The organism is Gilliamella sp. Nev5-1, assembly GCF_001690895.1.
Lineage (GTDB): Bacteria > Pseudomonadota > Gammaproteobacteria > Enterobacterales > Orbaceae > Gilliamella > Gilliamella apicola_C.
Window position 1 is genome coordinate 1 of record NZ_LZHO01000068.1, and the last position, 57,671, is coordinate 57,671.

The 57,671-nt window shown below is 35.1% G+C and carries 47 protein-coding genes and 1 pseudogene (1 of these 48 running past the window's edge); 30 read left to right on the forward strand and 18 right to left on the reverse strand.

Annotated features, from left to right (window positions below; translation table 11 throughout):
* A pseudogene (locus A9G41_RS08595) lies at positions 1 to 640 on the reverse strand (transposase); the annotation flags it as partial.
* A 353-nt stretch (positions 641 to 993) separates the two neighbouring features.
* Between A9G41_RS08595 and A9G41_RS08600 the strand changes: the two are divergent.
* The gene (locus tag A9G41_RS08600; RefSeq protein WP_065582934.1) at positions 994 to 1,554 is read left to right on the forward strand and encodes a cell division protein ZapC; all 561 of its coding nucleotides are present in this window, start codon (positions 994 to 996) and stop codon (positions 1,552 to 1,554) included.
* Positions 1,555 to 2,513: 959 nt separating this feature from the next.
* Here A9G41_RS08600 and A9G41_RS08610 read toward each other — a convergent pair.
* The gene (locus tag A9G41_RS08610; protein WP_065582932.1) at positions 2,514 to 3,605 is read right to left on the reverse strand and encodes a YcbX family protein; all 1,092 of its coding nucleotides are present in this window, start codon (positions 3,603 to 3,605) and stop codon (positions 2,514 to 2,516) included.
* 125 nt (positions 3,606 to 3,730) lie between these two features.
* Positions 3,731 to 4,216 carry a transcription elongation factor GreB gene (gene greB, locus A9G41_RS08615; protein WP_065582931.1) on the reverse strand — a complete coding sequence of 162 codons (486 nt, stop codon included), beginning with the start codon at positions 4,214 to 4,216 and terminating at the stop codon, positions 3,731 to 3,733.
* 538 nt (positions 4,217 to 4,754) lie between these two features.
* Here greB and A9G41_RS08620 point away from each other — a divergent pair.
* The 3 genes from A9G41_RS08620 to A9G41_RS08630 all read left to right on the forward strand — a co-directional run bounded on the left by A9G41_RS08620 (position 4,755) and on the right by A9G41_RS08630 (position 8,388).
* On the forward strand, positions 4,755 to 5,420 hold the full coding sequence (locus tag A9G41_RS08620) for a hypothetical protein (RefSeq protein ID WP_075539558.1): 666 nt from the start codon (positions 4,755 to 4,757) through the stop codon (positions 5,418 to 5,420).
* A complete protein-coding gene (locus A9G41_RS08625; RefSeq protein ID WP_065582929.1) occupies positions 5,402 to 5,761 on the forward strand; it encodes a hypothetical protein in 360 nt (119 codons plus the stop codon). The genes A9G41_RS08620 and A9G41_RS08625 overlap by 19 nt, the downstream gene beginning before the upstream one ends.
* Before the next feature lie 320 nt (positions 5,762 to 6,081).
* Positions 6,082 to 8,388, forward strand: coding sequence for a Tex family protein (locus tag A9G41_RS08630; protein WP_065582928.1), 2,307 nt, complete (start codon positions 6,082 to 6,084; stop codon positions 8,386 to 8,388).
* Between the two features lie 143 nt (positions 8,389 to 8,531).
* Here the strand turns inward: A9G41_RS08630 and A9G41_RS08635 are convergent, their stop codons facing one another.
* The 10 genes from A9G41_RS08635 to A9G41_RS08680 form a co-directional block, all read right to left on the reverse strand.
* A complete protein-coding gene (locus A9G41_RS08635; RefSeq protein ID WP_065582927.1) occupies positions 8,532 to 9,398 on the reverse strand; it encodes a YjjW family glycine radical enzyme activase in 867 nt (288 codons plus the stop codon).
* Positions 9,373 to 10,920, reverse strand: a complete 1,548-nt coding sequence (locus A9G41_RS08640; protein ID WP_442902723.1) for a YjjI family glycine radical enzyme — start codon at positions 10,918 to 10,920, stop codon at positions 9,373 to 9,375. Before A9G41_RS08640 ends, A9G41_RS08635 begins: the two co-directional genes overlap by 26 nt.
* A 14-nt stretch (positions 10,921 to 10,934) precedes the next feature.
* A complete protein-coding gene (gene ushA, locus A9G41_RS08645) occupies positions 10,935 to 12,620 on the reverse strand; it encodes a bifunctional UDP-sugar hydrolase/5'-nucleotidase UshA (protein WP_075539559.1) in 1,686 nt (561 codons plus the stop codon).
* A 28-nt stretch (positions 12,621 to 12,648) separates the two neighbouring features.
* Positions 12,649 to 13,950, reverse strand: a complete 1,302-nt coding sequence (locus A9G41_RS08650; protein ID WP_065582924.1) for a pyrimidine-nucleoside phosphorylase — start codon at positions 13,948 to 13,950, stop codon at positions 12,649 to 12,651.
* A 147-nt stretch (positions 13,951 to 14,097) separates the two neighbouring features.
* The gene (locus tag A9G41_RS08655) at positions 14,098 to 14,502 is read right to left on the reverse strand and encodes a cytidine deaminase (protein ID WP_442902724.1); all 405 of its coding nucleotides are present in this window, start codon (positions 14,500 to 14,502) and stop codon (positions 14,098 to 14,100) included.
* 23 nt (positions 14,503 to 14,525) lie between these two features.
* The gene (locus A9G41_RS08660; protein WP_065582923.1) at positions 14,526 to 16,499 is read right to left on the reverse strand and encodes a bifunctional 2',3'-cyclic-nucleotide 2'-phosphodiesterase/3'-nucleotidase; all 1,974 of its coding nucleotides are present in this window, start codon (positions 16,497 to 16,499) and stop codon (positions 14,526 to 14,528) included.
* 29 nt (positions 16,500 to 16,528) lie between these two features.
* Positions 16,529 to 17,698 (reverse strand): adenosine deaminase, encoded by a 1,170-nt coding sequence (add, locus tag A9G41_RS08665; RefSeq protein ID WP_081295789.1) that lies wholly within the window; start codon positions 17,696 to 17,698, stop codon positions 16,529 to 16,531.
* Positions 17,699 to 17,979: 281 nt separating this feature from the next.
* Complete coding sequence (locus A9G41_RS08670; RefSeq protein ID WP_065582921.1) at positions 17,980 to 19,227, reverse strand: nucleoside permease; 1,248 nt, start codon at positions 19,225 to 19,227, stop codon at positions 17,980 to 17,982.
* 102 nt (positions 19,228 to 19,329) lie between these two features.
* Entirely contained in the window at positions 19,330 to 20,046 is a 717-nt protein-coding gene (gene deoD / locus A9G41_RS08675; RefSeq protein WP_065582920.1) for a purine-nucleoside phosphorylase, read from the reverse strand.
* A 52-nt stretch (positions 20,047 to 20,098) separates the two neighbouring features.
* Positions 20,099 to 21,328, reverse strand: coding sequence for a phosphopentomutase (locus tag A9G41_RS08680; RefSeq protein ID WP_065582919.1), 1,230 nt, complete (start codon positions 21,326 to 21,328; stop codon positions 20,099 to 20,101).
* 457 nt (positions 21,329 to 21,785) lie between these two features.
* On the opposite strand from A9G41_RS08680, the gene murB reads away from it, so the two are divergent.
* The 3 genes from murB to birA are packed head-to-tail and all read left to right on the forward strand — an operon-like array spanning position 21,786 to position 24,926.
* Positions 21,786 to 22,796, forward strand: coding sequence for a UDP-N-acetylmuramate dehydrogenase (gene murB / locus A9G41_RS08685; RefSeq protein WP_065588754.1), 1,011 nt, complete (start codon positions 21,786 to 21,788; stop codon positions 22,794 to 22,796).
* A gap of 59 nt (positions 22,797 to 22,855) precedes the next feature.
* The gene (locus tag A9G41_RS08690) at positions 22,856 to 23,998 is read left to right on the forward strand and encodes an MFS transporter (RefSeq protein ID WP_065582917.1); all 1,143 of its coding nucleotides are present in this window, start codon (positions 22,856 to 22,858) and stop codon (positions 23,996 to 23,998) included.
* Positions 23,973 to 24,926, forward strand: coding sequence for a bifunctional biotin--[acetyl-CoA-carboxylase] ligase/biotin operon repressor BirA (gene birA, locus A9G41_RS08695; RefSeq protein WP_065582916.1), 954 nt, complete (start codon positions 23,973 to 23,975; stop codon positions 24,924 to 24,926). Before A9G41_RS08690 ends, birA begins: the two co-directional genes overlap by 26 nt.
* Positions 24,927 to 25,001: 75 nt before the next feature.
* On the opposite strand, the gene A9G41_RS08700 is transcribed toward birA, so the two are convergent.
* On the reverse strand, positions 25,002 to 27,302 hold the full coding sequence (locus A9G41_RS08700; RefSeq protein ID WP_081295788.1) for a zinc/cadmium/mercury/lead-transporting ATPase: 2,301 nt from the start codon (positions 27,300 to 27,302) through the stop codon (positions 25,002 to 25,004).
* Between the two features lie 332 nt (positions 27,303 to 27,634).
* On the opposite strand from A9G41_RS08700, the gene A9G41_RS08705 reads away from it, so the two are divergent.
* The 9 genes from A9G41_RS08705 to A9G41_RS08745 all read left to right on the forward strand — a co-directional run bounded on the left by A9G41_RS08705 (position 27,635) and on the right by A9G41_RS08745 (position 33,492).
* A complete protein-coding gene (locus tag A9G41_RS08705; RefSeq protein WP_075539560.1) occupies positions 27,635 to 27,985 on the forward strand; it encodes a hypothetical protein in 351 nt (116 codons plus the stop codon).
* A 183-nt stretch (positions 27,986 to 28,168) separates the two neighbouring features.
* Positions 28,169 to 28,666: a CPCC family cysteine-rich protein gene (locus tag A9G41_RS08710; protein ID WP_075539561.1), complete on the forward strand. Its 498-nt coding sequence runs from the start codon at positions 28,169 to 28,171 to the stop codon at positions 28,664 to 28,666.
* 86 nt (positions 28,667 to 28,752) lie between these two features.
* A complete protein-coding gene (locus A9G41_RS08715; RefSeq protein ID WP_065580350.1) occupies positions 28,753 to 29,190 on the forward strand; it encodes a hypothetical protein in 438 nt (145 codons plus the stop codon).
* Positions 29,191 to 29,313: 123 nt separating this feature from the next.
* Positions 29,314 to 29,796, forward strand: coding sequence for a competence protein ComJ (gene comJ / locus A9G41_RS08720; protein ID WP_075539562.1), 483 nt, complete (start codon positions 29,314 to 29,316; stop codon positions 29,794 to 29,796).
* A gap of 196 nt (positions 29,797 to 29,992) precedes the next feature.
* Positions 29,993 to 30,268, forward strand: a complete 276-nt coding sequence (locus A9G41_RS08725) for a hypothetical protein (RefSeq protein ID WP_143425448.1) — start codon at positions 29,993 to 29,995, stop codon at positions 30,266 to 30,268.
* A 273-nt stretch (positions 30,269 to 30,541) separates the two neighbouring features.
* Positions 30,542 to 30,928, forward strand: coding sequence for a hypothetical protein (locus tag A9G41_RS08730; RefSeq protein WP_065580353.1), 387 nt, complete (start codon positions 30,542 to 30,544; stop codon positions 30,926 to 30,928).
* A gap of 35 nt (positions 30,929 to 30,963) precedes the next feature.
* Positions 30,964 to 31,245, forward strand: coding sequence for a hypothetical protein (locus A9G41_RS08735; RefSeq protein ID WP_065582911.1), 282 nt, complete (start codon positions 30,964 to 30,966; stop codon positions 31,243 to 31,245).
* A gap of 352 nt (positions 31,246 to 31,597) precedes the next feature.
* The gene (locus A9G41_RS08740) at positions 31,598 to 31,981 is read left to right on the forward strand and encodes a hypothetical protein (RefSeq protein WP_065582910.1); all 384 of its coding nucleotides are present in this window, start codon (positions 31,598 to 31,600) and stop codon (positions 31,979 to 31,981) included.
* Between the two features lie 299 nt (positions 31,982 to 32,280).
* Positions 32,281 to 33,492 carry an MFS transporter gene (locus A9G41_RS08745; protein WP_065582909.1) on the forward strand — a complete coding sequence of 404 codons (1,212 nt, stop codon included), beginning with the start codon at positions 32,281 to 32,283 and terminating at the stop codon, positions 33,490 to 33,492.
* Positions 33,493 to 33,556: 64 nt separating this feature from the next.
* Here A9G41_RS08745 and ypfJ read toward each other — a convergent pair whose 3' ends face one another.
* On the reverse strand, positions 33,557 to 34,411 hold the full coding sequence (gene ypfJ, locus A9G41_RS08750) for a KPN_02809 family neutral zinc metallopeptidase (protein ID WP_065582908.1): 855 nt from the start codon (positions 34,409 to 34,411) through the stop codon (positions 33,557 to 33,559).
* A 213-nt stretch (positions 34,412 to 34,624) separates the two neighbouring features.
* Between ypfJ and A9G41_RS08755 the strand changes: the two genes are divergently transcribed.
* Positions 34,625 to 35,506 (forward strand): DMT family transporter, encoded by an 882-nt coding sequence (locus tag A9G41_RS08755; protein ID WP_065582907.1) that lies wholly within the window; start codon positions 34,625 to 34,627, stop codon positions 35,504 to 35,506.
* Positions 35,507 to 35,859: 353 nt separating this feature from the next.
* Positions 35,860 to 37,365, forward strand: a complete 1,506-nt coding sequence (gene proP, locus A9G41_RS08760; protein ID WP_065582906.1) for a glycine betaine/L-proline transporter ProP — start codon at positions 35,860 to 35,862, stop codon at positions 37,363 to 37,365.
* Positions 37,366 to 37,751: 386 nt separating this feature from the next.
* On the opposite strand, the gene A9G41_RS08765 is transcribed toward proP, so the two are convergent.
* On the reverse strand, positions 37,752 to 38,618 hold the full coding sequence (locus A9G41_RS08765; RefSeq protein WP_075539570.1) for a helix-turn-helix domain-containing protein: 867 nt from the start codon (positions 38,616 to 38,618) through the stop codon (positions 37,752 to 37,754).
* Between the two features lie 277 nt (positions 38,619 to 38,895).
* Between A9G41_RS08765 and fsa the strand changes: the two genes are divergently transcribed.
* The 3 genes from fsa to A9G41_RS08780 all read left to right on the forward strand — a co-directional run bounded on the left by fsa (position 38,896) and on the right by A9G41_RS08780 (position 41,127).
* Complete coding sequence (gene fsa, locus A9G41_RS08770) at positions 38,896 to 39,558, forward strand: fructose-6-phosphate aldolase (RefSeq protein ID WP_065568097.1); 663 nt, start codon at positions 38,896 to 38,898, stop codon at positions 39,556 to 39,558.
* Positions 39,559 to 39,721: 163 nt separating this feature from the next.
* Positions 39,722 to 40,528, forward strand: coding sequence for a siderophore-interacting protein (locus A9G41_RS08775; protein WP_065582903.1), 807 nt, complete (start codon positions 39,722 to 39,724; stop codon positions 40,526 to 40,528).
* Between the two features lie 17 nt (positions 40,529 to 40,545).
* The gene (locus A9G41_RS08780) at positions 40,546 to 41,127 is read left to right on the forward strand and encodes an acyl carrier protein phosphodiesterase (protein ID WP_065582902.1); all 582 of its coding nucleotides are present in this window, start codon (positions 40,546 to 40,548) and stop codon (positions 41,125 to 41,127) included.
* 71 nt (positions 41,128 to 41,198) lie between these two features.
* Here A9G41_RS08780 and A9G41_RS08785 read toward each other — a convergent pair whose 3' ends face one another.
* Positions 41,199 to 43,433 carry a 3-hydroxybutyrate oligomer hydrolase family protein gene (locus A9G41_RS08785; RefSeq protein WP_065580361.1) on the reverse strand — a complete coding sequence of 745 codons (2,235 nt, stop codon included), beginning with the start codon at positions 43,431 to 43,433 and terminating at the stop codon, positions 41,199 to 41,201.
* Between the two features lie 137 nt (positions 43,434 to 43,570).
* Positions 43,571 to 44,473 carry an HTH-type transcriptional activator IlvY gene (gene ilvY, locus A9G41_RS08795; protein WP_065568092.1) on the reverse strand — a complete coding sequence of 301 codons (903 nt, stop codon included), beginning with the start codon at positions 44,471 to 44,473 and terminating at the stop codon, positions 43,571 to 43,573.
* Between the two features lie 206 nt (positions 44,474 to 44,679).
* On the opposite strand from ilvY, the gene prfC reads away from it, so the two are divergent.
* The 9 genes from prfC to lpxK all read left to right on the forward strand — a co-directional run.
* Positions 44,680 to 46,272, forward strand: coding sequence for a peptide chain release factor 3 (gene prfC / locus A9G41_RS08800; protein ID WP_065582901.1), 1,593 nt, complete (start codon positions 44,680 to 44,682; stop codon positions 46,270 to 46,272).
* A gap of 113 nt (positions 46,273 to 46,385) precedes the next feature.
* Positions 46,386 to 49,283, forward strand: a complete 2,898-nt coding sequence (gene ptrA / locus A9G41_RS08805) for a pitrilysin (protein ID WP_075539566.1) — start codon at positions 46,386 to 46,388, stop codon at positions 49,281 to 49,283.
* 100 nt (positions 49,284 to 49,383) lie between these two features.
* Positions 49,384 to 50,256 (forward strand): helix-turn-helix domain-containing protein, encoded by an 873-nt coding sequence (locus A9G41_RS08810; RefSeq protein ID WP_065582899.1) that lies wholly within the window; start codon positions 49,384 to 49,386, stop codon positions 50,254 to 50,256.
* A gap of 21 nt (positions 50,257 to 50,277) precedes the next feature.
* Positions 50,278 to 51,555, forward strand: coding sequence for a 3-phosphoshikimate 1-carboxyvinyltransferase (aroA, locus tag A9G41_RS08815; RefSeq protein ID WP_176700482.1), 1,278 nt, complete (start codon positions 50,278 to 50,280; stop codon positions 51,553 to 51,555).
* 4 nt (positions 51,556 to 51,559) lie between these two features.
* The gene (cmk, locus tag A9G41_RS08820; protein WP_065568087.1) at positions 51,560 to 52,240 is read left to right on the forward strand and encodes a (d)CMP kinase; all 681 of its coding nucleotides are present in this window, start codon (positions 51,560 to 51,562) and stop codon (positions 52,238 to 52,240) included.
* Between the two features lie 111 nt (positions 52,241 to 52,351).
* Complete coding sequence (gene rpsA, locus A9G41_RS08825) at positions 52,352 to 54,034, forward strand: 30S ribosomal protein S1 (RefSeq protein ID WP_065568086.1); 1,683 nt, start codon at positions 52,352 to 52,354, stop codon at positions 54,032 to 54,034.
* Positions 54,035 to 54,131: 97 nt separating this feature from the next.
* Complete coding sequence (gene ihfB, locus A9G41_RS08830) at positions 54,132 to 54,422, forward strand: integration host factor subunit beta (RefSeq protein ID WP_065568085.1); 291 nt, start codon at positions 54,132 to 54,134, stop codon at positions 54,420 to 54,422.
* A gap of 333 nt (positions 54,423 to 54,755) precedes the next feature.
* The gene (locus tag A9G41_RS08835) at positions 54,756 to 57,062 is read left to right on the forward strand and encodes a DNA internalization-related competence protein ComEC/Rec2 (protein ID WP_065582897.1); all 2,307 of its coding nucleotides are present in this window, start codon (positions 54,756 to 54,758) and stop codon (positions 57,060 to 57,062) included.
* A gap of 101 nt (positions 57,063 to 57,163) precedes the next feature.
* On the forward strand, positions 57,164 to 57,671 hold the 5' portion of the coding sequence (gene lpxK, locus A9G41_RS08840) for a tetraacyldisaccharide 4'-kinase (protein ID WP_065582896.1). Its footprint extends 500 nt past the window's final position; the window shows 508 of its 1,008 coding nt (coding positions 1-508); it begins with the start codon at positions 57,164 to 57,166; the stop codon falls past the right edge of the window.

Here is a 57,671-nt window from a genome sequence, read left to right on the forward strand (position 1 = left end):
AAGCCACTGTCCGGATCTGTTGTACTGACTTTAACCTCCTTGTATTTCTCTACCGTCGATGGCTTTAAGGCTTTTTTCCGTTTAATTCTCTTTCTGCGTTGATGGCTTGATTAAGCGCATCAATATATTGACTGGGCTCAACAATACGCTGCTCATTACGTGCTTTGCCTTTATTGGCATTTGCTTTTAGGTGAGTACTGTCCGTATATAATACCCGACCACTTATCAACCCTTTGGCAATGGCCTGCTCAACAATATTATCAAAAATCTGTTGATAGATTTCACTGTCATTAAACCGACGGCGACGATTTTGACTAAGTGTTGAGGCGTCAATCACTTTTTCGGTTAATCCCATTCCCAGAAACCAGCGGTAAGCTAAATTGACCTGAATTTCCTGAACCAGACGACGTTCACTGGGGATACCGAAAAGATACCCCAATAGCATGATTTTAAACAGTCTGACCGGATCTTCTGCCGGACGACCGTTATTCGGGCAATAAAGTGGTGCTACCGCTTCTCGAATAAATTCAAAATCAATGACTTTAGCTATTTTACGAACAAGATGATTTTGGGGGACAAGCGCATCTAGTGAGATTTGCTCTATTTTTTCTGGTGTCGCTGGAGTTGGTTTTTTTAGCATAGAAGAACTTCTCTTATAGTGGACTCCTCTCTATTAGATCAAAGAACTCGCCAAAAAGCGAGTTCTTTGTCATCAATCTGAAAGGTGCTCAAAAGCACCTTTTTATTTAAAATTTATGCTTTAAAGTTTATTATAAAAAAATATTCAGGAAATAGTGGATCTGAGTAATAGAATAAATAAATTAAAATGCTCAAAATTAGATCATTTTTATTTTGACGATTTAAATAGGTATTTAAAGTTTTTAAAAATTATATAATTAAATAATTTTTCTTTTAGCTTTTTATTTATTTTTTTTTAAAGTTATGTTATCTTTTTGAGTAAATTTAATTCAATTATAAGAGGATAACATATTAATGAAATTGGCTTTTCGACCAACTGATTGTTGGCGATGGTATTTTGATAGTGGATATGATAGTTTGATGCTTGAAGTTTCATCTGAAATGCTATTCCGTTCTTGTTATCCAAGTAAGATATTAATTCCTGATGTTTTTTGTGAGTTTCCATTTTCAGTTAGTGATGCAACATTTTATTATCAATTTCATGATAGGTGTCAGTTGCTTAATTTGACTGATTCGCAAAAAATTGAATTATCAATTAATGCTATTGTGGCGGCTAATTTTTTAAAACCGCAGATGCCCAAAAGTTGGTATTTTTCTCAACAACCTATGTTTTATAAACCGAAAGTTGCTGATATTGTAGAGGTGAACTTACAAGAAACAAGCCAAAAAGTCTATTTATTGGTCGTTGAAGCCAGCGAAAATGCATCTCTTTGCATTATTGCTCAACCAACGTTTTTCGCTATGAACAAAACTTTCTATTTTTCAGAAGCGATTAAAGTGATGAATGATAGATTAAAGCCTATACAACACGATACGGCACAACATCCAGAATATTTGAAATTAGAAGCTATTTAATAAAATTAAAACTGCTTTTTATCATTAAGCCGTAAATCCTCGTCGTTCAAGACGAGGATTTAAATAATCTAGCATGAAAAATAAGGTATTCTAGGGCAATTTTTACTTATGATGTAAAGAATTGCGGCTTCTTCGTGGCCTTGATCTGCATCCAATTTAAGATAATGTAGTCCTATCTTCTCTAATCTCTATAGATCAACAAGTTTCGTTCCGTAAATTTTAATAAGTATTTTTTTAAGTCGTAATTTATATCTAACTTTTTAAATAATGCGGCTATTATTAAGTAATAACTCGGGATCTTTATCGATACAATATGAATAGTAATTGATTGCTTTAAATAGCTTATCTGAATCTTCATACCATTTTGCAATGTCTGTGGTGACCTTTAACATTAGGATTAGTTCTGTCAAATTGATAAAATAATGAATATACATTATTTTTTTGGCTGTTTTAACTGTTGTTGATACAAATTGCATGCACCAGATGATTTTATGGCACAAGCAAGTTCAAAATACTCCATTGCTTTATTGAATCTGTCATCATCAGCATAATAAAAGTTAAGTTGTAATGTAGCTAAAACATCATTAGAAATTAAAGTTTTTCAACCAAATTTGTTATAATTACTCTCTGGATCGGTTTCTTCGCCATAACCTGATTGAGGATCATAATATAAAGTAAAATCTTTTTCTTTCGTTATGGCAAGACCGTAAATTTTTTTAACTTGTTGCAGTTTTTAGATGAAAGTCTATTGGCCAACTTAACATAAGTTGTTCTAATTTTCTAATACTAGTTAAATTATTCTGATCTGAATTTGATTCTATATTATTTTGTTTATTTTTATTTTTATTTTTTTTAAAAAATTCGTCACGATACTAAAATCATTAGTTGAAAATACAGTAGATAAAAATATAAGCACCAAAACAAACACACTTATTTTTTGAATCATTAATACTAACTTTTTACTCGATTACGATATCACCCATTGGCACACAACTACAGGCTAAAATTCGATTATTCCGTTTTATCGCTGACTGAGTCAGTGATTTGACTTTCCCTTTTTTCAAAAACACTAAGCAACGCCCACATATGCCAGTACGGCAAGAATAAGGTAGAGCTATTCCATTTTGTTCTAACTGTTCTAAAATAGTTTGCTTATCATTCGCTTGAATAGTTTTATTTCCCAAAGTGATGGTACAAGGTTGTATTTCACTTTTTATTTCTGATGGAAAGGTTTTAATGTAATTTTTGGCAAGTTGTCGCTCTAATACTTCGACTTTATCGTGAACAGAGATGGTTCCGTGATTACGAGCAATCATATTCATTCCAAAATCGATTTGGCCTTGTTCATCAGATCTAAAATAACGTAATGTTTTAAGTGGTTCACCATTGTTTAATGGGTTTGCACAATTGATATCAATAGTTGTTAACGCACAGCGAGCACAAGGTTTTACAATATCAAAAATCACTTTGCCAATTTTGATTGTTTTCCAACCATCTTCTGCGAAAGGTAGCGCGCCTTGAATGATAATATTACTGCGAAATTGCCTAATATCTAATTTTTCTGGACATTGCTGTTGTAAATAATCAAATGAAGCTTTATTTAATAACAAGTAAGGATATCTATCAGCAAAACTAACAGGTACTTGAGGGTAACGTTTTGTTCGACGTGATAATTGATGCCCAAGCCAACGTAATTGGACGTCTTTTTGAAGAATTTGGCTGAAAAATTGATTCACCCTTATAGGGGCAATGTGCGAAGTGAAATGATTATCCCAAACTTCTGTCTTTTCCTGAGAGTTTGAAAATTCATCTAGGTTAAGTCTGATAGTTGTCATTGATGGATGAGAAATATGTACTTCGTTCCCTATGATAATGGCACTTGTTTTTAGCAGTTGTGGATATTCTCTTGCAGTAATAAAGGTTCCATCAGGTTCGCTAATCATCAAAATACGATCATGCTCAAAGCCACCTTCAGCAGTATTTACTTTAGTAAGTTTTATACCTTGAATTGATTTGATTGGATAGATATATAATTGATTGATGGATATCATAATGCCTTAGATAATATTATAAATATTGTTATGATTATATACTTTATTGCTTATACATTACAGACAATAGACTATCGAGTTATAGATTATAAAAAACGAATTGTTTTTTATTTAAAGCACGCTATTTAAGAGACCAATTCGGTATAACTAATCGTTACAATGTAATAAAATGCTTTGCCATTTGGTGTCATAACAGTGATTTCATCATCAATTTTATGCCCTATTAGCGCTCTTGCTACAGGGCTGTTAATCGATATCCAATTTTTTCTAGGATCAAACTCATCCGCTCCCACAATACGATAAATATGTAGATTTTCTTTTTCATCTTCTAATTTTACCCATGCACCAAAAAATACCCTGCCTTCTTGCCTTGGATTAGGATCGACAATTGTCAGTGATTCTAATCGTTTAGTTAGAAAACGAACCCGCCTATCGATTTCTCTCAACCTTCGTTTGCCATAGATATATTCGGCGTTCTCACTGCGATCGCCAAGGGCGGCTGCCTCAGATACTACTTGGGTAACTTTAGGTCTTTCTTTTTTCCACAAATATTTTAATTCGTGCTCAAGTGCTAAATACCCTTCTCTTGTTATGTAATTTGCTATTCGCATAATTTAACGTCCTTTTCATTTCATTTTATGTGTTTTGGTGTTTGACTGAGTATTTAATATGCGTTACACGTGTTTTTGTTGTTTTTGATTTAAATTGTGTTACAAAGATAAAAACAAGGTTTTGCTATGATTTTTCGTTTTTTTCTTTCTGTTAATGATAAATGATTTACCTAATAATTATATTAAGTTATGTGCACTATATAAATAGGTTTAATTCAACAATCATTGAAATTCAATAACAGATTTTATATAACTTGAAATTATTATTAGGTATTAATATGGCTACACGGTACCAATTAGCTTTTAACTTAGTTTTTTTGTAAGTTTTTTCTCAACAGAATCTTTAGCATTATCGGCTGTTACCACTAATGTTATTGAAGGGCACAGTCCTCGCTTTATTACTTCGATTGAAAATAGCATTGAATCGAATGCTGAATTTGATTATTTTGGTGTTACCTATGATGGAAAAACTTATTTTAATACAAACGATTTAGATTCTGCACTAGGTATTAATATTGCGACTAAAACTCCAGTGAGTTTGAAATTATCCTCTGCAATCAAACAACCTCAAAATACAGATGTAATAGATGTTTATGGTGCTATTTCTTTATCAGAAGATACAGCCCATCCTCTTTCTCTAGCATGGTATTATGAAGATTCAGATGACAATGAGGTTAAATTAACAGCAGCTCAGACAACAACGACATTTAGTACATTATTGAAAAATGGCGTTTACCCATATATTAAAGCAAGTGGCTCTGTTTCTTTGAATACAAAGTATGGTGTACCAAACTCTCAGAATTACCCAGATAATAAGATAGCCATAACTAAGACTCCTTATCGAAGATTTCATGTCAAAATAGGTGGCGAAGCAATTAAATATGCCAGCCCAAATATGTCTTATGCTGGTGGAGGCTATACCTATGGTGATAAAAGCATTTTTGACCCAGCAACTAACAATGGTCATATACCACAATCTGATTATTTAGATAATTTCCCATCTACAGGTGCAAATGGGCTTTATTTTTATTTAGTGATCAATGGAATAGATAATACATTAGATACAACAACATGGATGGTAAAAACATCAAATGTTGATGATAGTTCGCTTAATGCAATTACCGCAAGTATACAAAAAACAGAAGCCCAAGCTCAAAAGGGTTCAAAGTTTATGATAACAAGAATATGGTGCTTGTCACGTTAAAATGCCCTGACTCATCAAGCAAAGTTGAAGATAAAGCTACAGCACCAACAGCCAACTTACCTGTTGATATTGAATTAATTGGCACAACAAAACAGGGTTTGAAGCTCATTGATAAATTTAGAATAACGCAGTGGTTTATTAATCGAGGGGATTTTGTTGCTTGGCCTGCTCAGCAAAAAGAGTGGTGTGAAGGATTAGGCAATTATCGACAAGCAAATGTTAGGGATTTGAGTAATGCTAGGTTAAATAGTTTAAGTGATAATTTTCATCCTCATCATAATTATAAAAGAGCTGTTCACCATGGATTACTTACTGAATGGGGGGCAATGGCGTATTTTTAGGAGCTAATTTTTATAATCAAACCTATGGTTGGATCAGTGGAATTTCACCAAGTAATGGCAATGCTATTTATGTAAATATGAATAGAAGCATTGTATGATAATAATGTAACGACTTGGGGAACTGGTTATGATTATTATGGGATATGTGTTGCTAAATAAAATGGTGAGTTTAATTATGAGTTTTATTTAATATTCATTTACTCAATAAAAATTAATGATAAGTAGAGCTATTTTTAGATAACTGATCAAATCCGTTGAATTGCAACAAAAACGAAGATAGGTATATAATTACCGCATGTTAAAAAATAGATAAAATAACCATGATTAATAAACAAATTAGCCATATTATAGCTGGTGAGCTGACGGTAAAACCAGAGCAAGTTTTAGCTGCAATCCAATTATTGGATGAAGGTAGTACCGTTCCATTTATTGCCCGTTATCGGAAAGAGGTGACAGGAGGTCTTGACGATACTCAATTACGCACTTTAGATAGCCGATTGAGCTATTTACGTGAACTTGAAGATCGCAAACAAACGATTTTAAAGTCAGTTGAAGAACAAGGTAAATTAACACCAGAATTAAGCCAAAGTATCATACAAACGTTAAGTAAAACCGAACTTGAAGATCTTTATTTGCCTTATAAACCTAAGCGTCGTACTCGTGGTCAAATAGCTATTGAAGCGGGTCTTGAACCATTAGCTAATGACTTATGGCAAAACCCAATACTTGATCCGGAAATTGAAGCGGAAAAGTATATCAATTTGGACAATGGTATTGCGGATACTAAATCTGCATTAGATGGTGCACGTTATATCTTAATGGAGCGATTTGCTGAAGATGCAGCATTACTGGCAAAAGTACGGCATTATCTCTGGAATAATGCGCATTTAGTTTCACAAGTGGTGAGTGGCAAAGAAGAAGAGGGCGCAAAATTTCGAGATTATTTTGCACAAAGTGAACTTATTTCAAAAGTGCCTTCTCATCGAGCTTTAGCGATGTTTCGTGGTCGAAATGAAGGATTTTTACAACTCTCGTTAAATGCCGATCCACAATTTGAAGAAACACCAAAAGAAAGTTATTGTGAACAAATCATCACTGAATATTTAGATGTTCATTTTAATGATCAGCCGGCAGATAAATGGCGTAAAGCCGTTATTAATTGGACATGGCGCATCAAAATTCTAATGCACATGGAAACCGAATTAATGACAACATTACGTGAACGCGCCGAAGAAGAGGCGATCAACGTATTTGCTGCCAATTTGCATGATATGTTAATGGCTGCTCCAGCTGGTATGAAAGTGACCATGGGGATGGATCCTGGATTACGTACAGGCGTCAAAATTGCTGTTGTTGATGCAACCGGTAAATTAGTTGCGACCGAAACGATTTATCCGCATACAGGTCAAGCCGATAAAGCAGCCATGATAGTGGCATCGCTTTGTATTAAATACCAAGTCGAATTAGTGGCTATTGGTAATGGTACGGCATCGAGAGAAACAGAGCGTTTTTATCTCGACGTTCAAAAAAAATACCCAGAAGTTAAAGGTCAAAAAGTTATTGTCAGCGAGGCAGGGGCGTCAGTGTATTCAGCTTCTGAACTTGCAGCACAAGAGTTCCCCGATCTTGATGTATCGATCCGTGGTGCGGTATCAATTGCAAGACGATTACAAGATCCCTTGGCAGAGCTTGTTAAAATTGATCCTAAATCAATCGGTGTTGGTCAATATCAGCATGATGTAAGCCAAACTCAGTTAGCTAAAAAACTTGATGCGGTTGTTGAAGATGGTGTAAATGCGGTTGGTGTCAATTTAAATACCGCCTCAATGATGCTACTTGCACGTATTGCCGGACTTAATAAAGTGATTGCCCAAAATATTATTGATTGGCGTAATGAAAATGGGCAATTTACTGATCGTAAGCAGTTATTAAAAGTTTCGCGTTTAGGTCCTAAAGCCTTTGAACAATGTGCTGGCTTTTTAAGAATTATGGATGGTAAAAATCCGCTTGATGCATCAGCAGTTCACCCCGAAGCTTATCCTGTAGTAGAGCGAATTTTAGAAAAAAATCATAAATCATTAAAAGATATTCTAGGTGACACAAATTATTTAAAATCACTTAACGCAGTTGATTATATTGATGACCATTTTGGTGTACCAACAGTCACAGATATTATTAAAGAGCTCGACAAGCCAGGCCGTGATCCAAGACCTGAATTTAAAACTGCTCAATTTGCTGATGATATCGAAACCATGACAGATCTAAAAGTTGGCATGGTTATGGAAGGCGCGGTAACCAATGTAACCAACTTTGGCGCTTTTGTGGATATTGGTGTTCACCAAGATGGTTTAGTGCATATTTCGGCACTGTCAGATAAGTTTGTTGATGATCCAAGAACTGTTGTGAAAGCTGGTGATATTGTTAAAGTGAAAGTGATTGAAGTAGATATTCCTCGCAAACGTATCGCTTTAACCATGCGTCTTGATGATCCTGCTTCATCAACTAAACAGAAAGATAGTCGATCTTCTAAAAGTCGCTCACATACCAACAAACAAAATAATACGCCATTATTAGGCAACAGCGCGATGGGGAACGCATTTGCTGCAGCATTTAAAAAAAGCAAATAGTAAGTTATCACATGCTGGCAAATATTTCTTGTAATATATCACAATAAGTTGAGTCAAACAAAATAATAAAGAGGAGGAAAGCTCCTCCACCTCTGTAACGTATATTTAATTTATCCGTTATTACTCAATTTCAGCAAAATAGATTATAAATATACAGATGGTAAGGTAATTTTATTTAACCCATTTTGTTCTAATTGTTCTGCAAAAAGTTCGACTTGCTGTTTAGTGGCTACAGACCATGTTTTGGCGATACCGTGCACTCCATGATTATGAAATGCATTAATTCTTATTCGAATATTAGGATCCAAATCCATTAAGAATTCTGCAATGTTTTTAGCATTGTCTTGTAGATCGGTTTGTTTTGGAATAATTAAAAACCTTACTTCATATAATTTGTTAACTTCTGAAAGATATTTAATGGTTTCTTTCACTCGTAGGTTGCCTTTACCCGTCAGTTTTTTATGTACATCATCATCCCAAGCTTTAAGGTCGATCATCGCACCATCCATTACGTTTTCTACTTTTTGCCAACCTGTTTTCACTAAGTAACCATTGCTATCAATAAAGCAGGTAAGGTGCTTTAAATCCTCGGCTTGTTTAACAGCATGAAAAAGTCTTTCAATAAAAGGTAACTGTAATGTCGCTTCGCCACCACTAATGGTAATACCATTCAAAAAAGGCAAGTATTTGCGGATCTCAAGTAAAACATCTTCAACACTATATTGATAGGTCATTGGAGTAGAACTATGACGACAAGTATTAATACATGTATCACATTGCTCACATTGTGAAGATTGCCAGATAACTTTATTATTGATAAATGTTAACGCTTGATGCGGGCAAGTTGCCACACAATCACCACAATCCTTACACGGCGAAATAGTATAAGGATTGTGGCAATTTAAACACTTAAAATTACAGCCTTGTAAAAATATGACTAACCGGTTTCCTGGTCCGTCAACACAAGAAAAGGGTAACAGTTTATTAATGATTGCCCATGGCTTGTTCATAGCTGATTACTCGAGGTGTGCGGCATAAGTAACTCTTGTTGTCAGGCGCTTCGGCTGCTTCGCTACCTAAAAATGTCGTATTAATCCGCGATCCTTCTTGTTTATATTTTTTGATATCCGATAGTCTTACCATATAGCCAGTTACTCGCACAAGATCATTACCACTGATATTAGCAGTAAATTCACGGAAACCAAATTTAAATGCGGCTTTACAAATTTGTACTAATGCTAATGGATTATTTTTTATCGTTTCATCAATCGTTAAAATATCACTAATGCCAGAGGTGTAATATTTATGGTGTTTAAATAATGCCATAATGTGTGTAACAGGATCAGGTTCATGTCCATAAGGTATGCGTAAACCAGGTGTGGCATCTCTATCGGAACTGATGCCCGATTGCGAATGTAACATCGCCTTTCCTTTCCAAGCATAGTTAACCTTATGATTATCAACAAATTCAGCAAGTTGTTTAGAAATTGTTGAAGCTAGCTCATTGGCTTCTTCATCTTTACCATAACGTCCTGCTAATCCAGATTTTTCTTGTAAAATATTGACTGCTTCTGCCATCGCATAAATACCAAACATTGGTGCAAATCGAGTTGTGTCAATTAATCCTTCATTAACTAAAAAACTATTGCTAAAAAAGTTAGATTTTTCAAAAAGAAATGCTGATCTTGCTTGAATTAAATTCATCTGTAATTGGCAGTAGTGTGGAAGAACATGTTTTAAAAAATCATCAATATCTTGACTACGTAATGCCACTTCTTTCAAATTAATTCTGGATAATGTGCTTCCACCACCAGCAATAGGCAGTGAGTTATAACAGCTCACTACACCGTAGCCTTTTTCATCAAAATCTTTTTTAATCATCATATTATTAGCAATATGAGGTTTTGCTGTTTCGCAAATATTTTCAATTGCGGTATTGAGTAACGATTCTGGCGTGATATCTTCATCATAAATAAACGTTAGATTCGGAGCAACTTGTTTAAGCTCGCGATCAACACGTAAAATAACGCGGCAGATCACATTATCGGTCGGACCAATATTGGCATGCATAAATGCATCAGGAAGATTGCGATCAAGCATAATCCAAAAACGTTTTAATCGTGGATAAAGATCCTCTTCTGTTAAATCGCCAACATAAGGAAGTAACACTTCATCTAAACACCCCAAATAAACAGGCATACCAGTTACCGAAGGAACGTGATGATAAATGATGGTAAGCATATTTAATGCATCATCAAATGTTTTTGCTGGCTCAAGTTCTAGCCATTTTGAACCTTGCTTTAAAAATTTAGCATAATCAGGTAGCACATAGCGGGGCTTATAGGGCGCATGACCTTCATACATATCGCAAATCACACGTTCATCTAAAGCATGTCGGGTTTCACTATCTAGATTTACATAAGGTAAATTATTTTCTGCTGCAAGTGCAAGTAAATGGGATTTTTGTTTAGGTGATAGATTAGGATCAGTCACTATATTATAACAATTTAGTTGAAATTCTGTCATGTTCATAGCTACCTCAGTACTTATTTTTCAAAAATAAATGGTGTTGGTTCATAATCTGATGCATTAATAGGAGAGTATTTCTCAAAATACTGTTTTACTACATCAGCATCACGATAACCCGTATCAACATAAGTTGGTGAAGTATTGGTTATTGGGTAACCATCACCACCAGCAGCTAAAAAGTCTAGCGTAACTATGCGATATGATTTTTGTAAATCGATAGGTTCATTTTTAATTTTTATATCTTCAATGTTATTGTTTGATCGTGTCAAGGTGATATTTTTCATATGCGCATATCCGCCAGAACCTGGTTTTTTGTTAAGAACTACTTTAAGGTAATCAATTAATTCACTACCCGTCAGATCAAAATAAACAACGTTATTACCAAAAGGCTCAACTTTTAAAATATCGCGATAAGTAATATTACCTTCAATTAATGAATCGCGAATCATACCACCTGACATAATCCCCATATCAGCACTGGTTTTTTCAATAAAAGCGCTAAGCAATAATTGTCCCATATTGCTTTGTTGATATCTTACAATATTACGATCACCTTCAAGTCGGCCGGATAACTCTCCGCTTTTAATTAGTAAGTGTTGCTTTCCTTGTTCTTGATAAGGCTTTAGATTTTCGAGTAATTTTTTATCTTGTAATATCTCTTCACTGTAATATTCAAGGCGTTTTGTACCATCACCATTATCAACTTCTTTTTTTAAATTGATAGGGATTAGTTGATAATTTTGCAAAGTTATTTTGCCGTTTAAAAAGGTAAAATCTGCACGTCCAACATATCTACCCCATTCATGCGCTTGAACAATCCAAGTCCTGTTTTGCTGATCGGGTGCACAAGGGGTTCCTGGGACATATTCGGTAATGCGCTTATTTGGACTTGCCATACAAACGGGATTTTGTGAATGACCACCCACAATCATATCTAATTCACCACTTTTTAACCCGCGGGCTAATTCAACATCTCCAGGCGCCATTGAACCATGTTCGCCATTTTCATAATGTCCCATATGCGTTAAAGCAATAATCATATCAGGATGTTCCATCTTTTTTATCTGAGCTATAATTTTTTGCGCCTCGGGTAAGGTTTTATGAAATTCAATGCCATCAGTATTTTTAGGTGAAGCTAAAAAAGTTGTATCATCTGTGGTTAATCCAAATACTGCCACTTTAATACCATTTAAATCAAATGTTGCGTAGGCATCAAAAACACGATTATCGGTGCCTTTAAAGTAAGTATTTGCAGATAGAAAAGGAAAATTTGCCCATTTTTGTTGTTCACGAATAATCGTTAAAGGGTGATCAAATTCATGATTACCCACAGCCATCGCATTGTAGCCAATTTCATTCATACCTAAAAAATCAGGTTTTGCTTGAAGTACATCGGATTCAGGAACGCCAGTATTAATATCACCGCCAGATAGAAGCAACAATTTTCCGCCTTTAGCAGCTACCTCCTTTCTTATTTTATCAACGACTGTTTTTTGTGCAGCAAGTCCATATTCACCAATATCATTTTGCCAAAAACGACCGTGGTGATCGTTAGTATGTAGAATAGTAAATTGATAAATTGTGTTCTTTTCCCAAGTGGGTATTGTTGGTTTTTTGTTCGAAACAGTCGCTATAACATTAGCTGAAAATAGACTCAAAACAACAAGTAGTGATATTTTTTTATTTAATTTTGGCTGAAACATGGTTCCTCCTAAATCCTTATTATAATGACTACTCCGTAATCACTTTATAAATCAATTGTGGCTCGCTTGCACTATCACTAACAATAATATTGTCATACAATTTTTGTTTGATTGCATCAAGCTTATCAGTATTGGCATGAATCATTAATAAAGCTTCACCCTCATCAACTTTATCACCGACTTTTTTATGTAATACGATTCCAACCGCTGGATCGATGATATCATCTTTGGTTGCTCGCCCCGCGCCTAATTGCATTGCAACAATGCCAATTTGATCCGCAATAATCTTTGTAATGTAGCCTGATTTTTGCGCAGGTAGTGCGATTTGGTATGGCGCGCTTGCTAATTTTTCAGGATGATCAACAACCGAGCTATCACCACCTTGCGCTTCAATTAAGGTCTTAAATTTTTCAATTGCTTTACCATTTTTTATGACCTCTTGGAGTTTAGCTCTGGCTTCTTCTAATGTTTTCGCTTTGTTGGCAAGCACAACCATTTGGCTACCTAATGTTAAAACTAGCTCAGTTAAATCAGCAGGACCTTTACCTTTCAAAGTATCAATCGCTTCTTTTATTTCAAGTGCATTACCAATTGCAAAACCAAGTGGTTGTGACATATCTGAAATAATAGCCATGGTTCTGCGGCCAATTTGGTTACCGATATTGACCATTTCGTGAGCTAATTTTTCTGAATCAACCATATTTTTCATTAGTGCGCCATCACCGGTTTTAACATCAAGCACAATAGCATCAGCACCAGCAGCTAATTTTTTACTCATAATTGAGCTTGCAATAAGTGGGATAGAATTAACGGTGCCAGTTACGTCACGTAGTGAATAGAGCTTTTTATCGGCTGGTGTTAAATTACCTGACTGACCGATTACTGCTAAACCCTTGGTATTCACCTGATTAATAAAATCTTGTTTGCTTAATTCAATTTTGAATCCCGCAATCGACTCAAATTTATCGGTTGTGCCACCAGTATGCCCAAGCCCACGTCCTGACATTTTAGCGACCGGCACATCTAATGCTGCAACTAAAGGAGCAAGTACTAATGTTGTGGTGTCACCCACACCACCAGTTGAATGTTTATCGACTTTAATTCCTTTTATTGATGATAGGTCAACAGTATCACCTGAATACATCATGGCACTGGTTAAATCCGCACATTCTTTTGATGTCATACCTTGATAATAAATTGCCATTAATAAAGCGCTAACTTGGTAATCAGGGATGGTACCATTAGTGTAGTTAGTAATAAAAAATTGAATTTCGTCAGTGGTTAATGCATGTCCATCACGTTTTTTTTCAATAATATCTACAAATCTCATTATTCGTCTCTCTTAATATCAATAAATTAGGATTATATTCTTCTCATCCATAATTTAGCTTGATGAGAAGGCTAATCCTAGCTAACAATAAGTATCAATTTCTTTTTATTTTCAATATAGCTAAAATTACATTGCTCACAAGCAAAACTAATCTAAATCACTTGGCGAAAAAGACCAAGGTAACAATTCACCAACAGTGGTTTCTTGGATTTTACCTTGCATATTCGTTAAAATAACTGGCATATCTTTAGCGCAAAACTCACTGATTACTTGACGGCAAGCTCCACAAGGCGAAATTGGACCGTCAGTATCACCAATTACCACTAATTTTTTAAATTTTCTTTTACCTTCTGAAACTGCTTTAAAAATAGCGGTACGTTCTGCACAATTGGCTAGGCCATAAGAGGCATTTTCAACATTGCAACCTAAAATCGCCTCATCATCTTCAGTGATTAATACTGCACCAACCTGAAATTTGGAGTAAGGAACATAAGCTTTAGAGCGAGCAGTTTTAGCGAGTTCAATGAGTTTTTCAATTTTCATATTGAGAATCCTTTGTTTCGTAATAATATTAATTAAATTTTAGGTTGAGCGTTAGCTGATGACTGTAAATCTAATCGATAAACACCAAAACCTAATTTATCTTTTTCGATAAATTCAGTAGGGTATAGTGAATGTTTTTCAATATAAGTTTTAGCTTCATCAGTAGGGGATGATTCAAAACGAATATCTAATTTGGTTTCACTCGATATTGGCGCAATTTGCCAGTTGTTATCAACAATAACATTGACCGATCCTTCTTGTTTAGTAACCTTAGTGATATAAGCTGACAGGATCACTCTTAAATCATCTGGTGAATTAAATTTAACATTTTTTTCGCCAGTACCTGGGAATATGCCGCTATAAGCTCGATAATTATTTGTAGCAATTAAAAACATTTGATTAGGATCAAGTGGTTTTTGTTTGTATGTCAAATTAGTTATTCTTTCAGATGTTGGATTGATTAACTGGCAATTAGCATCATAACGTGGAGGTTTGGTGATATCGATTTGATAATTTACACCATCAATTGTATCAAAATTATAGGTTCTAAATTTATCCCAATTAATTAGATATTGCGGATTTGCTGTATGAATATCTATTTGGTTATACATACCCGCAGAACATTCAAGCCATTCTTTTATATTTTTGCCTGTAATTTTAATTACAGATAAAATATTAGGATACAGATAGATATCTGCTGCATTTCTAAAGGTAAGATCACCCTTTTTTACGTCAACAAAAGCGCTTGGATCGTTTTTTCTGCCACCAGCTTTAAATGGTGCAATAGCTGATAAAACTGGCAGGCCATCCAGATCTGGATCGCCTTGAATAAATTGCTTAACGTAATCGGTTTGTGCATCATTAATAATTTGTAAGGCTGATGTATCTTCGACTAGCGCTAAATAGCTAGTAATATCGGTTGAAACTTTACCAATAGGTTTACTTACAAATTTACGCGTACCTTGGTGGTCTGTTGTTAGAATATCAACGAGTTTTTGATCAGCTTCAACTAAGGCTTTTTTATTCGTTTGGTCATAAATGGGCCGTGCTTCAGATTTCCCTGAAATAGCTTGCCAATTGGATTTATCTCCCGTTAGAACTAAATCCACTACGCCTAAATGGCTTCCCCATTGTCCTGGCATGACCGCGGGAACATGATTGATATTTCCAGTTTTTATATCAGTATTAGGAAGTGATTCAAATTCTTCACTTGGGAAGACGCCATGTGAGTGACCAAACATAATTGCATTAATTTCCTTTACTTGGCTTAAGTAATAAACTGAATTTTCAGCTAACGCTTTATAAGGTTCAGCCGACACGCCAGAGTGTGGAATTGCAATAATGACATCAGCGCCTTGTTTTTTCATTTCCGGTACTAATAATTTAGCGGTTTCAGTAATATCTTTGACAACAACTTTGCCATTAAGGTTAAGCTTATCCCATTGCATAATTTGTGGTGGGACAAAACCGATATAACCAATTTTGATAGTATGCTTATTATCATCTCTATCAATAACAGGAGTATCTACAATAATATATTGCTTGAAATATGGCTTATTGGTTTTAGCATCATAGACATTGGCATTAATGTAAGGAAATTTAGCTCCAGAAAGGCTTTTTTTCAGAAATTCCAATCCAAAATTAAATTCGTGGTTACCAATATTACCAACAACATAATCAAGGGTATTGAGTGCTTTATATACTGGGTGTATCTTGCCCTCACTAAGGCCTTTATCAACTGCATAATCAGCCATTGGGCTACCTTGAATTAAATCACCATTATCTACAAGAACACTATTTTTTACTTCACCTCTTGCTTGATGAATTAAATTGGCAGTTTTAACTAACCCATATGAATCAATAGTTTGATCTTTAAAATAATCATAATTCATCATATTGCCGTGTAAATCAGTCGTTTCGATAATTCTTAAATCGACTGTTGCAGCATTAGCAATACCGGAAATAAATAGGGATAAAAAGGTCAGGATGCGTTTATTTTTTTTCATGCGAATCTCCTATCATTCTGATAACTAAATTAGTTAACGGGCATGGCTAGTAACTGCTTTTGATATTCTAAAAATCGTTTAATGATTGCTGGATGATATTTCTTATCATTAATGCATTTTTTCATCACTTGTTTATCATTAGAGGTAAAACATGAAAAAACATGCCCTATCAAACGACTCTTAACCGATTCTTCGGCAAATGCGGCCTGAACGCCACACAGCGTTATGTCAAGCAATTCTAATCGTGAAAATGCAAATATGGATTGGGCAATGTTATATTCTTTTTCAATATCGGTGCCGAAAATTCCGGCATCATCCGTATTGAGAGTAATGCGAACCCCTTGGTCATAAAGCCGTCTTATTGGGTGCTGATAGATATCGCCGTGTAGTTCATTAACCAAAATACGATTACTGGTGAGTGCAACTTCTAGGGTGATGTTGTTCTTAATCAGTTCATTAATTAGATTTTGATCATCAATGGCTTTAATGCCGTGCCCAATTCTTGTTGCGCCATGTTTTAATGCTTGAATGATGCTTTCTGCTGGCTCAATTTCGCCTGCATGATAAGATTTTTGTAAGCCTAATTTAGATGCTAATTGATGTGAATCTTGAAAATCATCGAAATGACCTGCTCTTTCATTGCCTGCAATGTTGAATCCAGTAATAAAACGGTGATGATTATTTTCAATAAATTTTAATGTTTCATGGACAATTTTAGCACCAAGATGTCGAACGCCGATAACATGATACCTAACGGTAATATTATGATTTTTTCGGACGTCAATAATGGCTTTATCCATTTGTGTTAAGGTTTGTTGGAATCGTTCTTTATCCCAAGTCATTTTGCCATCAATTTCGGTTGCACAGATATGATAAGGAGAGATAAAAAGTTCACAGTAGATTAGTCCCTGTTTGGCATTTCTACTCAAAAAATCAAATGTAATTAAATAATAATCTTCCGGAGTTTTTAAAAAATGAGAAACAGTATCATAAGTTTGAATAAATTCTATGAAATTTGTTTCATCATATCGATAACGTCCATTTTGATACTCTTGCTCATCATATTCTCCCTTTTTATAACATAAAGAACTAGGAAAGGGGATTTGATTTTTATCAGCTAACTTTTGAGCCATAATAGGAGTAATGCTCCCTTCAATGTGCTCATGTAATATGACTTTGGGTATTATTTGATCGTTCATTAGGTATTTAATCTATTTAAAATGAGCTAAATGGTTTTAGTAATAATGACATTAAAACACTTATCAAAGCTAAAAATAGCATATTTATTGTTGCTAATTATAAGCTAGGGTATTTTACCTTGATAAGACATCCTCCCGCCATACATTTTGCATTACTTATTTATATTTTTGTTTGGTAAATCATATTTTTAAGCTAATTTTGTGCTAGCAAAAGGCAACAACTAATATTGCTGCCTGCATATTGATTAAGTGGCGGGAATGAACAACCACTCAATGAATTATTAATTTATGGTTGCTTGTGGATTAGGATTCTCGTTTTTAAAAATCAACATAAACACAATAGCTAGAACCAAAGCATAACTTGCAAAAACAAGCCAGACTGTTTGCCAATCAATGCCACTTGTAGTTGTGTAATGATCGACTACAAAGCCACTAATTACCGAACCTAAATAAGCACCAAGCCCATTGGTCATGGTCATAAATAGTCCTTGAGCACTATTACGAATAGTTGGCGATACGGATTTTTCAACATACATTGAACCTGATATATTGTAAAAGTCGAAGGCACAACCATAAACAATCATTGAAAGAAGTAATAGTATAAAACCGACTGGAGATGGATCACCATAAGCAAATAAACCAAAACGTGCAACCCAAGCAAACATACTAATTAGCATAACGTATTTGATACCTAAACGTTTCATAAAGAAAGGTACAAATAAAATAAATACCACTTCTGAAATTTGAGAAATAGATAATAGTACGGAAGGATACTTAACCACTAAGCTATCGGCATATTCAGGAAATTTTTCAAAATCATGTAAAAATGGATTACCAAAGGTGTTGGTGATTTGTAAAATGCCACCTAATAAAATTGCAAATAAAAAGAAAATAGCCATTCTAGGTTGTTTGAATAAAACAAAAGCATCTAATCCTAATGAGCTAATGATGTTTTTTTCATCATTCGTGTTTTTTGTTGTTGGAATTAATGGTAATGAAAATGAATAAAGGCTGAGTAACAAAGAAGATGCAGCAGCGATATAAAGTTGCATACTACTAAGTTCTAACTGTAAAAAACTCACAAGCCACATGGCAACAATAAAACCGATCGTGCCAAAAATTCTGATACAAGGGAACTGAGTAATGACATCAAGTCCTTGTGATTCTAAGCATGAATAAGAGATTGAATTTGAAATGGCGATAGTAGGCATGAAAGCTAAGCAATGAACAAGTATCACTATCATCATCATGAAAGGTGATGTGACAGAAGCCGCAATAAATAGCGTTATCGCACCGATTAAATGACAAAGCATATACAAACGATTAGCAGGTATCCATCTGTCAGCGACAATACCAAGTAAGCTTGGCATGAATAATGAAGCGATGCCCATTGTTCCATATATTGCTCCTACTTCAATACCAGTAAATGCTAATTTACGCATCATGTAAGAACCTAGGGTGATTAACCAGCTTCCCCAGATAAAAAATTGCAAGAAAAATATAACTTTAAGTTGAAACTTAATATTCATTTATGATTCCTTAATAAACGCGATCTTGTATAACCTATTATCCAAATATTAATAAAATAATTATTTGATCAAAATAAAAAATGGCAGATTTCCTGCCATTTTTTAGTTTTGATTTAATAAAACAGACTCTAATGCAACGGTGATCATTTCTTTAAAGCCTAATTGTCTTTGCTCTGCTGACATTGCTTCGCCTTTTCGAATATGATCTGAAACCGTGCAAATGGCCAGTGCTTTTGCACCATATTCGGCAGCAACCCCATAAATGCCGGCAGCCTCCATTTCAACGCCTAAAATATTGTACTTTTCCATAACATCAAACATATCAGGTTCAACACTATAAAAAAGATCTGCAGAAAAAAGATTACCAATTTTAACATTTACACCTAATTTTTTTGCGGCATTAACGGCATTACAAGTTAAATCAAAATCGGCGATAGCGGCAAAATCATGATCTTTAAAACGTAAGCGATTGACTTTTGAATCGGTACAAGCGCCCAAACCAACAATAACATCACCCACGTTAACATTAGGACTAATTGCACCACACGAACCAATACGAATGATGTTTTCAACACCGTAAAATTTAATCAGTTCAGTTGCGTAAATTGAACAAGATGGAATGCCCATTCCATGCCCCATAATTGAAACTTTTTGACCTTTGTAATAACCCGTAAAACCTAACATGGCTCTTACATTAGTAATTTCTTGTGCGTTTTCTAAAAAGGTTTCTGCAATGAATTTTGCTCGTAGCGGATCGCCAGGCATTAAAACGGTTTTTGCAAAAGCATTATCAATGGCATTAATATGCGGGGTAGACATCAACTTCTCCTGATATTTGTTTCTAAATCGATATTATTTGAACTTAAATTACTTATTTTTTTATAAATGATTTACCGTAATCCATTGGCGATAAATCAAAATAATCGGCAACACTTTGCCCAATATCGGCAAATGTTTCACGATGACCTAAAGATCCAACTGGCACACTATCTCCATAAACAATGACAGGGATATGTTCTCGAGTATGATCAGTACCAGGCCAAGTTGGATCGCAACCATGATCGGCACTAATAATAAGCAGATCGCCGGGTTTAATAAGTGCCAACATCTCAGGAAGGCGACGATCAAAATATTCTAACGCAGCAGCATAACCCGATACATCACGGCGGTGACCATAAGAGGAGTCAAAATCGACAAAATTAGTAAATACAATGGTGTTATCTTTAGCTTGTTTGATTTCTTCAAGTGATGCATCAAATAAAGCTTCAATACCGGTCGCTTTCACTTTTTTAGTAATCCCAACTTGTGCATAAATATCGGCGATTTTACCGATTGACACTACAGTACCGTGTTTTTCATCAACCAGCTTTTTAATTATCGTTGGCGCTGGTGGTTCAACAGCAAGATCGTGACGATTACCCGTACGCACAAATTCACCTGCTTTTTTACCAACAAATGGTCTAGCAATAACGCGACCAATATTGTAGTTACCTTTATTCAGTTCGTCACGAGCAATTTCGCAAATTTCATAAAGTCTATCTAAGCCAAATGTCTCTTCATGACAGGCAATTTGGAAGACTGAATCAGCAGAAGTATAAAAAATAGGTTTGCCAGACGCCATATGTTCTTCACCAAGCTCATCAAGAATAATCGTGCCTGATGAGTGACAATTACCAAGATAACCGGGAAGTTTTGCGCGAGAAATAATCTTATCTAAAAGATCTTGAGGAAAGCTGTTAGTGGTATTAGTAAAATAGCCCCAGTCAAAAAGGACTGGTACACCTGCAATTTCCCAATGTCCTGAAGGTGTATCTTTACCTGATGAGATTTCACTGGCATAACCATATGAACCAATAATTTCGCCTTCTGTCATCATGCCTTTAAGATATGCTCCAGTTGACTCATAGGCGGCTTCTATTAAGCCTAATTTTCCTAGATTAGGTAATTTCAATGGTCCACTTCGACCTTGTTCCGCTTTACCTAATGCACAAAACTCAGCGATATGACCCAATGTATCTGCACCTTCATCTCCAAATTTTTTGGCATCTTCAGCGCCGCCGATTCCAAAGGAATCTAGGATCATAATAAAAACTCTTTTCATAATTTCCTCTAACTCATAAGCAAAACTTAACTTGCGCACAAACAATATAATCAATAACTGCTAATTAAATAACAGTGGTTGTTTTTCGCGCTAGCAATAAGTAATTCAGACTATAATTTATAAAAAACATCGCTTGGTTAGTTATAATACACGATAACAAAAAACAAAAAAGATTTAAGCGTTACTTTAGTTGAATATTTGTATAAATAATGTGATGAATTTGATAATAGTCACACTTTTGTCGAAAAAAAGTAAATAGACTAGTTTTATGAAGTGCACGATTAATAGTAAATTTAAAGAAAAATTAAAATTATTCGCGATTAAATAATTAATCAAATAAGCTTAACCAATGTGGTAATATAATCAGCAAATGCAATAGAGTCCAAACTATAAAAATAACACATAAAATCGATTGACTTTTGGACATCTATTTTCACAAAAATAAAGGTAGTTATCAATGAAACAAAAAATTCCTAATACATTTGGTCTAACTGTTTTTGCACAAAAAGTTGTCACGATCACTACAGTCGAACAATTACAACGAGTTTGGCAAGATAACTCTCAAAATTTACCTATTATAATTATTGGTGAAGGCAGTAATACTCTTTTTACCTGTGACTTTGATGGTATTGTTATTGTTAATCGCCTAAAAGGTATTACCATAACCGAAACCGAACAAGCGTGGCATTTAAAAGTGGGGGCTGGCGAAATTTGGCATGATTTAGTATCAACAACTATTGCGCAAGATATATCAGGACTTGAAAACCTCGCATTAATTCCGGGTTGTGTTGGTTCGGCGCCTATTCAAAACATTGGTGCTTACGGTGTTGAGTTTCAAAACATTGCTGATTATGTAGAACTGCTTGAGCTTGCTACAGGTAAAATCATCACAGTTACCGATGGTCAATATGGATACCGTGAAAGCATCTTTAAAAAAGCATATTTGCAAGGTTATGCGGTCATCAATGTTGGTATCAAATTACCCAAACTGTGGCAACCAGTACTAACTTATGGTGAATTACGAAACTTTGATCCAAAAAATGTCACCCCAAAAAGGGTCTTTGATAAAGTGTGCGAAATTCGCCGCAGTAAATTGCCCGATCCAAAAGTTCTTGGTAATGGAGGGAGCTTTTTTAAAAATCCCGTGGTCGATAAAATTGAGGCAGATAAGCTACTTGAAATTTATCCGAATATGCCAATATATCCACAAGCCAATCATCAATCAAAATTGGCCGCAGGTTGGCTTATCGATCAGTGTGGTCTAAAAGGCTATCAAATAGGCGGAGCTGCCGTGCATCAACAACAAGCGCTTGTATTAGTTAACAAAAACCAAGCAACAGCGCAAGATGTAGTTGAATTAGCTCGTTATATAAAAAAATGTGTATTACAAAAATTCTTGGTGAGTTTATCGCCAGAAATCCGATTTATCGGCAACTCGGGCGAAATTAATGCTGACAGTTATTTATAATTAATATCAAATTATAATTGCCCGCAAAACATAACCCATAAATTATATGCGATAACATTATGAAACATTCGTATTCATTTCCTATTTTATTAACGAGTTTACTCTTTGTGACTATCTCGTTGTCAGCTCTCAATACGCAAGTGCCATTGTGGCTAGTGCGTAATGAGTTTTCGCTTGGGCAAATTGGTCTTGTGGGATCAAGCTATTTTACTGGTAACTTGATTGGTACTGTTTTTGCCAATTGGTTTATTAGTAAATTTAATGCTCGACACACTTATACCTATAGTTGCATTATTTTTGCTATTGCAACTATTGGTTTAAGTTTTTCAATGAATTTTTATAGCTGGGTAATGTGGCGCTTTTTTATTGGCATTGCATGCGCTGTCACTTGGGTGGTGATTGAAAGTTGCATATTACTCACCGGTCCAGTGCATACACGTGGGAAAATGCTTGCAGTTTATTTAACCACTTATTATTTAGGCACGGTTTTGGGGCAAGCTTTGTTGCAGTATTTTCCACAAGATGTCTTGTATTTTGGATTGGTTATTATGTTACTGATGGGGCTTGCGATTTTATTTATTTTGCGTACACATTATAAATTACCAAAAAGAAAAAAAAGCAGCTTTGACATTATGCCAATGATATTAAATAAACCCTCTCGGCTTGGGTTAACCGGTTGCGTTATTGCTGGTATGTTAATTGGGTCGTTATATTCACTGTTACCAGTTTATTATTCACACTTGGGTTATAGCGATATTCAAGTTGCTAATTGGATGATTTTACTTATTTTATCAGGAGTGGCAGCACAAATGCCTGCCAATTGGTGTGCCGACAAATTTGGACGGCAAATTGTATTGCTAATTGAATCACTGCTTATGTTGGTTGCATGTATCATGCTAATATTTAATTGGTTTGGTGCGTTGGCAATTATCTTATTAGGTGCAACCATTTACACCATTTATCCCATATCGATGGCTTGGGCTTGCTCATGTGTTAAAAAGCAAAATATTGTGGCTATGAATCAAGCAATGCTATTAACTAACACTTTAGGTAGCCTAGTTGCTCCTGCGGTGATAGCATTCATCATGGATAAAACGAGTAATACCTATTTATTTGTTAGTTTTGCTATAATTTCGTTATACTTCGTTATCTTATTAGTTAAAAAAAGAGGAACGGATGCGCAGCCACAAAAATCCACTTAAATTAATTGAAATATTGGCCGATGGACAGTTCCATTCAGGCGAAGAATTGGCAACCATTTTCGGCATAACACGTGCTGGTATTAATAAATATATCAAACAACTGCGCGAGTGGGGGATAGTATTAACGTCAGTACAAGGTAAAGGCTATTGCTTGGCTTCTCCTCTTAATTTGCTTAATAAAGCTAAAATTGACCAGTATTACCAGTCGAATAGTCAGTGTGAAGTATTACCGATTATTGATTCAACCAACCAATATCTGCTTGATCGAATAGGGCAATTAACATCAGGTGATTGCTGTGTGGCTGAATTTCAATCAAAAGCGAGAGGAAGACGTGGGCGAAAATGGTTTTCACCTTTTGGTAGCAATTTATACTTCTCGATGTATTGGCGATTAGATCAAGGCGTAGCCGCGGCAATGGGGTTAAGTTTGGTGGTAGGGATAGTACTTGCCGATACCTTACGCACATTATCAGGCCAAGAGATCAAAGTTAAATGGCCAAATGATCTTTACCTTAACGACCAAAAGTTAGCAGGTATTTTAGTTGAGCTCGCCGGTAAAACTGGTGATTGTGCCCATGTAGTGATTGGTGTTGGTGTCAATCTAACCATGACAAACCCCGATACCAACATAGTTAACCAAAAATGGGCTAATTTAGGTAATGTTGATCGTAATTTACTTGTGGCTCAAGTCGCCAAAGTCTTAAGAAGTCAATTAATCGAATTTGAAAAACATGGTTTAGCACCATTTATTCATGATTGGAATAGACTAGATAACTTTGCCAATCGACTAGTAAAACTATTAATTGGTGATAATACCATTCGCGGCATTGCAAAAGGCATCAACGAGCAAGGCGCTTTATTGTTAGAACAAAACGGTAAAATTAATGCCCATATTGGTGGCGAAATATCATTAAGAATTGATGAATAATAAACTTAAAATTATTTAAAATAACTATTCCGCTTGTAACAAGCGGAATAGATTAAGTAAATATATTCTTAACTTTTATTTTTTAAATGTCAAAACCCGAAGGGCATTAGCAGTCACAATCGCAGTCGTGCCTGAATCAGCCAACACTGCTAGCCACAGTCCAGTAAAACCAAACAAACTGGTAATCAAAAAGATCAGCTTAATTCCTAATGCAATGGTAATATTTTGTTTAATATTACGACTCGCAAAGCGAGTCAAACGAATTAACTTAGGTAAACTGAGTAAGCTATTTTTAGTTAATGCGGCATCGGCAGCTTCTAGCGCAACATCTGTGCCACTTCCCATGGAAATACCCACCGTTGCGGCCTTCATGGCTGGCGAATCATTAATACCATCACCTACCATAGCAATTGACGTTGTGTTGTGGAGCTTTTCAATGGTAATCAACTTATCGGCAGGCAACAGTTCAGCGCGGTATTCCATACCTAACTGATCGGCAATAGCTTTAGCCGCTCGTGCATTATCACCTGTTAGCATCAAAGATTTAATACCAAGCTGATTAAGTTCATGTATTGTAGTCTTTGCATCTGACCGCAACATATCTTGCAGAGCAATAATGCCCATCAGTTGTTGATTTGTTACCGCAACCACCACGGTTTTACCTGCACTTTCAAGTTCCGCAATGATTTTAGCGTGTTCATCATTTAAAGGCGTTGAAACGGTCGCAACTTTGTTTGGAGAAACAATATAAAAAATCTGATTATCAATCTCGCCTTGAATACCAATTCCCACAATTGCTTTACGATTATCGGCCTGATTAATGCTTAACTGATTTTGTAATGCGTAATCAACAATAGCTTTACCAATAGGATGATGCGAACCACTTTCAATCGAGGCAACCGTTGTTAATAATTGTTCTTTGGAAATATCTTGAGGAATCACATCGGTTACTTGTGGTTTACCTTCAGTTAAGGTACCAGTCTTATCAAACGCAACCAGTTTAACCGAACCAATATGCTCTAATGCTGCTCCACCTTTAATTAGCACACCTTGCTTTGCCGCATTCGACAAGGCCGAAGTTATCACCGCAGGGGTTGAAATTACAAGCGCACAAGGGCAACCAATTAATAACAACGTCAAGCCACGATAAAAACAAGTATACCAATCAGCATTGAACAACAAAGGTGGCACAACAATTACCAATAGTGCAAATAAAGCAATTGTAGGCGTATAGTAACGGCTAAATTTATCAATAAAACGTTCAATAGGCGCTTTGCGCTCCTCGGCATCTTCAATCATCTGTAAAATACGATCAACCGCATTTTGTCCGACTTCTGATACCACTTTAAGTTGAATTGTATTATCAACCACCAACGAACCAGCCAAAATCTTATCGCCTGAAAGATAATTAACCGGAATGGATTCGCCAGTTAATGCGCTTTCATCAATATTGGCTTGTTCGCTCATCAAAATCACATCAGCAGGCAACCGCCCTCCTGATGAAATTTCAATAATATCATTGGGTTTTAAACTATGACTGGCAACGGTTTTTCGTGCTCCGTCAATGATTATTACAGCCTCTTCGGGCATGAGCTGAGCGAGCGAGGAAATGCCTTTTTTTGCTTTACTTGTTGCAATACCTTCTAGCATTTCACCAATCATAAATAAAAAAATGACCATGGTGGCTTCTTCGGCTGCCCCAATAAATAAAGCACCAATAGCTGACACGCTCATTAACGACTCAATCGCAAATGGTGTACCACTGCGCGTTAAAACCAATGCTTCTTTCAAAATAGGAATTAACCCTATTATTGCGGTTGCCATAAATGCATATTCGCCAATAGTTTGATTATATAATAACAGGATATAACTCATCACAATTAAAGTTCCTAATACAACTAAAGGGATTAGTGCCTTTTTGTCAAAATGATGATGATCGTGATGATGCGAATGCTTATTGGAAGGCTCGAAAATAGGTTTATAACCCAACTCGATAACTTTATTTTCAATTAATTGAATAATTTCCTGATTCTTTTGGGGAACAAAAACCATTAATTTTTCGGTAGAAAATATCATCTTTGTTTGGCTAATATTAGGTAAGGTTTTTAAACCATTTTCAATTTTTTGAGCACAACTGGCACAATCCATACCGGCTATTTTCCACGTTAATTTAACATGTTGGTTTTGCCTATCAGGATCTTCTGGAGGATCGCCAAAGTTATTTTGGGATTTGGTAGTATGAGTATCTCCTCCGCAACAAGGCGTGGATTCTTGATGACAATTTATATCATGAGGCATCTGTACATGATTGTGTGCTATATTTTGACAATTACTATGACAATTATGATGATGTATGTATTTGTTATTGTATAACATAACATTACCTAAGTGAGTGGATGATTTTGATTGTACGCTAAAAAATAAAAAAGAAAATTATTTTTATTTTCATTATGTGCTAAATAAGGAGGATTAATTAAAAATGAGTTGAGCGAGTATGTTGTAGTTGAGTTGGATTAGTTGTTTAGCTTTTTTAGTCATTATAAATGGCTAGTTTACCAAACATTTAGCTAAATCTATAATCGTTATTTTTGTGATGTAATTATCCTATGTCTTATTGATGATAGGATATTAATTTTGTTTTATTATGTAGATTCCAACCCTAATCGTTTTTCAACTTACTATAAACAACGTGGGACTTTCTATAAATTATGAAATTTATTTATAGCAATGATAAGGCAAGGGCTCTTCATTGGGCGCTTTGTGAGAAAAAGCGAGCTCCTTTTATAGAGTTAAGTAAGATTAATAATCAATACACTAATATTTTTTATGATATAACAAATTATCATATTTCTTTAGAAGAAATCTCTAATGATATAAAAAAATTATATTTAGCATACCTTGAGTTTTTTATGCTTTCCGACCCTATGATTGATGAGTTGTATGATCAATATTATTTTTTTAATTTAATAGTAAAAAGTGAACATGCTAATTTTTTTGCGAAAAAATTATATGACTATCTTTTGTTTAAATTAGATAATTTCAGCCACAATAAAACTTAATACTATCTATGATGAAGGACAATCACATTGAAGCTTTACAACATATTTAATGATATCAAAAGATTGGTTTTAAATAAGATGAACCTAAATCAAAATAACTTTAATTGTGACATATTAAATAACATTTAATTTTGTATAAAATCATGAAATAGATAGGTTAATAATAATGATAGGGTATTTGTAATGAAGACACTTAGCCGTAAACTTGCTTTAACACAATTAGCTATTAATATGATTATACAATGTCCAACAAAAAAGATTGAGAATATTCTCTTTGCTAATTACCTTGATAGGCATGGTCAATCTTTAACATATACAAGTATTTTTGATGATGCCGTTCAAACATTTTTATTGGACTATTTTATTGATATTAAGCTAAAAGGATATTCTAATCACTATTTAAAAAAATACGTTAGTGATCTATATAATGAGCCTATCACTATTATTGGAAATGAAGATATTTTGCATATATGCCCATGTTGTAGCTATTTAACCTTAGAACATCAAGGGCAATACGATGTTTGCCCATTATGTTCTTGGGAGGATGATGGCACTTTGCATCATGAGTTAGATAAATACAGTGTAGTTAATCATTCAACTTTAAAGCAATATAAAGGAAAATTTGAAAAACAAAAAGTTAACTTCATTAATATTCCATATAAATCAGGTAATGATAATTAATAACAATTGTATAAAACGAGTATTTCATGGTACATACAATAAAATGCTTTTTGGATATCTATTTATAAGTATTAAAGGGTGATTAGATGACCAAAATATTGGCGTTATGGGATAGGCAAACACTACCGATAAAAGATGGCATTTACTTTGCCACTGGTGATTCAATTTCTTTTGCAACCCAATTTTATCCCCAATTATTTATAAAAAAGGGGAAGCCATTCAATTTGAATCTTTTTTTGAGCGAAGATCCTGATAATATAACTAGTATTGATATCATCAAAAAAATAACCCTAAATGATGGCAATAACTGCTATTTGGGAGAGGGGAGTTATGGCTCTGAAGGTTTTATCGCCTACTTAACACCAGAAAATGCTTTAAAATGGGTGATCTATTTTGAAACATCAAATCCATTTATTAATGCAATTGAACTACCTAACAATTTCCTTATAGTACAATCCAGCGCTAATTTTAAAATAACTATCGAATTAAATAACCCAATTAACCTTGTTTTATCTAAGAATTAGCAATAACAAGCCTAACATAGAACGTTATTCTACAATAAGCCAAATATTGATAATATATATTACTTATAATAAATATTATTTTTGGTTTGATGATTTTATCAAATGTAAACGCGAGTATTATTTATGAGGCAAAATAACCAACAAATTGTGGATTTGTTAATATCAAATAGTCAAATTTTAGTCAGATCCAAACCGTATTGTGAAGCGTTGTCGCAGTGGGGGCAGAAAAACATTGAGCAAGGTGCAGTGATTCATCGTGATTATGCCATTTTTGATCCGTTACCTGATGATACTTTCGGCGCAAATGTTTTTTTAACATTAGCAGATAGTTTTACAATAGATACTCAAACCTTACGATGTATTGCTATTCCTTTTTACACCCATCATGAATATAACGTTGAAGTTGCCTCTGCTACAGAAAAGTTTACCATTGACTTACCATTAAGTGCGCCATTATATTCGCTGTATTATGAAATTTGTGAAGGTGATGAAGTTTTTTATAAATTTACTTTTGTAGCTACCTCAACCCCAATCGTCGCACACTATATGATTGATGACGAATGGGGAGGAAAAAAACAAAAAATAATTCAATCAGGAGTACTATAATTCCACCTTTGCTATGATTAGCTCTAATTTATAGCCTGTTGTCAAAGCAAATAAAGAACAATAAAAGAAAAATAGCCAAAACACCATAAGCTATGTTGTCGAAGACGAAGGCATCGCAGTAGATATTATTTTGCCACGCTTTGGCCAGCAACCTATCCCAGTTATTTATTTGGAATCATTTGAGTATAACAAGCAAATGAAAGATGCTATTGATTTCATTACATCCCATCAAATTGAATTATACAGCATCATCAATAATGAAATGACTACATATATCTCTCAAGTTTATAATCAAGATGGTAATAAAGCGCTATCACAAATTTCATTAACAAAAATTTACATATTGCTAGATGAAAAAGATGAGTACGGCTTGATGTTTGCGTGGTCAGGGGATAGTGAACATGGTATAGGTATTAAAATGAAAAACATGTCAATAGTAAAAATAGATGCTGCAGAAATCGCATTTTTATAAAGAAAGTTTGCTATTAGGAATAGAATGTGATCAAAAAGCAATCCCTTCTTTGCAAAAGATCATGTGAAAAATTTGCAATGCTTTCAAATATTATTAAAATAATATCATTTAGCTAATTACTTGAATTAATATACTTTAATGCTCCGAATTGGAATTAAGTTAGCATAATGAAGTCGTAGTCAAAAAATATTGCGCTGAATCTTGGCTAATTAACTTAATTATAAGTAACGTAATTATCAGCAACATAACCGTTAAAATCTAAAATTAAGCAAGATGTATGAACTAAAAAAACTATGTCATGATTTACATTTACCAAGTGGTGATAAATTCACTCAAGATTGGGCGTATGAATTGCCAGAGCAATACCGAACCGAAGAATGGTTAGATAGATATATTCGTGCTTATACTCATTCAACTTATTCAAAAACACAAAAACGTATATTAATGACTTTGATACTGGATGTCACGAATGATTTAGTTTCATCAGGTATTAGTGTATCCACCTTAACGATTAATCAAGCCCTAAAACTTTTATTGCAGGATTATAATTATCATATGGAACTAATTGAGTATTGGTCATTATCTGACGAACCATTAGCGGACTGTTTTGCGCTAACTCCTGAAATAAGAAAGCTAAAAATGCAATTAACTAAAAAATAATATCCATTATCATCAATTTGCCTGCGAGGTTGATTATGCAACGAACGACTAATCTATCTGATGATGAATTAAAACTGATACAAATGCGATGTGAGAAAGCAACGTCAGGTCCTTGGATCTCTTATCTTGAAGGTCGCGATCATAACAGTGGCAGTAATTTTATTATGACAGGTGATAAAAATAACCGCGGTGAAGATATTGAACTTATTGGTGCAACTATTGCCGATCAAGAATTTATTGCTCATGCTCGACAAGATATACCAAAATTAATTAATGAAATTAGAAGATTAAAGAAGTTAATTGCAAGTTCTACATAATATTACCTAAACACATAAATGAAAGAACAACGCTTGATGAATTTACCATAGTGGGGGCTACTACTTATTACCTATATTCTTTTTCAACGCATTTATAGATTAATATAAATTGATAGAGAATCTTGGCAGATTAAAATGTTTTTAGCGAATAGATTACCGATGGAAATATTTGTAAACCAACAGTAATGCAACAAAATCAATGAACACTATTTTCATGGTAAGATGCAGTATTCAATGTGACTATTTAAGCTTATTTTACGACTATTTTGTGTACTTTATTGCAATGAATAAAAACATTATAACGGCTTAATATATTATAATTGTTAATATCATAAAAAACACAAATAATCCAATGAAAAATTATTACGCATTTGAAAAGTTAAACCCAAAAGAATTTATATTAGGAGCAGAAAAACAGCATATATTTCTTAATATGTTAGATATCGTATGCAAGGGAAATTTAACTTTATTTACGCAATCTTTTTCAAATTTTGTTCATCTATTTCAAAGTGATAGCTTTTACATAGCACATAACCTAATTTACTATAAAGGTAAAAAAGCTATATGCAAAGGGCATGTTGTGAAAGCATTAAAAACTCAACTTATTGATTTTATCGAATATGCAATTAATCATGATGATCTTCGTTCATTTTTAATAACGCCTATTATAGCTAATCCAAATAACAAACAGGTTTTTTATCTTACTGAGGAAGGATTTTATTTATATGAAATATAAATAATTTAAGTTTTTCTAAATGTTCGCATAGCGATAAGTGGTGATCATTACTTCTTTAATTTTTACAATCTGGTGTGACTAATTCTTAATGCCCCGCCATTTTTGCAAACAGAGTTATCATTACCATATAAATATAATAAATCCTATATTAATAAAGGTAGCAAAATCTAAAGGCATATTTATTAGTAAAGTGAGGAAAAATACGTTGCCTTATTTATTTTTAATTTTATTACGTTTATATTAAATTTAAGTATATAATTGGTCAAAATCCCTTTAATCTAATTCTTCAGTGTATTTTTATGACTAATATCTCTTCGTTTCGCCAAAAGCAAAGCGTTATTTTTGTTGCTTTTTTAGTCACTACATTTGTTGTTGGAATTGCTGGTGCTTTACAAGCCCCCACATTAAGTCGGTTTTTAACTTTCGATGTTAATGTTAATTCACGTCTGGTTGGGCTTTTTTTCTCGATTAATGCCTTAGCCAGTATTGTTGGGAGTTTTCTATTGGCTAAATATTCCGACACAAAAGGCGATAGGCGTTATATTGTTATCTTCTGCTGTTTAATGGGCGTAGCTAACAGTATCACTTTTGCGTTTACGCGCCATTATTTGATATTAATTACCTTGGGCGTTTTATTTGCGGCGTTATCGTCGGCTGCTATGCCACAAATTTTTGCATTAGCGCGCGAATATGCTGTTAAAACAGGGCGTAATGTTGTGGCATTTAATTCGCTTATTCGGGCTCAACTTTCACTGGCTTGGGTATTTGGTCCACCAATCTCATTTGGTTTGGCTATTAATTTTGGTTTTACGGCAATGTATTTAGCTGCCATGGGTATGTTTATGGTGGCGATGCTATTTGTTGCTGTATTTTTACCTTCAGTTGAAAAAAATCCTACCTCATCAATAAATAACAACCTAGATCTAAAAGTAGCAAATCAACCACTTTGGCAGAACAGAAATGTGCTATGTTTACTGTTATCTACTGTATTTATGTGGGCTGCGAATATGATGTATATCATCGATATGCCACTTTATGTTGATGAAGTCTTACATTTGCCCGATTCTTTACCTGGCGTATTAATGGGGCTAGCTGCGGGTATTGAAATTCCAGTAATGCTCATCGCTGGATATTTAGTGCCTTATTTAGGTAAACGAAATCTGTTTTTTATTGCGATTACTTGTGGGCTAATTTTTTATACTGGTTTGATTCTTTGCACTGATAAATATGCTTTATTAATACTACAACTTTTTAACGCATTATTTATTGGGATTGTTGCAAATATTGGTATTATTTACTTTCAGGATCTATTGCCAACTCGAATGGGGGTCGCATCGACTTTATTTAATAATGGTGTTATTTTTGGCGTCATTATAGCTGGAATGTTGCAAGGAGTGTTATCTGATATTTATGGGCATAAGATTATTTATTGGGTTGCATTGATTATGGTGGCAATATCGTTGTTATTTTGCATGTTGGTTAAAAAAGACACTGCTAGCCAAGTCAATTAAAGGCGAATGAGTAGCCAAAGTTAATAAGTAATCATTAACGCATAGCCTATTCGCCTTTTATTATCTATTTCGTAAAGGTATTGCATTGGTTTATTGCACCACTATCAAACCCACGTTTAAACCACGTGTAACGTTGTTCAGATGTGCCATGTGTAAAGCTATCGGGTACAATGCGCCCCTCGCTTTGCTGTTGTAAGCGGTCATCGCCAATGGCTTTTGCAGTGTTTAACGCTTGTTCAATATCGCCAACTTCAAGAATATTCTCTTTTTGCATGGCATTCCCCCACATCCCCGCATAGCAATCGGCTTGCAATTCTAACTTAACGGATAATTTATTATCGATATTTGCTTGGCCTTGCTTTAACCGCTCCACTTGGTCAAATGTTCCAAGCAAATTTTGCACATGATGGCCAATTTCGTGAGCGATTACGTAACCCTGTGCAAAATCACCTCCACCGCCCAGCCGTAGCTTTAACTCTCGATAGAACGAAGTATCAAGGTAAACAGTTTTATCAATACTACAATAAAATGGTCCCATAAAAGCTTTACCCATACCGCAAGATGTTTGGGTTGCGCCATTATAAAGCACTAATTTAGGAGGAGTGTAGGTTTTACCTAAATGTTGAAATTCTTGATGCCAATAATCTTCAGTGCTTGCTAAAATGATTGATGTAAATTTGGCAGCATCTTCATCATTAATTGAATATTGGTTTGAGCTTTGTTCAGTGCTATTTGTGTCAATAAGATCTGAATTTAGTATCCCTGTTAAATCAACACCATAATAGCCAGCAACTAATACCACCAGCAATAACGCAACTTTACCTTTACCACCAATAGGGATTCGAGCACCTGAATCACCAATCGATTGTGAGCGACGATCTTCAATATTATCGCTTTCTCTTTGGCCTCTCCAACGCATAGTCATTACCTTTGTCAGTTTTTATCCATTTTAGATGATAACAAGCAAGGATTCTAGATTAAACTGATGTTATCGTTGCAATTTGAAAAACTTAATAATAAATAACCTGCTTTACAATGAGTAAAGCGTTTGTTCTCAAAAAAGTTATTTCTTATTATTTTTAGGTATATAATATTACTATCACAGTTTTGTTTAACATTCAAAGGTATTATCATGCCATATTTATTGCTGACATTAGCGGCTTGTTTTTGGGGCGGTAATTATGTGGTGGGGCGAGTTTTAGTTACCCAAGCCGATCCCATGGTGATATCTGAAGGACGTTGGGTTATTACTGCGCTGTTACTATTGTGCCTTTATCATAGCCAAGTGCGTAGCGACTTATCCAAAATTAAAAAGTCAATCTGGCCAATATGTTTGCTGGCTATTTTTGGTCAAATTATATTTCCATTAGCGCTATATATTGGGCTTCAATATACCTCATCGCTCAATGCGTCAATTTATTTATCAGCCACACCCGGAATGGTTTTAGTAATGAATAAATTACTATTTAATGATGCAATTTCAAAAAATAATATTTTAGGTGTTTTGTTCAGTACTATGGGGGTTATTTATCTTATTCTGCAAGGAAATGTCGCCAATTTAAGTGAGCTCAGCAATATTAATAAAGGTGATTTATGGGCGATGGCATCAGCAATAAGCTGGGCTTGCTATAGCGCATTTTTACGGTTAAAAGATAAATCGATATCAGGTAATGCCTTTGTGACTGTGAGTGCCGTATTAGGCTCGGTTATGTTGTTGCCTATTGCGTTAGTCTATTTTTATTTTCATCCTATTGAGAACCTTGCTCATTATACGGATACGAGTTTTTTGCTTGGCTTATTGTATATTGCTGTTTTTGCATCTTGGCTTTCTTATTTATTTTGGAATAGAGGTATTGTGGCTATTGGCGCAACACGAGGGCAAATATATACTCACATTATTCCTTTGTCAGCAGGTATTTTCAGTATTGTCTTTTTACATACACAAGTTGCATATTTCCATATTGTTTCGATCATATTCATTGTAATTGGGATCTATTTTTGCTCAAAAAGATAAATCGCTAACTCAGCATAAAATAATGTGTGAAATATTTAGTATTGGCTGGCTAATTAGCCGAATATTTACAATATCGTGTTATTTTGCTATAATTAGTGCTCAATTTTCACGAAAAGGAATTGTTTTGTTGCTATTTAGTAGAAATCAAGATAGACAATAAAACATCGGTTTTTGCTTTTTTATTATCCTCATTTTTTATCTTTGCTGTATTTTTGCTTCAATTTTAATTAGCTGATAAGCACATTTCTTAATGTGTAATCTAAAAAGTACGTTCTTTGTGTATTAAAAGGTAACCGTTTACCTTGTTGCATCATTCCTTTTTTTATTCTTTGTATGTAAACAGGCGGTATTCTATGAAAAAGACAAAAAAATCCAAAAACAAACCATTAAATATTAACGATATTACCATAATTGATGATAACAAGTTAAAAAAAGCCATTACTGCAGCAGCGCTCGGTAATGCGATGGAGTGGTTCGATTTTGGTGTGTATGGCTTTTTAGCTTATGTGTTAGGGCAAGTGTTTTTTCCTGATGCATCGCCTAGTGTTCAAATGGTGGCGGCATTAGCCACATTTTCGGTACCGTTTTTGGTTAGACCGTTAGGCGGGGTGGTTTTTGGTATGCTTGGTGATAAATTTGGACGCCAAAAAGTACTATCCATCACTATCATCATTATGTCGTTAAGTACTTTTTGTATTGGCTTAATTCCTTCTTACGCTTCAATTGGCATTGTTGCACCGGTGTTATTACTGTTAGCTAAATTTGCGCAAGGCTTTTCAATTGGTGGAGAATATTCTGGCGCAGCGATATTTGTTGCCGAGTATTCGCCAGATCGCAAACGTGGTTTTATGGGGAGCTGGTTAGATTTTGGTTCTATTGCTGGTTTTTTAGTGGGTGCGGGTTTAGTGGTATTGTTATCAAGTATTCTTGGTAAAGAAGTGTTTCATGAATGGGGATGGCGAATTCCATTTTTATTTGCCCTACCATTAGGGTTGATTGGGCTTTATTTACGTCATGCATTAGATGAAACGCCTGCATTTCAACAACATACTGATTTAATGGATCACAATGATCGCAATCATATTGAAAATCAACCTAAAATGACATTTAAACAGATCATTACAAAATACTGGCGGAGTTTACTTATTTGTGTAGGGCTGGTGATTGTGACCAATGTGACTTATTACATGCTGTTAACCTATATGCCTAGTTATTTATCTCACAATTTAAATTATGATACAGATCATGGCGTGTTAATTATTATTACCATCATGATTGGTATGTTATTTGTGCAACCATTGATTGGTTTTATTAGCGACAAAATCGGTCGAAAGCCATTTATTATTGGCGGTAGCTTGGGGTTATTAATTCTTGCTTATCCTGCATTTGTTATGATCAACAGCGATATTATTGGGCTTATTTTTTTAGGGTTGTTGATTTTGGCTATATTACTTAACTGTTTTACTGGCGTTATGGCCTCTATTTTACCTGCTATCTTTCCAACCAGTATTCGTTACAGTGCGTTGGCTATATCTTTTAATATTTCGGTATTGGTGGCTGGTGCTACACCAACAGTTATCGCTTGGTTAGTTGCAGAAAGTCATAATTTATATATGCCAGCTTATTATCTAATGGCTGTGGCATTAGTTGGTTTACTTACTGGCATAAAAATGAAAGAAACCGCTAATCGACCATTGCGTGGCGGTACGCCTGCTGCATCTGATCGGTCAGAAGCAAAAGAAATTTTATCAGAACATTTTGATTCGATTGAACATAAGGTCGAAGATATTGATGAACAGATTGAAACATTGCAAGAACAGCGTCAGAATTTAGTCGATCAGCATCCTAAGTTAGATTGATTTTTGTTGCGTAATTTTAGTGCATCCGAGTTAGGACATTTTCAATAACTAACTCGGATTTTTTATAATGAGATTATTTAAGCATAACAAACCTAACACTTTACTCAATGATAACGACAAAATAGAGATAACAAAATAAATGGGTAAGCGTAAGATAAGATATAAAATTAAATAAAATCAATGGCTTTTCTGAACGACTTTTATAAGTTTAAAACCTATTTTTTAAGTGTGAAAACGAGTATAAATTTAGTCTAAAAATAGCTATTTGCGGTGTTTTGTGTTGTGCCATTTTTGGCACTATCGCTGAATATCAAAAGTTTGGAAGTTAACAACAAATAGCTTATTCAATACTAATTTATATATATCAAAACCTATTTTATGCCAGCTTACTTCATCATTAGTTTACTATGATACTGCCGCCGATACTCAGTTGGGGTTCGCTCTGTCTTTTTTTTAAAAATCCGACAAAAATAATTACTATCTTTAAACCCCGATGCTAGAGCAATTTCTTTTATATTTAGCTCATAATCCTTTAATAGCAATTTGGCATATTCTAAGCGAATTTGATTAAGATATTCATTTAATCCTATTTTACCTTCGTGTTGAAATAGATGTGATAAGTAATTGGGCGAAATATAGAACATATTGGCTAAAAAATCACGCGTAACATCTTCACGAAAATGCGTATCAATGCATTGGCGAATCGCCTCAAAAAGACTGGTAGTTTTGGATGATGTTTTAATATCGACATTTAGCAGATCAAGGGTGTTGCTAAGTAAACTGTGAATAAGGTGATAAGCCGTTTTATTTTGTTTGCTCGGTTGGTTATACCGAGTTAACTCGGTCAATGCTTGAATAATAAATGAGCCAACCCGAGGACCACGCCTTGGGATATTGACTTGCTCATGGGGAATCAATTGTCTGCCATCCCAATGTAATAGTGTTATAGCAATTTGCTGTTTGCCAAATAAAATAGTTAATAAGGTAGATGGGGCTTGCCAAATGGGTTTGTTCCAACTGTGAGCTGTGACATAAAGTAAATCGTTGGTTGAAAGTACTTTTTCAAGTACGTTGCCGTCGTTATTAGCCCATAGCATTTTTTGTTTACCATCTAAGATGATCTCAATTCTAGGAAAATCGACTTGATAGGCATGTAAAGGGGCACAATTGCTGTTATTAGCGAAATAGATGTGATTGATTGTTAGCGGGTGATTGACTAACTTAGTTAATTTGTTGTTAATGAAATCTGTCATAAGATTAAATTGATGATAAATCAAGTTGTGCGCAATTGTTGAGATTATATACAGATATAAAAAATATGAAATCAACATAAATTATTTTTTATTTAATAGGGTATTTTTTAATTTATGATTGTGTGATCTAAGTCTAAATTTTTCATCTAGCGTATATAAATCCAGTAAATGGCAAAAACGTCTTCTAGGCGGTTGGGTGATTTTTTTTTACTATGTTTAGTATAAAAATGTTGTTCTAAGTTAATAGATGATGATTGATCTGAATTAGGAGTGAACCATGGAACTATATCTAGATACCGCTGATGTTACGGCCATTAAACGTTTAGCTAAAGTGTTGCCAATTAATGGCGTAACCACCAATCCTAGTATTGTGGCAAAAGCAGGTAAGTCTATTTTTTCATTATTGGCTGAATTACAAGACGTGCTGGGTGCTGATAAACTGTTATTTGCGCAAGTATTGTCAAGCAATGCTGAAGAGATGATAAAAGAAGCGCATCAGCTAAGAAAAGCAGTGCCATCGATTGTGACAAAAATTCCCGTTAATGCGCAAGGGTTGATGGCAATCAAAGAACTCACCCTGCAAGGCATTCCAACCTTAGGTACTGCTGTTTATGGCGCAGGGCAGGGGTTTTTAGCAGCATTAGCGGGCGCTAAATATATTGCGCCTTATGTTAATCGTATTGATGCTCAAGGTGGAAGTAGCAAAGATACTGTGCAAGAATTACAAAAATTGTTAGATTTGCATTGCCCACAGTCAATGGTATTAGCCGCCAGTTTTAGAACACCGAGACAAGCGTTAGATTGTATGCTGGCTGGATGCCAATCGATTACTTTGCCCATAGATGTGGCTGAACTGTTTATTTCTGATCCAGCAGTCGATGCGGCAATCACTAAGTTTGATGACGATTGGTGTAGTGCTTTTGGTGCACTAACGTTTTAACTTTGTTTACCTATTTTTGTTTACCTATTTTTTGACTTGAGCTTGTTTTGCTGCTTTGGCGTGGAACAAGCTGATCTGCCTTTTTCAATTGTAAAAATAGCATAACTCTAACATTTTTATTGTATGATGATTCTTAATATTACTCACTATAAGGTGCAATGCTATGGATGAAAAAAATAATAAAATCAAAGTAAATAAAAAAGCTATTGTTAATGCATTACTCACAGTATTAAATGTTGAAAAAATCTCGCCTAGTTTTATTCGTGTCCAATTTAGTTGTAATAAGCAAGTTGATATTAATCCTTTATGGATTTGTCCTTACTTAAAATTGTTATTTCCTGATCCTTTAACTGGTAAAATAGAATTTCCCAAGTTTGATGATAATAATAAAATCGTTGTTGACGATAAATTACGCCGACTTGTTCGTAGTTATAGTGTGCGTGAGTTTGAATGTGCTAATAATGAGTTTTTTGTCGATTTTGCTATTCATCAGACTGGTTTAGCGTCGGTTTGGTCACAAAAAGCTAAGGTTGGGGATCAAATTGGTTTGATTGGTGCCGCCAGTAAATTGCAGTTTACTGATGATTGTTTGGTGTTAATGGGGGATGTTTCAGCCATGCCAGCGATCTGTTATACGATTGGGCATCTACCTAAACAGCATAAAGCTTTTGCCTTCATTGAAGTAAATCATAAAAATGATATTGTTTCATTATCAGACAATAAAGATATTGAAGTTTGTTGGCTAGTACAAAATTCAGATAATCCCCATCAATTAATTAATGCGGTAATCAACGCTAATTTATCAAGGCAAGGTAAACTGCTGTTTTGGGGAGGAATGGAGCGCTCGCTAGCACAAGCTCTTCGCCATGCGGTTAAGGATAAATATACACATTTACCGCCGGATGCTTTTCATATTACTAGCTATTGGCGAGAAGGTTTTGTCGAAGGTGAATTTAAACATCGTGAATAATTAGCGGTTGCTTTTTTATGAATATTCTTGCTCATTTACATTTGGCCACGTTAGCACATAGCTCGTTAATTGGTAATACTGTGGCCGATTTTGTTAAAGGTGATCCGTATTTAATTTATGATACTGATATTGCTGATGGCATTATGTTGCACCGAAAAATTGATAGCTTGACTGATAACTTGCTTGAAGTTAAACAAGCTAAATTACTGTTCCGTCAATCGTATCAGCGCGTTGCCCCCATTACATTGGATATTGTATGGGATCATTTTTTGTCAAAGCATTGGGATAGTTATGGGCTGTTGCCTAGTGTAGCTCAATTTAATCAAGTAACCAAAGCGCATATCCAACCATATATTAGCGCTTATCCAGTTGATTATCAGCACTTTATGAATGCGATGTGGCGTGGGTTGTGGCTCGAAAATTATGCATCTCTCGATTTTGTTGGCGACGTGTTAGCGGGTATGGCACAGCGGCGACCGAAATTATATTTGCTAGAAGAAACGATTATTGATATCAAACAACATTATGGCCAATTAGAGGCGCTGTTTTTTTTGTTATATCCTAAAATTTGTTTAACAGTAAAACAAGGCATTAACTAAGTTGGATTTAGTGCTATCGGTTTAAGTTTTATACACTGTAGCTTAAGCCGATAGCGGTGAGTATTTTTCGATTAATTAGGTAATATTAGTTTACCATCGTTTATTTGGATAACATCCTTACGATTTGGCAATTGGCTAATCGGTTTTAGATTTTTGTTTGTTACTTGTGGGGCATAGCCACTTTTACCACCGCGAGGCTTTGTGCGCACAACTTGGCTTACAGGTAATGTTGCTTTGTTGGTTAAGTTAGCCCATAACCATTCAATGGCGTCTTCACCATAATAATCAATCGGTAATAAGGTATTGTCAAACGGTGGCCTACCATCTAAGTAACTAGCGTTTTCAACTTCAATATATCGCAGTTGTGACTGACTTCCTTCAACTAAACTATTTAATGCCACATAAGGGCGCGATGTGTAGTTTGATAGTTGTTTAACATTATTACGTCCATGTATAATAAAGGTTTTTATGCCATGTAAGTTGCCAGAAGCGCTAACTTGTTTTATACCTTGCTCAACGCGTGGCTCTTGTGATTTTTTATAAACACAAATAGATCCTTTAGTACCATAATCAACTATCCCCTTCGTTTGAGAGCTAGAATAGAACTCTCGCCTTGGTGTATTGAGATCCTCGTTTTCAACAAGATCCAAAATAGTTGCATTCGGTCCATTCCATAGCGGTAAATGCCCGTTGGCCATTCCCCATATTTGCTGAAACGATATTTCCTCTAATGGTGCAACCTTACCTGTATAATTAATTGGATTTTGCTGAGTGCTTGCCACTGAAAAGTTACACATATTTTCGGTGACATCGTATTTACCATATGCGCTAATATATTGGTAAGGCAGTCCGATAGATTCAGTATAGTAAAAATACGGTAGCTGGATATCCATTTCTGGTGTCCAACCATATTTGTGTAGTTTTTCTAGTGCTTCTTTGGGCGTGCCTGTGGTGAGTAATTTTGCTTTTTTAAGGGCGTTACAGCGTTCTTGTGAATAAAGAAAGTAATCGGCATACGGCACGTAAGAATCATTTTTATGTGCTTTTATTGCTGGGATTGCACATGGTATATATAATGCGCCATAAGCACTGTAATTGGCAATGGATCTGGCTTGTAGTTTGTGTGATTTGCTATCGCCTATCTTGATCGAGACAGGGGTATTATCAAGTTTTGGTTGAATTTGTGGATTGACCGCAACAATACCATCAATCATATTTTGGTCATCTAATTCGCCGGCTTTTAATGCTGCTCCACCACCATCGCTTGCGCCATAGACTAAAACAAGGGTGTTATCTTTGTTAAAGATAGCTTGATCATTAGGTGAAAACATACTATTGAGTTCATAAAAGGCAAATTCTATGGATTTTAATACATGCTCACCCCAGCGGGCTTCGGCATTTAGTTTTGAGTGCAACTGTTTTACCGCATAGCGATGCGGGTATTTTTTTATGTATTTTTCTTTATTATCAATTGAAGTATAAAATAAGATATTACCAGTTTGTACTTCTCCCCATACGGTAAAGCCAACTTTGTGTTCCATATCATAAATACCGTTGCCTAATCCTTTGTCATTATAGACCACTGCGCAGTTGTGACGAAGTCCCCATAATCCACGAATTTGGACATCTTTGGCATTTAATATCCCGTCCGAATCACTAGCTGGAACTGCAACAATGCAGGGCTTATGTTTATTAAAATCAATTGGGATTTGTAATAACATACCTACGCCATCATTTCTTTGTACGGCTGTTATTTCGGTGCCTGCAAATTTGCCGTCAAATAAAGGTGTTAATTCTTGCTTCCTAAAACCAAATAGTGATCCTTCCCCAATTTTAGTATCAATATAGCGATTTAGCTTGGCTTGACGGCGTTCTTGAAAGTGTGGTTTGGTCGGAATTTCAACGTCAGGCGTGATACTACTGGTTGATAATGGCGTAAAACCGAGCCCAGCAGTAACAAGATCGTTGCTATCGCCATCATAATACGCCAAGGTACTGCGAACTAGCCATTTAGGTTTTACTATTGTATTGTCAATTTTTTTTGTGTTATGGCTCTGAGCATCTATATTCTCATTTACTACTTTCTCATTTACTGCTGATTCCATGCTCGCAACGGTATTGCTTGAATCAGGAGTTGTTTTATTGTCAGTATTGGTGATTTTGCTAGTATTTTCTTGAACTGTGTTTGTTTTTGCGGTTTCGCCCAATGAAGTTGATTTTGTTGGTTTTCCTTGTGCAATTAATGGCATGGCGACAAGGGCAAAAAATACCAATTTGGCTAATGTTTTTATTTTTTTCTGTTTCATTTTTAATTCCGTTGCAATCACGTTTTAGCAGATATAATTATTATGGTTTATTGCAAAAATTAGATGGTTATTTATTGATTAATATACCTATTATGATAGTTTTAGTCTTTTACTATGTAATTATACACGAATTTTTGTTATTCGTTATTGAGTAAATTTAAATTACAAATTTTCCAAAAAGCGGCAATGATTTTTTCAGATAAGCGTCTTTTTTGCACACAAATCCCTACATCAAATGGCTCCATTAAATTGGTGGACCATTCTGTAATTCGTTCTCGGACTCTTTCTGGACTGTTGTCCATCACGACTTTTGGCAATAAGGCGACACCACAACCCAAAGCAACCATCGACACAATCGCTTCATGCCCTGCGACAGTAGCATAAATTTTTGGGTTGGTTATTTTCTTTTGTTTAAACCATAAATCAATGCGGTGACGGCTTGGGCCATGTTCTGGCAATATAAAAGGGATATTGTGCCAATCAGGTTTTTTTTGATGCAATTTATCGCTAAATGAGCTATTTAGTTTGGGAATCAACAAAACCATGTCAATTTCACCAAATTTTAAAAACTCAATGCCCGTAGGTAGCTGTTTAGGTTTTCCTGCAATGGCTAAATCGGCAGCATTGGATTGTATTTTTCCAACCGCATCGGCGGCATCGCCCGTTGATAGTTTGATTTCAACTAATGGATAGTGGATCCTAAAACGATCAAGTATTTCAGGCAAATGGCTGTAGGCTGCAGTAACAGAGCAAAATAGAGTTAACTCCCCAACTAATTGTTGTTCTGATTGATCTAAATCCTGCCGTACTTGTTGGTGCAAATTGATCACTTGCTGGGCAAAACGCTTTACTTTTTCCCCTTCATGAGTCATTTGTACTTGCCGATTATCACGAATAAACAGTGCATGGCCAAAGTGTTCTTCTAAACGTTGAATTTGTCTCGATAACGTTGATGGGCTGACATGCATGGCATTAGCTGTCATGCCAAAATGACAAGTTTCACACAAATGTAAATACAATTTTAGATCTCGAATATTCATAACTAGTTCCGTTTTTATACTGAAAAGTTAGGTTTAGCCTGAAACTTTTTGGCAAAAAGACAAACAGCATTTAGCAATATTAAAGTCAAATATTATGCATAGATAAGCCAATAAGGCAAATAACAGCAATAATAACATCAATGGCAAAATAGATAGATACCTGCTAAAATAAGTGATTATTTTGTGTGGATTAAAAAGTTAATTTTATGACAGAACAAGCGTATTTAGATGAAGTCAAAGCTCGTCGCACTTTTGCGATTATTTCTCATCCTGATGCAGGTAAAACAACGATTACCGAAAAGGTGCTATTATTTGGTCATGCTATACAAACTGCGGGTACCGTAAAAGGTCGTGGTGCCAATGCTCAACATGCTAAATCTGACTGGATGGAGATGGAAAAGCAACGTGGTATTTCAATAACAACCTCGGTCATGCAATTCCCATATAATGACTGTTTAGTCAATTTACTTGATACTCCTGGACATGAGGATTTCTCAGAAGATACTTATCGCACGTTAACTGCGGTTGATAGTTGTTTGATGGTGATTGATGCGGCAAAAGGGGTTGAGGATCGCACACGTAAATTAATGGAAGTGACAAGGCTACGCAATACACCAATTTTAACGTTTATGAATAAATTAGATCGTGATATTCGCGATCCTATGGAACTGCTTGACGAAGTTGAAAACGAGCTAAATATTATGTGCGCACCCATTACTTGGCCTATCGGTTGTGGCAAATTATTTAAAGGAGTTTATCATTTAGCGAAAGACGAGACTTACCTTTATCAATCAGGTCAAGGCCATACTATCCAAGAGATTCGAATTATTAAAGGGTTAACTAACCCTGATTTGGATTTAGCTGTTGGCGATGATTTAGCGCAACAACTACGTGAAGAACTTGAATTAGTACAAGGCGCGTCAAATGAATTTGATCTAGAGGCCTTTTTATCAGGTGATTTAACGCCCGTTTTTTTTGGTACGGCATTAGGCAATTTTGGTGTTGATCATATGCTTGATGGTCTAACAGCATGGGCACCAACGCCACAACCACGGCAAAGTGATAAGCGAGAAGTCAAATCTTCGGAAGAAAAATTCAGCGGTTTTGTGTTTAAAATTCAAGCCAATATGGATCCTAAGCATCGTGACCGAGTTGCATTTATGCGTATTGTATCAGGTAAATATGAAAAAGGCATGAAGTTACGCCATGTTCGTATTGCTAAAGATGTTAATATTTCTGACGCCTTAACGTTTATGGCTGGTGATCGTGAACATGTTGAAGAAGCCTATGCTGGCGATATTATTGGACTACACAATCATGGTACTATTCAAATCGGTGATACTTTTACCCAAGGGGAAGATTTAAAATTCACAGGTATCCCTAACTTTGCACCAGAATTGTTTCGCCGAATCCGCTTAAAAGATCCGCTTAAACAAAAACAGTTATTAAAAGGACTAGTGCAATTGTCTGAAGAAGGCGCTGTACAAGTATTTCGCCCACTAGCTAATAATGACTTAATTGTGGGCGCTGTTGGGATTCTTCAGTTTGATGTGGTTGTTGCACGTTTAAAATCAGAATATAACGTTGAGGCAATTTACGAATCAGTTAATGTCACAACCGCCCGCTGGGTAGAGTGTAGTGATGTAAAAAAACTAGAAGAGTTTAAACGTAAATGCGAACAGAACCTTGCTTTAGATGGCGGAGATAACCTTTCTTATATTGCGCCAAGCATGGTTAATTTGAATTTGACTCAAGAACGGTATCCTGATGTTAAATTTAGGAAAACTCGTGAGCATTAATTTAGTCATCTACCAAATCACAGAGTTTATCAAGATGCTGTAGTATTATTGATAAATTTGTTGTTTTTATTTTTTGTTATTGCTATTAAAACTGAGTTGAGCGAGCAGAAATTATGATTTATAAGAATAGAAGAAAATTAGTTAATTTTATTATTAGTGGATTTATTGGGGCTTTACTTACCACTTCATATTCATCTTTTGCCATCGAAAACAAGCTTGCCAAACCAGTTTTGTTAGAAAAGGTACAACAAAGTGAGCGCGACAAGCGCCAATATGAAGTTATTGAACTGGCGAATAAAATGCGCGTTTTATTGGTTTCAGATCCTAAAGCGGTTAAATCGTTGGCGTCATTAGCGTTACCGGTTGGTTCGTTGCAAGATCCCAAAGATCAGCAAGGTTTAGCGCATTATACTGAACATATGGTATTAATGGGATCGAAAAAATACCCCGAACCAGCGAGTTTTTCGCAGTTTTTAAGCCGTCATGCTGGTAGTTATAATGCTAGCACTGCTGCGCATCGTACTGCGTTTTATTTTGAGGTCGAAAATAGCGCATTTGAAACAGCATTAGACCATTTGGCTAATGCTATTGCCCAGCCAAATTTAGATCCTAAATTTGCCGATAAAGAACGTAATGCGGTAAATGCGGAACTGACCATGGCGAGATCAAATGATGGTTTTCGTATTGGACAGATTGATTCAGAAACTATTAATCAAAACCACCCAGCTTCTCAATTTTCGGGCGGTAATTTACAGACATTGAGTGACAAAGAAAGCAGTAAACTACAAGATGCTTTAGTTAATTTCCATCAAGGCTATTATTCTGCCAACATTATGGTAGGGGTAATTTATAGTAATCAGTCTATTAATAAATTGGCCAAGTTAGCAGAAAGCACTTTTGGTCAAATTGTTAATAAAAATATTGATGCACCTAAAATTGATAAGCAAGCACTAACCGCTGAGACATTAGGTAAACAAATTACGATGGTACCAGCGCAACCCAAAAAATTGTTATTATTGCAATTCCCCATTGAAAATAATGTGGCTAAGTTTGCTGACAAGAGTGATGAATATATTGGCTATTTAATTGGCAACCGTAGCAATAATACATTAGTTGATCAGCTTCAAAAGCAAGGTTTGATTGAGAGCATTCAAGCCTCAAGTAATCCAATTAAATATGGCAATAGTGGGTTATTTAGTATTTACGTTAATTTAACAGAAGATGGCCTTGCCCAAAAAGATAAGGTTATTGCAGCTATTTTTAATTATTTACAATTAATTCAACACGAAGGGCTTTTTGATGCTTATTATAAAGAAATGCAAAAAGTGCTAGCGTTAGAGTTTAAATATCAAAATATTGAACGTGATATGTCTTATGTGGAATGGCTTTCTGATCAAATGCTGTTATACCCTATTAAAAATGTGTTGAATTCTGATTATGTTGCTACGCATTTTGACAAAACAACGGTAGTTAATCGTTTAAAAAGTTTCACCGTTAATAATGCAAGGGTTTGGGTTATTTCTCCTAATCAATTGACGAATAAGACCGCTTATTTTGTTGATGCCCCGTATAAAATTGATAATATTACTAATGAAGAAAAAGTAAATTGGCTAAATTTAAGTAAAAGTTTTTCGTTTAGCTTGCCTGAACTCAACCCTTATATTCCAGATGATTTTACAATTTTGAGCCAAAACAGCAATCAATCACAACCAGTGGAATTCAGTAAGCGTGGAAACCATTTCCATTTCGTTAGTCAGTATTTTCGTCAAGAACCGAAAGCTGAAATTGTAGTTTCGTTACGAAATAATGAAGCTTTTATTGATGCGAAATCCAAAGTGGCGTTTGATTTACTCGATTACATTGTTAGCCGTCAATTAGCGCAATTACAATTTCAAGCAAGTATTGCTGGTATAGCCTTATCTACGGGTAGCGATGATGGTTTGATGATTACGGCTAGTGGCTTTAATCAACATTTACCTGAAATGATATTAGCGATACTTAATAGTTATCGCCAAGTAATGGTTGATGAACAAAGCTTAGCTTTAGCCAAGTCATGGTATTTGCAAAAACTTGATGCAGCGGAACATACAAATAGTTACCAATTAGCTGTTAATCCTGTGAGTGCATTATCTTCTGTTCCTCATTATTATGAGCGAAGTGTCAGGCGTCAAATCACAGAAGATATGAGTATTAATGATATTTTAACTTATCGTGATAATCTAATGACTAATTCTGTACCTTATATGCTAAGCTTGGGAAATTTATCTAATGAGAATTCATTAGATCTTTATCATGCTATTCAAAAAATGCTTGCACGCAAAGCTGAATTTACCCCAATGAAAAGCATCAAAATTAAATCACCTTTATTGGCACAAATTACTCAGCAGGCCAAAAGTACTGATAACGCCTTGATGATGAGCTATATCCCAACGAATTATGATCGTATTACAAGTAGTATGTTAAGTTATACACTTTATAAAATAATCTCGCCATGGTTCTTCGATCAGTTGCGAACTAATGAGCAACTTGGTTATGCTGTATTTACAACGCCAATTACGGTTGGGGATTCTGCGGGGATGAGTTTTATTATCCAAAGTAATCAGTATGATCCAGCTTATTTGCTTAAGCGTTATCAAGAATTTTACCCAATTATGTTAAGTAAATTAGAAGCTTTATCAGAAAATGATATTGAGCAATACAAAAAGGCGATACTTGAGGAGCTGACAATGCCACCTCAAACATTGGATGAAGAATTAAGCCGTTATATGCCAGATTATCGTTTATCACGTTTTGCCTTTGATTCACGCAGTAAAAAAATAGCGAAGGTAAAAAGTATCAATAAACAAGATTTGATCGATTTTTATCGTTATTCAATAATCAATCCAAAAGGCTTAGTGCTTGCTTCGCAAGTGCTTGGTAAGCGTTCAGATGATATTAAACAGCCTAATGCAATTTCAGAATTTACTGAAATTGAAAATGCATCAGCACTACAAGATATTTTATTAAAATAATATACTGAAATGTATATATTACCTGAAATATTTTTATAGAAAATTGGCAATGTAACTACCTTATGATACACTGCCAAAATTCGAATAATTTGAGTTAATTATGGTGAATGGAACAGTCGATTATTTGGCTATAGGACAGCGGTTACGTGCTTATCGCATCGCTGCTTCGCTTAAAGCTGAAGATGTAGCTCAAAGCCTGAAAATATCAAGAGCAGCGGTTTATCGTTTAGAAAAAGGCGAAATCGTTAAAATTGAGACATTAGCTCGTTTAGCCCTATTGTTGGATACTTCTTTAGCTAGTTTACTTGGTATAGATACTGAATATTACTCTAGTGGTGAAGGCTTTTTTGAGCGAATGCGTCAGCTAGAAGAGCAATCAACCCACATCTATTCCCATTTTGATCCATTTTCTTTTTTATTAACTTCTCCAAACTATCTATCTCATTTAGCCATGATGCTTGAAGAATCAAGTGAATCGGCTGAGCTGAAAAAATACGCAGTCATTTTGTCAATTTTAAAATATCGTAAAACACAGTTTTACCAATCAGTTCCTAAAGTAATTAATTTGATTAGTTTGCGGAATATAGAGCGGTTTTTGCACCTTGGCTTAGTCGGCGATTTAACCATTTCGCCGGGTAAAAAATCTGAAAGAATGTTGTTGGCACGCAAAGAGATTTACCATTTAATTGAACTATTAGAACAACAATCTTATGTGCCAACTATTGCAATTACGCAACAAGCAATTCCATCGATTGCTTTCCAAATTTTTTATCAAAGCGAGACTCCAATTTCGCTAGCAATTAGCCCATTTCGATTAGGTGAGTTACCAAATGTAACAACGGGCATTGCATCGATTACCTCATCGCCTGACGCAATTAAACGTTATCGTTCATTATTTGATAAACTATGGCAAAATAGCGCTAAAGAGCAACAAGCCATTGATTTGCTAAAAGCAACGTTAGATAAATTTTAAAGAATATTAAAGAGAGTCATTATGTTATCCTTAACATTACAACCCATAAAAAGATTTAATGGCACCATTAACTTGCCAGGATCAAAAAGTGTTTCTAATCGAGCACTATTACTATCCGCTTTGAGCCAAGGCGATACTCGCTTAACAAATTTACTCGATAGTGACGATGTTCGTTACATGCTTGATGCATTGACGGCTCTCGGTGTGAAATATCAATTATCCCATGATCGTACTATTTGTGATATTAAAGGTGCAGGTGGCAAACTATGCTCTTCACATGCATTAGAACTATTTTTAGGTAATGCAGGCACAGCAATGCGTCCTTTAGCAGCTGCGCTATGCCTTGGCCACAATAACATTGTATTAACTGGCGAGCCACGTATGAAAGAGCGCCCAATTGGCCATTTAGTGGATGCATTGCGTCAAGGAGGGGCTAAAATTGATTATCTTGAAAATGATGGTTATCCTCCGTTACATATTCATGGTGGTTTCATCGGAGGGAAAATTCAAGTTGATGGTTCTGTATCAAGCCAATTTCTAACAGCACTATTAATGGCTGCACCATTAGCTGAACAAGATACCGAGATAACTATTATTGGTGATTTGGTATCTAAACCTTATATCGATATTACTTTAAAAATGATGACGATATTTGGTGTTACAGTTGTTAATCAAAACTACCAAACTTTCATGATTAAAGCGAATCAAAGTTACCAATCCCCGAAAAATTACTTGGTTGAAGGCGACGCTTCTTCTGCATCTTATTTTCTAGCCGCAGCCGCCATTAAAGGTGGTACTGTAAGAGTAACAGGGATAGGTAAAGAAAGTTTACAAGGAGATACACAATTCGCTCATGTTTTAGAAAAAATGGGTGCTAAAGTGACTTGGGCTGATGATTATATAGAATGTTCGCATGGTCAATTAAATGGTATTGATATGGATATGAATCATATTCCTGATGCGGCAATGACGATTGCAACCACCGCTTTATTCGCTAAAGGGAAAACCACTATTCGTAATATTTATAATTGGCGAGTTAAAGAAACTGATCGTTTATACGCTATGGCAACAGAATTACGTAAGGTCGGAGCAATGGTTGAAGAGGGTCGAGATTATATTACTATTGAGCCACCGGCAAAATTAGCCCACGCTGAAATTGAAACTTATAATGATCACCGTATTGCCATGTGTTTTTCACTTGTTTCGCTATCCGATACACCTGTGACAATTTTGGATCCTAAATGCACCATGAAAACATTTCCAGATTACTTTGAACAATTTAAAAGATTAAGTGAATAATAGTATGAATAACACTATCCCAGTTATAGCCGTTGATGGACCCAGTGGAGTAGGAAAGGGTACACTTTGCCAAGCGTTAGCGAATCATTTTAATTGGCACCTTTTGGACTCGGGGGCAATTTATCGTGTACTGGCATTATCGGCGTTGGAAAAAAATATTGCACTAGATGATGAGAATCAGTTAGCTAACTTAGCATTAAATTTACCTTTATCTTTTGACACAAGTGATATTGAAGTTAAAGTGCGATTAAATGGGATTGATGTGTCTAAAAATATTCGCACAGAGCAAACAGGCGGGGCAGCATCAAAAGTGGCTTCGCTTAATCAAGTTAGAGTTGCGTTATTACAACGCCAGCGTGATTTTAGACAGGCTCCAGGATTGATTGCTGATGGTCGAGATATGGGTACGGTTGTTTTTGCTGATGCGCCAGTCAAAATCTTCCTTGATGCAAGCGCCCAGTCTCGTGCAGAAAGAAGGATGAAACAGTTGCAAGATAAGCAGAATCATGCTAAATTTGCCAACATTTTGCAGGAAATAACTGCGCGTGATGAACGCGATCGTAATCGAGCCATTGCACCGTTAAAGCCTGCTGTTGATGCGCTAATAATTGATACCACATCGCTGTCTATTCAAGATGTTTTTAATCAATCTATTACGTATATAAACGAAAAACTTGCGTTGTAAGCTAGCTTACGGCGTGAACTAAGCTCCATTATATGGATGAGTGGAGTATCGTAAACAACCCCACAAGACATGATGTAATGTGGACGTTAATATTAATTTAAGTATATAAATATGACTGAATCTTTTGCTCAACTCTTTGAAGAGTCTTTAAATCAGCTAGACACTCGTTCTGGTAATATGATCCGTGGTACTGTCGTTGCAATCGACAAAGATGTTGTTTTAGTTGATGCTGGATTAAAATCTGAATCAGCAATCCCAGTAGAGCAGTTTAAAAATGCCCAAGGCGAATTAGAAGTTCAAGTTGGCGACGTTGTTGACGTTGTACTTGACTCAATTGAAGATGGCTTTGGTGAAACCATCTTATCTCGTGAAAAAGCTAAACGCCATGAAGCGTGGTTAGTATTAGAAAAAGCAGTTGAAGATGCTGCAACAGTTTTAGGTGTTATCAATGGTAAAGTTAAAGGTGGCTTTACGGTTGATCTTAATGGCGTACGTGCGTTCCTTCCTGGTTCACTTGTTGATGTTCGTCCATTACGCGATACTTCTCATATCGAAAACAGAGAAATTGAATTAAAAGTTATTAAGTTAGATCAAAAACGCAACAACGTTGTTGTATCACGTCGTGCGGTTATTGAATCTGAAAATAGCGCAGAAAGAGAACAACTTCTTGAAAATCTACAAGAAGGTTCAGAAGTTAAAGGTATTATCAAAAATCTTACTGATTACGGTGCATTTGTTGATCTTGGTGGAGTTGACGGTTTACTTCATATCACTGATATGGCTTGGAAACGTGTTAAACACCCAAGTGAAGTGGTTGAAGTAGGACAAGAATTACTTGTTAAAGTACTTAAATTTGATAAAGACCGCTCACGTGTTTCTCTTGGCTTAAAACAATTAGGCGAAGATCCATGGGTTTCAATCGCTAAACGTTACCCAGAAGGTACTAAAGTAACAGGTAAAGTAACCAACTTAACTGATTATGGTTGCTTTGTTGAAATTGAAACTGGCGTTGAAGGTTTAGTACACGTTTCTGAAATGGATTGGACAAACAAAAACATTCATCCTTCTAAAGTTGTTAGCCTTGGTGATGAAGTTGAAGTTGTGGTACTTGAAATTGATGAAGAACGTCGTCGTATTTCTCTTGGCCTTAAACAATGTAAACCAAACCCATGGTTACAATTTGCTGATTCGCATAGCAAAGGCGATAAAGTTAGTGGTAAGATCAAATCAATCACTGATTTTGGTATCTTCATCGGCTTAGAAGGTGGTATTGATGGTTTAGTTCATCTTTCTGATATTTCTTGGAATATGCCAGGCGAAGAAGCCGTTAAAGCTTATAAGAAAGGCGATGATATCGAAGCTGTTGTACTACAAGTTGATGCAGAACGTGAGCGTATCTCTTTAGGTATTAAGCAACTAGAAGACGATCCATTTAGCAGTTTTGCTTCTAACTTCAAAAAAGGTGCAATTGTTAAAGGAAATGTGACTGCAGTTGATGCTAAAGGCGCAACCGTTGAAATTGCAGATGGTATTGAAGGTTATTTAAAAGCACAAGATATTGCTCGTGAGCGTATTGAAGATGCAACAACTGCATTAAAAGTTGGTGATGAAGTTGAAGCTAAAATTATCAATATCGATCGTAAAACTCGTGCAATTTCGTTATCAGTGCGTGCAAAAGATGAAGCTGACGAAAAAGAAGCACTTGCGGCTGTAAATAATTCTTCAACTCAAGAAGATGCATCATTTACTAATGCAATGGCTGAAGCATTCAAAGCTGCGTCAAAAACTGAGTAAAAAATGTTTATGTAAAGAGTAAAGAGGGCTTGCCCTCTTTTTCTTTTGTGGTATAGAATGGATAAATTCCATGCCACATAAAAAATTAGGAGTGATCATGAACAGATCAGATTTAGTAGAACGAATTGTAAACTGGCGGACTCACCTTCCTGTGCAACTAGTTGATGATTCGGTTAGAGATATCATCGAGCAGATCGCTTTAGCCATGGAAGGTAACGATCGTGTAGAAATTCGAGGCTTTGGTAGTTTTAGTTTAAATTATCGAGCTCCACGCAAAGCTAGAAATCCAAGAACTGGTGGTAATGTTGAAGTCAAACATAAGTACATTCCTCATTTCAAACCAGGTAAAGAGTTACGTGAAAGAGTAAACAACGCTGCAAAAGCATAATATCTGGTTTCTATTTTTAACTAAAAGCCTTTGAGTAAAATCAATGGCTTTTTTATTTTAAATAATGCCATTACTGTTATTTAATAACACTCATCAGTTTAGTAAACTCATTTACTCCTATTGATTAGCTAAGATCTTCTCATATTTTGCTCTTCATCATTATGAATTTTTTATAATTTTTAAAATTTGAAAGACCATTAACAATTTTAGTAAATTGTATCTGGTTTAATGATCAAATTGGAAGACTTCTCAAAAATTTCAAAACCATTTATTTTTTTTATGATAGTAAGTGATAGGCTAGTTGTTAGTTTAGACTAACAATAGTAGGCACTAATGAGACAATGTTGTTCCCTTGATTTAATGGCTATTATGTTTTCATTAGGTTGCCTACCATTACTATTTTTACCACATTTATTCTCTGATTTTCAGTGGTATTTTATTGCTATTATCTTAGTTATTTTGTTGTTAGTGACCCCAGATAAATTTCGTTGGCTTTTATCTATTTTTATTATATTTTGTTTAGGTTTTTTATGGTCTATTGCTTATTCTAAACAATACTTAACCAATATCACGCCTTATATTGACAAAATATTAGTTGTTAAAGCCAAAGCAGTAAGTATCAATACACGCCAAATAACAACAAATGAGCCTTATCATTTGTCGTTTTCTATTTTTTCTGTTTCAGACCATATGCTTCCTAATAATATTCCAATCACGGTTTATTGGGATAAGTTAGCACTTCCTAAATCTGGCCAAATTTGGCAATTAACATTAAAAGTTAAAGTAGCACATGGTTATTTAAATGAGGGAGGATTTGATAGCCAACGTTTTTCTATTGTCAATCGAAGTTTATTATCAGCTAAATTAGTTGATGCAGAATTATTGGTAGATGAATCTAATGTAAAGCAAGCAATTACTGATTCGGCATTACCCTATATCAATTTGTTTCGTTATAAAGGCATTTTACTTGCTCTTGCTTTTGGCGATCGTTCCCAATTAGATAATTCACATCGTACAGTGATGATGCAAACTGGTATTGCCCATTTAATGGCAATATCGGGTATGCATATCTTAATAGTTTTTGGGATGAGTTGTTTTTTTATCAAAGTTTGCTTGTTTTTTATTCCAAAGCGTTTTATGCATTTTTTCGTTCCGATTATAGCAGGCTGGTTATGTGCATTTTTTTATGCATGGTTAACAGGCTTAAATCCGCCAGCTTTGCGCGCCATATTTGCTTTATCTATCTGGATTTATTTGCGTTATAAAAAAAAACAAATAAGTGCATGGCAAAAAGTCAATCGAATTATTGCGTTATTATTGTTATTTGATCCGTTAATGATTTTATCTGAAAGTTTTTGGTTATCTTGCTATGCGGTAATAAGCTTGATTTTTTGGTTTGACTGGTTACCACTCCCTAAAATAATGAAGTATAAAAAACGTTGGTATGTAATAAGGCTATTGCATTTGCAGTTTGGGTTAACCTTATTATTGCTACCTATTCAATTTTTTGTTTTTCAAGGAGTGAGTGCCGTCTCGATCTTAACTAATTTAATTGCGATTCCCATTATTTCACTATTTACATTTCCAATTATTTTAATTGCGTTAATATGTAGTGCAGTTGACTGTTTTTATATTGCATTATGGTTTTGGTTTATTGCTGATAAGTCTTTGGAATGGTTGTTTTTAAGTTTAGATTGGCTTAATTGGTTATGGATTAAAATTCCTTCCGACTTTTATTTATTAAGTTTTTTCAGCTGGATAATTATAGTTATAATACGCACCAGTGTTTGGCGCCGATTTAGCATGACTTTGCTGGTAATTTTGCTGATGTTACTGTTGCCATTTTTTAAAGATCAGAACTATCGTTGGCGGCTAGATATGTTAGATGTTGGGCATGGATTGGCTATGGTTATTCATAATGGCAAATCAGCAATTTTATACGATACAGGTGCAAAATGGGATAAAGGTTCGGCTATGGAAAGGGTCATTATTCCTTTTCTACAGTGGCATAATTTGAACGTGGAAGGCATTATCATCAGTCATCAACATAATGATCATGCAGGCGGTTTGACTATGCTTCAACGCGTTTATCCAAAGGCATGGTTGATGAGCTCATCTTCTGATTACAATAATACTTATCCATGCTTAGCGGGTAATCGTATTATTTGGCATGATTTGACGTTTAATGTGCTGTGGCCGAAAAAATTGGTTGGTTATGCACAAAATGACGATTCCTGTGTGGTACAAGTTACTGATGGGCGATTTTCTGTATTATTAACTGGAGATTTAGAACGAAATCAGGAGTATCAATTAGTCACAACATATCGAAACCAGTTGGCATCTACCATCTTGCAAATTCCACATCATGGTAGTAGCACTTCATCAAGCTATGCATTTTTAAATCATGTTAAACCCGTAGTCTCGTTGGTATCAACGTCCCGTTATAATCCTTGGAAACTGCCATCTCATAAAGTAATGAAAAAATATCAAGATCTAAAGCTAAATCATTATATTACCGCAAGGACTGGGCAAATAAGCCTGTTTTTTGATAAACAAAAATGGAGCTTAAAAACCATGCGAAAAGAAATTACTCCTCGTTGGTATCATGATTGGTTTGGTAGTTTACCAATTTATGAGTAAAATAGGTTATCTTTCGCTATAGATAGCCGTTTTAATAATTGTTATATCGATATTAAGATATAAAACAATTTTACTAAATGTAATTGAGTGATGTTAAAGTTATGATTGAAAAACTATGGTATGGTAAAAATCGTTTATTTTGGTTATTCATACCATTTGCCTTGTTATATGGTTTGATTGCATTTATTCGTCGCTTTTTATATCGAGTTGGCGTGCTTAAGTCTTGGCACTCTCCAGTCCCGATTATCGTTGTTGGCAATTTATCCGTGGGTGGCAATGGTAAAACACCACTGGTTGTTGGTTTAATTGAAGCACTAAAACAAAAAGGATTACAAGTTGGCGTTGTTTCACGGGGTTATGGTGGTAAGTCTGATAACTATCCGCTTATATTGAATGATACCACCACAACGACGCAAGCGGGTGACGAACCTGTACTTATTTATCAACGCACTAATGTGCCTGTCGCGGTGGCTCCACATCGTTCGCAAGCTGTTCAAGCATTATTAAACCTGTACCAATTAGATGTTATTTTAACAGATGATGGATTGCAACATTATGCATTAGAGCGCGATATTGAAGTCGTCGTGGTTGATGGAAAGCGCTTATTTG

Coding starts and splice junctions, on each gene's coding strand:
- A9G41_RS08600 (WP_065582934.1), top strand. CDS start 994: ATGAAATTGGCTTTTCGACCAACTGATTGTTGGCGATGGTATTTTGAT.
- A9G41_RS08610 (WP_065582932.1), bottom strand. CDS start 3,605: ATGATATCCATCAATCAATTATATATCTATCCAATCAAATCAATTCAA.
- greB (WP_065582931.1), bottom strand. CDS start 4,216: ATGCGAATAGCAAATTACATAACAAGAGAAGGGTATTTAGCACTTGAG.
- A9G41_RS08625 (WP_065582929.1), top strand. CDS start 5,402: ATGGTGCTTGTCACGTTAAAATGCCCTGACTCATCAAGCAAAGTTGAA.
- A9G41_RS08630 (WP_065582928.1), top strand. CDS start 6,082: ATGATTAATAAACAAATTAGCCATATTATAGCTGGTGAGCTGACGGTA.
- A9G41_RS08635 (WP_065582927.1), bottom strand. CDS start 9,398: ATGAACAAGCCATGGGCAATCATTAATAAACTGTTACCCTTTTCTTGT.
- A9G41_RS08640 (WP_442902723.1), bottom strand. CDS start 10,920: ATGAACATGACAGAATTTCAACTAAATTGTTATAATATAGTGACTGAT.
- ushA (WP_075539559.1), bottom strand. CDS start 12,620: ATGTTTCAGCCAAAATTAAATAAAAAAATATCACTACTTGTTGTTTTG.
- A9G41_RS08650 (WP_065582924.1), bottom strand. CDS start 13,950: ATGAGATTTGTAGATATTATTGAAAAAAAACGTGATGGACATGCATTA.
- A9G41_RS08660 (WP_065582923.1), bottom strand. CDS start 16,499: ATGAAAAAAAATAAACGCATCCTGACCTTTTTATCCCTATTTATTTCC.
- add (WP_081295789.1), bottom strand. CDS start 17,698: ATGAACGATCAAATAATACCCAAAGTCATATTACATGAGCACATTGAA.
- A9G41_RS08670 (WP_065582921.1), bottom strand. CDS start 19,227: ATGAATATTAAGTTTCAACTTAAAGTTATATTTTTCTTGCAATTTTTT.
- deoD (WP_065582920.1), bottom strand. CDS start 20,046: ATGTCTACCCCGCATATTAATGCCATTGATAATGCTTTTGCAAAAACC.
- A9G41_RS08680 (WP_065582919.1), bottom strand. CDS start 21,328: ATGAAAAGAGTTTTTATTATGATCCTAGATTCCTTTGGAATCGGCGGC.
- murB (WP_065588754.1), top strand. CDS start 21,786: ATGAAACAAAAAATTCCTAATACATTTGGTCTAACTGTTTTTGCACAA.
- A9G41_RS08690 (WP_065582917.1), top strand. CDS start 22,856: ATGAAACATTCGTATTCATTTCCTATTTTATTAACGAGTTTACTCTTT.
- birA (WP_065582916.1), top strand. CDS start 23,973: ATGCGCAGCCACAAAAATCCACTTAAATTAATTGAAATATTGGCCGAT.
- A9G41_RS08700 (WP_081295788.1), bottom strand. CDS start 27,302: ATGTTATACAATAACAAATACATACATCATCATAATTGTCATAGTAAT.
- A9G41_RS08705 (WP_075539560.1), top strand. CDS start 27,635: ATGAAATTTATTTATAGCAATGATAAGGCAAGGGCTCTTCATTGGGCG.
- A9G41_RS08710 (WP_075539561.1), top strand. CDS start 28,169: ATGAAGACACTTAGCCGTAAACTTGCTTTAACACAATTAGCTATTAAT.
- A9G41_RS08715 (WP_065580350.1), top strand. CDS start 28,753: ATGACCAAAATATTGGCGTTATGGGATAGGCAAACACTACCGATAAAA.
- comJ (WP_075539562.1), top strand. CDS start 29,314: ATGAGGCAAAATAACCAACAAATTGTGGATTTGTTAATATCAAATAGT.
- A9G41_RS08725 (WP_143425448.1), top strand. CDS start 29,993: ATGAAAGATGCTATTGATTTCATTACATCCCATCAAATTGAATTATAC.
- A9G41_RS08730 (WP_065580353.1), top strand. CDS start 30,542: ATGTATGAACTAAAAAAACTATGTCATGATTTACATTTACCAAGTGGT.
- A9G41_RS08735 (WP_065582911.1), top strand. CDS start 30,964: ATGCAACGAACGACTAATCTATCTGATGATGAATTAAAACTGATACAA.
- A9G41_RS08740 (WP_065582910.1), top strand. CDS start 31,598: ATGAAAAATTATTACGCATTTGAAAAGTTAAACCCAAAAGAATTTATA.
- A9G41_RS08745 (WP_065582909.1), top strand. CDS start 32,281: ATGACTAATATCTCTTCGTTTCGCCAAAAGCAAAGCGTTATTTTTGTT.
- ypfJ (WP_065582908.1), bottom strand. CDS start 34,411: ATGCGTTGGAGAGGCCAAAGAGAAAGCGATAATATTGAAGATCGTCGC.
- A9G41_RS08755 (WP_065582907.1), top strand. CDS start 34,625: ATGCCATATTTATTGCTGACATTAGCGGCTTGTTTTTGGGGCGGTAAT.
- proP (WP_065582906.1), top strand. CDS start 35,860: ATGAAAAAGACAAAAAAATCCAAAAACAAACCATTAAATATTAACGAT.
- A9G41_RS08765 (WP_075539570.1), bottom strand. CDS start 38,618: ATGACAGATTTCATTAACAACAAATTAACTAAGTTAGTCAATCACCCG.
- fsa (WP_065568097.1), top strand. CDS start 38,896: ATGGAACTATATCTAGATACCGCTGATGTTACGGCCATTAAACGTTTA.
- A9G41_RS08775 (WP_065582903.1), top strand. CDS start 39,722: ATGGATGAAAAAAATAATAAAATCAAAGTAAATAAAAAAGCTATTGTT.
- A9G41_RS08780 (WP_065582902.1), top strand. CDS start 40,546: ATGAATATTCTTGCTCATTTACATTTGGCCACGTTAGCACATAGCTCG.
- A9G41_RS08785 (WP_065580361.1), bottom strand. CDS start 43,433: ATGAAACAGAAAAAAATAAAAACATTAGCCAAATTGGTATTTTTTGCC.
- ilvY (WP_065568092.1), bottom strand. CDS start 44,473: ATGAATATTCGAGATCTAAAATTGTATTTACATTTGTGTGAAACTTGT.
- prfC (WP_065582901.1), top strand. CDS start 44,680: ATGACAGAACAAGCGTATTTAGATGAAGTCAAAGCTCGTCGCACTTTT.
- ptrA (WP_075539566.1), top strand. CDS start 46,386: ATGATTTATAAGAATAGAAGAAAATTAGTTAATTTTATTATTAGTGGA.
- A9G41_RS08810 (WP_065582899.1), top strand. CDS start 49,384: ATGGTGAATGGAACAGTCGATTATTTGGCTATAGGACAGCGGTTACGT.
- aroA (WP_176700482.1), top strand. CDS start 50,278: ATGTTATCCTTAACATTACAACCCATAAAAAGATTTAATGGCACCATT.
- cmk (WP_065568087.1), top strand. CDS start 51,560: ATGAATAACACTATCCCAGTTATAGCCGTTGATGGACCCAGTGGAGTA.
- rpsA (WP_065568086.1), top strand. CDS start 52,352: ATGACTGAATCTTTTGCTCAACTCTTTGAAGAGTCTTTAAATCAGCTA.
- ihfB (WP_065568085.1), top strand. CDS start 54,132: ATGAACAGATCAGATTTAGTAGAACGAATTGTAAACTGGCGGACTCAC.
- A9G41_RS08835 (WP_065582897.1), top strand. CDS start 54,756: ATGAGACAATGTTGTTCCCTTGATTTAATGGCTATTATGTTTTCATTA.